Source organism: Streptomyces sp. NPDC005784 (assembly GCF_042871525.1).
GTDB lineage: Bacteria > Actinomycetota > Actinomycetes > Streptomycetales > Streptomycetaceae > Streptomyces.
In genome coordinates this window covers 1-56,354 of record NZ_JBIAIQ010000049.1, presented here as the reverse complement: position 1 = coordinate 56,354, position 56,354 = coordinate 1, and the positions used below count along the sequence as shown (strand labels likewise).

General features: G+C 71.5%; 49 protein-coding genes. 25 read left to right on the top strand and 24 right to left on the bottom strand.

All coding sequences use genetic code 11. The features are described 5' to 3' along the window. Window positions 1–141: 141 nt before the first annotated feature. Both ACFYR3_RS40700 and ACFYR3_RS40695 read left to right on the top strand, forming a co-directional pair. Complete coding sequence (locus tag ACFYR3_RS40700; protein ID WP_389287140.1) at window positions 142–300, top strand: hypothetical protein; 159 nt, start codon at window positions 142–144, stop codon at window positions 298–300. Beyond that, entirely contained in the window at window positions 297–1,334 is a 1,038-nt protein-coding gene (locus ACFYR3_RS40695) for an NUDIX domain-containing protein (RefSeq protein ID WP_389287139.1), read from the top strand. The genes ACFYR3_RS40700 and ACFYR3_RS40695 overlap by 4 nt, the downstream gene beginning before the upstream one ends. A 200-nt stretch (window positions 1,335–1,534) precedes the next feature. On the opposite strand, the gene ACFYR3_RS40690 is transcribed toward ACFYR3_RS40695, so the two are convergent. After that, entirely contained in the window at window positions 1,535–2,890 is a 1,356-nt protein-coding gene (locus tag ACFYR3_RS40690; RefSeq protein WP_389287137.1) for a dipeptidase, read from the bottom strand. A gap of 176 nt (window positions 2,891–3,066) precedes the next feature. Between ACFYR3_RS40690 and ACFYR3_RS40685 the strand changes: the two genes are divergently transcribed. Further along, window positions 3,067–4,338 carry a geranylgeranyl reductase family protein gene (locus tag ACFYR3_RS40685; protein ID WP_355839094.1) on the top strand — a complete coding sequence of 424 codons (1,272 nt, stop codon included), beginning with the start codon at window positions 3,067–3,069 and terminating at the stop codon, window positions 4,336–4,338. 83 nt (window positions 4,339–4,421) lie between these two features. Here ACFYR3_RS40685 and ACFYR3_RS40680 read toward each other — a convergent pair whose 3' ends face one another. Further along, a complete protein-coding gene (locus tag ACFYR3_RS40680; RefSeq protein ID WP_261703013.1) occupies window positions 4,422–4,871 on the bottom strand; it encodes a nitroreductase family deazaflavin-dependent oxidoreductase in 450 nt (149 codons plus the stop codon). Window positions 4,872–5,100: 229 nt separating this feature from the next. Here ACFYR3_RS40680 and ACFYR3_RS40675 point away from each other — a divergent pair, with 229 nt between their 5' ends. The 3 genes from ACFYR3_RS40675 to ACFYR3_RS40665 all read left to right on the top strand — a co-directional run bounded on the left by ACFYR3_RS40675 (window position 5,101) and on the right by ACFYR3_RS40665 (window position 7,916). Beyond that, window positions 5,101–5,829 carry a TetR/AcrR family transcriptional regulator gene (locus ACFYR3_RS40675; RefSeq protein ID WP_389287136.1) on the top strand — a complete coding sequence of 243 codons (729 nt, stop codon included), beginning with the start codon at window positions 5,101–5,103 and terminating at the stop codon, window positions 5,827–5,829. 189 nt (window positions 5,830–6,018) lie between these two features. After that, window positions 6,019–7,254: a sensor histidine kinase gene (locus ACFYR3_RS40670; protein ID WP_355839098.1), complete on the top strand. Its 1,236-nt coding sequence runs from the start codon at window positions 6,019–6,021 to the stop codon at window positions 7,252–7,254. Next, window positions 7,251–7,916 (top strand): response regulator transcription factor, encoded by a 666-nt coding sequence (locus ACFYR3_RS40665; RefSeq protein ID WP_355839100.1) that lies wholly within the window; start codon window positions 7,251–7,253, stop codon window positions 7,914–7,916. Before ACFYR3_RS40670 ends, ACFYR3_RS40665 begins: the two co-directional genes overlap by 4 nt. Here ACFYR3_RS40665 and ACFYR3_RS40660 read toward each other — a convergent pair. Together ACFYR3_RS40660 and ACFYR3_RS40655 are read right to left on the bottom strand one after the other, a co-directional pair. Continuing rightward, on the bottom strand, window positions 7,877–8,212 hold the full coding sequence (locus tag ACFYR3_RS40660) for a DUF6332 family protein (protein WP_389287133.1): 336 nt from the start codon (window positions 8,210–8,212) through the stop codon (window positions 7,877–7,879). The two genes, ACFYR3_RS40665 and ACFYR3_RS40660, sit on opposite strands and share 40 nt — an antisense overlap. 67 nt (window positions 8,213–8,279) lie before the next feature. After that, entirely contained in the window at window positions 8,280–9,794 is a 1,515-nt protein-coding gene (locus ACFYR3_RS40655; protein WP_355839104.1) for an MFS transporter, read from the bottom strand. Between the two features lie 85 nt (window positions 9,795–9,879). Between ACFYR3_RS40655 and ACFYR3_RS40650 the strand changes: the two genes are divergently transcribed. Further along, window positions 9,880–10,293: a MarR family winged helix-turn-helix transcriptional regulator gene (locus ACFYR3_RS40650; protein ID WP_389287131.1), complete on the top strand. Its 414-nt coding sequence runs from the start codon at window positions 9,880–9,882 to the stop codon at window positions 10,291–10,293. A gap of 204 nt (window positions 10,294–10,497) precedes the next feature. On the opposite strand, the gene ACFYR3_RS40645 is transcribed toward ACFYR3_RS40650, so the two are convergent. The 3 genes from ACFYR3_RS40645 to ACFYR3_RS40635 form a co-directional block, all read right to left on the bottom strand. Further along, a complete protein-coding gene (locus ACFYR3_RS40645; RefSeq protein WP_356782253.1) occupies window positions 10,498–11,280 on the bottom strand; it encodes a maleylpyruvate isomerase family mycothiol-dependent enzyme in 783 nt (260 codons plus the stop codon). A 284-nt stretch (window positions 11,281–11,564) separates the two neighbouring features. Continuing rightward, the gene (locus tag ACFYR3_RS40640) at window positions 11,565–12,731 is read right to left on the bottom strand and encodes an MFS transporter (protein WP_389287129.1); all 1,167 of its coding nucleotides are present in this window, start codon (window positions 12,729–12,731) and stop codon (window positions 11,565–11,567) included. 283 nt (window positions 12,732–13,014) lie between these two features. Then, the gene (locus ACFYR3_RS40635) at window positions 13,015–14,460 is read right to left on the bottom strand and encodes a glyceraldehyde-3-phosphate dehydrogenase (RefSeq protein ID WP_355839112.1); all 1,446 of its coding nucleotides are present in this window, start codon (window positions 14,458–14,460) and stop codon (window positions 13,015–13,017) included. 471 nt (window positions 14,461–14,931) lie between these two features. On the opposite strand from ACFYR3_RS40635, the gene ACFYR3_RS40630 reads away from it, so the two are divergent. Next, window positions 14,932–16,047 carry a GNAT family N-acetyltransferase gene (locus ACFYR3_RS40630; RefSeq protein ID WP_355839114.1) on the top strand — a complete coding sequence of 372 codons (1,116 nt, stop codon included), beginning with the start codon at window positions 14,932–14,934 and terminating at the stop codon, window positions 16,045–16,047. Window positions 16,048–16,447: 400 nt separating this feature from the next. On the opposite strand, the gene ACFYR3_RS40625 is transcribed toward ACFYR3_RS40630, so the two are convergent. Continuing rightward, window positions 16,448–17,227 carry a DeoR/GlpR family DNA-binding transcription regulator gene (locus ACFYR3_RS40625; RefSeq protein WP_355839116.1) on the bottom strand — a complete coding sequence of 260 codons (780 nt, stop codon included), beginning with the start codon at window positions 17,225–17,227 and terminating at the stop codon, window positions 16,448–16,450. Window positions 17,228–17,349: 122 nt separating this feature from the next. Between ACFYR3_RS40625 and ACFYR3_RS40620 the strand changes: the two genes are divergently transcribed. From ACFYR3_RS40620 to ACFYR3_RS40610, 3 genes are all read left to right on the top strand, one after another. Further along, on the top strand, window positions 17,350–18,234 hold the full coding sequence (locus ACFYR3_RS40620; protein ID WP_389287126.1) for an SIS domain-containing protein: 885 nt from the start codon (window positions 17,350–17,352) through the stop codon (window positions 18,232–18,234). A 33-nt stretch (window positions 18,235–18,267) separates the two neighbouring features. Then, window positions 18,268–19,119, top strand: a complete 852-nt coding sequence (locus ACFYR3_RS40615) for a class II fructose-bisphosphate aldolase (protein WP_355839120.1) — start codon at window positions 18,268–18,270, stop codon at window positions 19,117–19,119. Window positions 19,120–19,566: 447 nt separating this feature from the next. After that, complete coding sequence (locus tag ACFYR3_RS40610; protein ID WP_355839122.1) at window positions 19,567–20,799, top strand: MAB_1171c family putative transporter; 1,233 nt, start codon at window positions 19,567–19,569, stop codon at window positions 20,797–20,799. 154 nt (window positions 20,800–20,953) lie between these two features. On the opposite strand, the gene ACFYR3_RS40605 is transcribed toward ACFYR3_RS40610, so the two are convergent. After that, on the bottom strand, window positions 20,954–22,369 hold the full coding sequence (locus tag ACFYR3_RS40605) for an FAD-dependent monooxygenase (RefSeq protein ID WP_356782251.1): 1,416 nt from the start codon (window positions 22,367–22,369) through the stop codon (window positions 20,954–20,956). Window positions 22,370–22,722: 353 nt separating this feature from the next. Continuing rightward, entirely contained in the window at window positions 22,723–23,877 is a 1,155-nt protein-coding gene (locus tag ACFYR3_RS40600; RefSeq protein WP_355839126.1) for a methyltransferase, read from the bottom strand. 59 nt (window positions 23,878–23,936) lie between these two features. Here ACFYR3_RS40600 and ACFYR3_RS40595 point away from each other — a divergent pair, with 59 nt between their 5' ends. After that, complete coding sequence (locus ACFYR3_RS40595; protein ID WP_355839320.1) at window positions 23,937–24,614, top strand: alpha-ketoglutarate-dependent dioxygenase AlkB; 678 nt, start codon at window positions 23,937–23,939, stop codon at window positions 24,612–24,614. Window positions 24,615–24,768: 154 nt separating this feature from the next. Next, entirely contained in the window at window positions 24,769–26,007 is a 1,239-nt protein-coding gene (locus ACFYR3_RS40590) for an ROK family protein (RefSeq protein ID WP_355839128.1), read from the top strand. Between the two features lie 3 nt (window positions 26,008–26,010). On the opposite strand, the gene ACFYR3_RS40585 is transcribed toward ACFYR3_RS40590, so the two are convergent. The 3 genes from ACFYR3_RS40585 to ACFYR3_RS40575 all read right to left on the bottom strand — a co-directional run bounded on the left by ACFYR3_RS40585 (window position 26,011) and on the right by ACFYR3_RS40575 (window position 28,185). Next, window positions 26,011–26,922, bottom strand: coding sequence for a phosphotriesterase (locus ACFYR3_RS40585; RefSeq protein WP_355839130.1), 912 nt, complete (start codon window positions 26,920–26,922; stop codon window positions 26,011–26,013). 5 nt (window positions 26,923–26,927) lie between these two features. Beyond that, window positions 26,928–27,512, bottom strand: coding sequence for a DUF4865 family protein (locus ACFYR3_RS40580; protein WP_389287122.1), 585 nt, complete (start codon window positions 27,510–27,512; stop codon window positions 26,928–26,930). A gap of 97 nt (window positions 27,513–27,609) precedes the next feature. Beyond that, complete coding sequence (locus ACFYR3_RS40575; protein ID WP_355839134.1) at window positions 27,610–28,185, bottom strand: TetR/AcrR family transcriptional regulator; 576 nt, start codon at window positions 28,183–28,185, stop codon at window positions 27,610–27,612. A 205-nt stretch (window positions 28,186–28,390) separates the two neighbouring features. On the opposite strand from ACFYR3_RS40575, the gene ACFYR3_RS40570 reads away from it, so the two are divergent. From ACFYR3_RS40570 to ACFYR3_RS40560, 3 genes are read left to right on the top strand one after another with little or no spacing between them, the layout of a single operon-like run. Beyond that, window positions 28,391–28,696, top strand: a complete 306-nt coding sequence (locus ACFYR3_RS40570; protein ID WP_355839136.1) for an SHOCT domain-containing protein — start codon at window positions 28,391–28,393, stop codon at window positions 28,694–28,696. After that, complete coding sequence (locus tag ACFYR3_RS40565; RefSeq protein WP_355839138.1) at window positions 28,693–29,451, top strand: ABC transporter ATP-binding protein; 759 nt, start codon at window positions 28,693–28,695, stop codon at window positions 29,449–29,451. Before ACFYR3_RS40570 ends, ACFYR3_RS40565 begins: the two co-directional genes overlap by 4 nt. Further along, the gene (locus ACFYR3_RS40560) at window positions 29,448–32,012 is read left to right on the top strand and encodes an ABC transporter permease (protein WP_389287120.1); all 2,565 of its coding nucleotides are present in this window, start codon (window positions 29,448–29,450) and stop codon (window positions 32,010–32,012) included. The genes ACFYR3_RS40565 and ACFYR3_RS40560 overlap by 4 nt, the downstream gene beginning before the upstream one ends. 62 nt (window positions 32,013–32,074) lie before the next feature. On the opposite strand, the gene ACFYR3_RS40555 is transcribed toward ACFYR3_RS40560, so the two are convergent. Together ACFYR3_RS40555 and ACFYR3_RS40550 are read right to left on the bottom strand one after the other, a co-directional pair. Beyond that, window positions 32,075–32,590: an ATP-binding protein gene (locus ACFYR3_RS40555; RefSeq protein ID WP_355839142.1), complete on the bottom strand. Its 516-nt coding sequence runs from the start codon at window positions 32,588–32,590 to the stop codon at window positions 32,075–32,077. Between the two features lie 217 nt (window positions 32,591–32,807). After that, entirely contained in the window at window positions 32,808–33,131 is a 324-nt protein-coding gene (locus ACFYR3_RS40550; protein WP_261703200.1) for a hypothetical protein, read from the bottom strand. A gap of 317 nt (window positions 33,132–33,448) precedes the next feature. Here ACFYR3_RS40550 and ACFYR3_RS40545 point away from each other — a divergent pair, with 317 nt between their 5' ends. Beyond that, window positions 33,449–34,573 (top strand): PLP-dependent cysteine synthase family protein, encoded by a 1,125-nt coding sequence (locus ACFYR3_RS40545; protein WP_355839144.1) that lies wholly within the window; start codon window positions 33,449–33,451, stop codon window positions 34,571–34,573. 196 nt (window positions 34,574–34,769) lie between these two features. Here ACFYR3_RS40545 and ACFYR3_RS40540 read toward each other — a convergent pair whose 3' ends face one another. Next, a complete protein-coding gene (locus ACFYR3_RS40540; RefSeq protein ID WP_355839146.1) occupies window positions 34,770–35,249 on the bottom strand; it encodes an SRPBCC family protein in 480 nt (159 codons plus the stop codon). A gap of 240 nt (window positions 35,250–35,489) precedes the next feature. Continuing rightward, on the bottom strand, window positions 35,490–36,320 hold the full coding sequence (locus ACFYR3_RS40535; protein WP_355839148.1) for a DeoR/GlpR family DNA-binding transcription regulator: 831 nt from the start codon (window positions 36,318–36,320) through the stop codon (window positions 35,490–35,492). 280 nt (window positions 36,321–36,600) lie between these two features. Here ACFYR3_RS40535 and ACFYR3_RS40530 point away from each other — a divergent pair, with 280 nt between their 5' ends. Next, entirely contained in the window at window positions 36,601–38,982 is a 2,382-nt protein-coding gene (locus ACFYR3_RS40530) for a hypothetical protein (RefSeq protein WP_389287116.1), read from the top strand. Window positions 38,983–39,004: 22 nt separating this feature from the next. Here ACFYR3_RS40530 and ACFYR3_RS40525 read toward each other — a convergent pair whose 3' ends face one another. The 4 genes from ACFYR3_RS40525 to ACFYR3_RS40510 form a co-directional block, all read right to left on the bottom strand. Beyond that, window positions 39,005–41,434 carry a right-handed parallel beta-helix repeat-containing protein gene (locus ACFYR3_RS40525; RefSeq protein WP_356782244.1) on the bottom strand — a complete coding sequence of 810 codons (2,430 nt, stop codon included), beginning with the start codon at window positions 41,432–41,434 and terminating at the stop codon, window positions 39,005–39,007. Window positions 41,435–41,606: 172 nt separating this feature from the next. Further along, window positions 41,607–42,212: a hypothetical protein gene (locus ACFYR3_RS40520; RefSeq protein WP_356782243.1), complete on the bottom strand. Its 606-nt coding sequence runs from the start codon at window positions 42,210–42,212 to the stop codon at window positions 41,607–41,609. A gap of 185 nt (window positions 42,213–42,397) precedes the next feature. Continuing rightward, a complete protein-coding gene (locus ACFYR3_RS40515) occupies window positions 42,398–43,222 on the bottom strand; it encodes an MOSC domain-containing protein (RefSeq protein ID WP_389287114.1) in 825 nt (274 codons plus the stop codon). A 45-nt stretch (window positions 43,223–43,267) separates the two neighbouring features. Next, window positions 43,268–43,687 carry a DUF6643 family protein gene (locus ACFYR3_RS40510; RefSeq protein ID WP_355839156.1) on the bottom strand — a complete coding sequence of 140 codons (420 nt, stop codon included), beginning with the start codon at window positions 43,685–43,687 and terminating at the stop codon, window positions 43,268–43,270. Window positions 43,688–43,966: 279 nt separating this feature from the next. On the opposite strand from ACFYR3_RS40510, the gene ACFYR3_RS40505 reads away from it, so the two are divergent. After that, complete coding sequence (locus ACFYR3_RS40505) at window positions 43,967–45,343, top strand: TerD family protein (protein ID WP_389287112.1); 1,377 nt, start codon at window positions 43,967–43,969, stop codon at window positions 45,341–45,343. A 16-nt stretch (window positions 45,344–45,359) separates the two neighbouring features. On the opposite strand, the gene ACFYR3_RS40500 is transcribed toward ACFYR3_RS40505, so the two are convergent. Next, on the bottom strand, window positions 45,360–46,535 hold the full coding sequence (locus tag ACFYR3_RS40500) for a glycosyltransferase (protein ID WP_355839158.1): 1,176 nt from the start codon (window positions 46,533–46,535) through the stop codon (window positions 45,360–45,362). A gap of 58 nt (window positions 46,536–46,593) precedes the next feature. On the opposite strand from ACFYR3_RS40500, the gene ACFYR3_RS40495 reads away from it, so the two are divergent. Beyond that, window positions 46,594–47,379 (top strand): aspartate/glutamate racemase family protein, encoded by a 786-nt coding sequence (locus ACFYR3_RS40495; RefSeq protein ID WP_355839160.1) that lies wholly within the window; start codon window positions 46,594–46,596, stop codon window positions 47,377–47,379. Window positions 47,380–47,499: 120 nt separating this feature from the next. Continuing rightward, window positions 47,500–48,045, top strand: a complete 546-nt coding sequence (locus ACFYR3_RS40490; protein ID WP_389287110.1) for a hypothetical protein — start codon at window positions 47,500–47,502, stop codon at window positions 48,043–48,045. Window positions 48,046–48,064: 19 nt separating this feature from the next. On the opposite strand, the gene ACFYR3_RS40485 is transcribed toward ACFYR3_RS40490, so the two are convergent. Further along, window positions 48,065–49,066: an O-antigen ligase family protein gene (locus tag ACFYR3_RS40485; RefSeq protein ID WP_389287108.1), complete on the bottom strand. Its 1,002-nt coding sequence runs from the start codon at window positions 49,064–49,066 to the stop codon at window positions 48,065–48,067. A 303-nt stretch (window positions 49,067–49,369) separates the two neighbouring features. Here ACFYR3_RS40485 and lnt point away from each other — a divergent pair, with 303 nt between their 5' ends. The 4 genes from lnt to ACFYR3_RS40465 all read left to right on the top strand — a co-directional run bounded on the left by lnt (window position 49,370) and on the right by ACFYR3_RS40465 (window position 54,580). Continuing rightward, window positions 49,370–50,983, top strand: a complete 1,614-nt coding sequence (gene lnt, locus ACFYR3_RS40480) for an apolipoprotein N-acyltransferase (RefSeq protein WP_355839166.1) — start codon at window positions 49,370–49,372, stop codon at window positions 50,981–50,983. Window positions 50,984–51,039: 56 nt separating this feature from the next. Then, the gene (locus ACFYR3_RS40475; RefSeq protein WP_389287106.1) at window positions 51,040–51,513 is read left to right on the top strand and encodes an NUDIX domain-containing protein; all 474 of its coding nucleotides are present in this window, start codon (window positions 51,040–51,042) and stop codon (window positions 51,511–51,513) included. Between the two features lie 60 nt (window positions 51,514–51,573). Next, window positions 51,574–52,374: a 3-hydroxybutyrate dehydrogenase gene (locus ACFYR3_RS40470; protein WP_389287104.1), complete on the top strand. Its 801-nt coding sequence runs from the start codon at window positions 51,574–51,576 to the stop codon at window positions 52,372–52,374. A gap of 280 nt (window positions 52,375–52,654) precedes the next feature. After that, window positions 52,655–54,580, top strand: a complete 1,926-nt coding sequence (locus ACFYR3_RS40465; RefSeq protein WP_356782238.1) for a GAF domain-containing protein — start codon at window positions 52,655–52,657, stop codon at window positions 54,578–54,580. A gap of 45 nt (window positions 54,581–54,625) precedes the next feature. On the opposite strand, the gene ACFYR3_RS40460 is transcribed toward ACFYR3_RS40465, so the two are convergent. Then, a complete protein-coding gene (locus tag ACFYR3_RS40460; protein WP_355839174.1) occupies window positions 54,626–56,011 on the bottom strand; it encodes an MFS transporter in 1,386 nt (461 codons plus the stop codon). Window positions 56,012–56,354 lie beyond the last annotated feature (343 nt).

Sequence of the window (56,354 nt, the reverse complement as noted above, 5' to 3'; positions counted from 1 at the left end):
GAATCAGCCCTGAGGCCACCCACGGCCTTCCAGACCTACCTCGACTCCCGCAACCTCAGCTGGGAATGCTGGTGGCGACAAGGCAAGTAAGCCGACGGTCGAAGATTCCCGACAGAGTCGCTCAGTGAGGTAACGGTCGCGATGGAGGAGCGGATTCTGGCTTATCTCCAAGGCGTGTGGGAGAAGGAAGTAGTGGGCGCGGGCCTGTGGACTCCTCCTTTTCCCGCATCGCTCCTGGATGACCTTGTGAAAGCGGCTCCGCCGCTGTTCAGCGGCCTTGAAGTTTTGGAGTACGAATGATCGTCTGGATCAACGGTGCGTTCGGTGCGGGGAAGACCGCCACCGCACGGGAACTGATCGAGCTGATCCCGAACAGCACGCTCTTCGACCCCGAGGTCGTCGGGGGCACACTCGCGCAACTGCTCCCGGCCAAGCACCTCGCCGAGGTCGGCGACTTCCAGGACCTGCCGATGTGGCGCCGGCTCGTGGTCGACACCGCGGCCGCCATGCTCGCCGAGCTCGGCGGCGTCCTCGTCGTCCCCATGACCCTGCTGCGCCAGGAGTACCGCGACGAGATCTTCGGCGGGCTCGCCGCACGCCGGATTCCCGTACGCCATGTGCTCCTCGCCCCGGCGGAAACGATCCTGCGTGAGCGAATAGCCGGGCGCGAGGTGCCCCCGGACCTGCCTGACGGCGAGATGCGCGTACGCCAGTGGTCCTACGACCACATCGAGCCCTACCGGGCCGCGCTCGCCTGGCTCACCGCCGACGCCCACCCCGTGGACACCAGCGCGCTCACCCCGTACGACACCGCCCTGCGCGTCGCCGAAGCCGTACGCACCGGGGAGGCACCCGTGTGCGCCATCGTGCAGACTCCCGAACCCACCGCCGAGACGGTCGCCGCCGGAGTGCTCCTCTTCGACGAGAGCGACCGGGTCCTGCTCGTCGACCCGACGTACAAGGCCGGCTGGGAGTTTCCCGGCGGGGTCGTCGAGGCCGGCGAGGCCCCCGCCCGTGCCGGCATGCGCGAGGTGACCGAGGAGACCGGCATCACCCTCGACGAGGTGCCCACGCTCCTCGTCGTCGACTGGGAATCGCCCGCGCCCCCCGGCTACGGCGGTCTGCGGCTCCTGTTCGACGGCGGACACCTCGACGAACAGGCCGTCCGGGGACTCCTGCTCCCCGGACCGGAACTGCGCGGCTGGCGCTTCGTGACCGAACAGGAGGCGGCCGACCTGCTGCCGCCCGTGCGCTACGAACGGCTCCGCTGGGCCCTGCGGGCCCGCGAGCGCGACGCGGCGCTGTACCTGGAGGCCGGGGTGCCGCTCGGCTGACGCCGAGACCTCCTCGACGCGGCCCCGGCCCGTACGACGGACGCGTACGGACCGTCGGCCGACCCGGCGCCCGCACCGCCACCGCGCGAGGCCCTCACGTCCCGGCCGACGCTTCGGGAGGGCTGTCCGTCGCGATGAAGGACCGGAGACGGTGAGGGCCCACGCCTGGTGGCGTGGGCCCTCACCATGAACGCGGACGATCAGCTCGCCGCGTAGTTCTGGAGGAACAGCGCCTCCGCGACCGACAGACGCTCCAGCTCGTCCGGCGAGACGCTCTCGTTCACGGCGTGGATCTGCGCTTCCGGCTCGCTCAGGCCGATGAGCAGGATCTCCGTCTGCGGGTACAGCGAGGCCAGCGTGTTGCACAGCGGGATCGAGCCGCCCATGCCTGCCGACTGCATCTCCTGGCCCGGGTAGGCGACCGCCATGGCCTCGGCCATCGACGCGTACGCGGGACTGGACGTGTCGGCGCGGAACGCCTGGCCCTGTCCGATCCGCTCGGTGCTCACCCGCGCGCCCCACGGCGTGTGCGCCTCGATGTGCGCCTCGAGCAGCTTCGTCGCCTCGACCGCGTCGACGCCCGGCGGCACCCGCAGACTGACCAGCGCACGGGCCCCGGCCTGCACCGACGGCGTCGCGCCGACGACCGGCGGGCAGTCGATGCCGAGCACCGTGACGGCCGGACGCGCCCAGACCCGGTCGGCGACCGTGCCGGAGCCGATGAGTTCCACCCCGTCGAGCACCTTGGCGTCCTCACGGAACGCCTGGTCCTCGTACTGCAGGCCGTCCCACACGGAGTCGCCCGCAAGGCCGTCCACGGTGGTCGAACCGTCCTTCGCCCGCAGCGAGTCCAGTACGCGGATCAGCGCCGCCAGCGCGTCGGGTGCCGCACCGCCGAACTGCCCCGAGTGCAGGTTCCCTTCGAGGGTGTCCACCTGCACCCGTACGAGGGTCATGCCGCGCAGGGTCGCGGTGACCGTCGGTATTCCCGCCCTGAAGTTGCCGGCGTCGCCGATGACGATGGTGTCGGCGGTCAGCAACTCCGGGTGTTGCTCGGCGTACCGCTCCAGACCGCCGGTGCCCTGCTCCTCCGAACCCTCGACGATGACCTTGACGTGCACCGGAATGCCGCCGTTCGCCTTCAGGGCGCGCAGCGCCAGCAGGTGCATGACGACGCCGCCCTTGCAGTCGGCGCTGCCCCGCCCGTACCAGCGGCCGTCGAGCTCCACCAGCTCGAACGGGGGTGTCGTCCAGGCCGCCTCGTCCAGCGGCGGCTGCACGTCGTAGTGCGCGTAGAGCAGAACCGTCTTGGCGCCCTCGGGCCCCGGCAGGAAGCCGTACACCGACTGGGTGCCGTCCGGGGTGTCGAGCAGCGCCACGTCCTGGAAGCCCTCGGAGCGCAGCGCGTCGGTGATCCAGTTCGCGGCGCCCTCGCTCTCGCTCCTCGGATACTGGTCGAAGTCCGCCACCGACTTGAAGGCCACCAGCTCGGTGAGCTCCGCCTTCGCCCGGGGCATGAGCGAGGCGACGGTCTCGGCGACCGGATTCGACGACATGGGCACGCTCCTCGTAGGTGCGACGTTGTATCTCTGTGTACAGATGATCGGGTGATGCGTACTGGTGTGCAGGACGCATCCGCTGCCGATCCTCCCACAGCGGCCTGCGGCGACGCCCGCCGTAGGATGCGGGGGACAGGTGCGGCAGACGGCTGGACTGGGAGCAGTAGACCAACGTGAGCAGCGAGAACTCTTCGGCGGACGACGAGCGGCGTGCGGCGGACGACGGGCAGCAGGTATGGGACGTCGTAGTCGTCGGTGGAGGGCCGGCGGGTGCCTCGGCCGCCTATGCGGCAGCGGTAGCGGGACGCAGCGTCCTGCTGCTGGAAAAAGCCGAACTGCCCCGGTACAAGACATGCGGCGGCGGCATCATCGGCCCCTCGCGCGACTCACTGCCCCCCGGCTTCGAGCTCCCGTTCAGAGACCGGGTGCACGCGGTCACCTTCTCGATGGACGGCAAGTTCGCCCGCACCCGGCGGTCCCGGCACATGCTGTTCGGGCTGATCAACCGGCCGGAGTTCGACCAGCAACTCGTCGAGTTCGCGCAGAAGGCGGGCGCCGAACTGCGTACGGGTGCCATGGTCTCGCGCGTCGAGCAGCACGGCTCCGCGGTGCCGGACCGGCGCACCGTCGCCGTGGTCCTGCAGGGCGGCGAGACCGTTCTGGCGCGGGCGGTGGTCGGCGCCGACGGCAGCGCCAGCCGGATAGGAGCACACGTCGGGGTGAAGCTCGACCAGGTCGACCTCGGCCTGGAGGCCGAGATCCCGGTGCCGGAGACGGTGGCCGAGGACTGGCGGGGGCGCGTCCTGATCGACTGGGGCCCCATGCCCGGCAGTTACGGGTGGGTCTTCCCGAAGGGGGACACGCTCACCGTCGGCGTGATCTCCGCACGCGGTGAAGGCGCCGCCACCAAGCGGTACTTGGAGGACTTCATCGCCCGGCTCGGCCTCGCCGGCTTCGAACCGGCGATCTCCTCCGGCCACTTGACGCGCTGCCGTGCCGACGACTCGCCGCTCTCGCGCGGCAGGGTGCTCGTCTGCGGCGACGCGGCGGGTCTGCTCGAACCGTGGACCCGGGAGGGCATCTCGTTCGCGCTGCGCTCCGGGCGGCTCGCGGGCGAGTGGGCGGTGCGGATCTCCGAGGCGCACGACGCGGTGGACGCCCGACGGCAGGCTCTGAACTACGCCTTCGCGATCAAGGCGGGGCTCGGCGTCGAGATGAGCGTCGGCAAGCGCCTGCTCGCTGCCTTCGAGCGTCGCCCCGGCGTGTTCCACGCGGGGCTCACCGGCCTGCGCCCGGTATGGAAGGCCTTCACCGGGATCACCCGCGGCTCCACCACGCTCGGCGAGATCATCCGGTCCCACCCGATGGTCGGACGCGCCCTGACCACACTCGATCGCCGTCCGGAGGCGACGGAGGCGACGGAGGCGGCCGAGGGGGAGCGGTAGCGGACGGGCCGCCGTCGGCTGCATCCGCTCGTCGGCCGTGAATGCGGCCCATGGGGGCGGAGGTTGAACGGCCGTGGCCGTGGTCAGCTCTTGACCGTGATCCGGAAGACCGGGTGGTCGGGAGCGATGCGCCGCAACTCCTCGTCGGACGAGTCGGGGCCCACGCCGCCGAAGAACACACCGACCTCGGCCTTCCAGCGCTTGAGGTAGGCGCGCAGCAGCGAGACCTTGTCGTCGTCGGCGACCTCGACGGCGGTGAAGGTGTCGACCTTCTTGCCGAGGCGCAGCTCGCCCCCGCCGGCCGCCCGCATGTTGTGCGTCCACTGGACATGGCCGCGGGGGGCGACGAGGTACTGCTCACCGTCCACGGTGAGCAGATTGACCGGGGTCGTCCGCCACTCGCCGCTCTTGCGGCCCCGGACGGCCAGGACGCGCGAGCCCCAGACGCTGAGGCCGCGCCTGGTGATCCAGGCCACGGCGCGGTTGAAGACGTTGACGGTGAACCAGCCCGGCTTCTGGACGTGTGTGGACACGGTGACCTCTCGTGGCGTGTGATGAGAGCGCCGATCTTTTTTGTGAGCACTGCTCTCGCTTGAGAAGAGTCTGCATCGGATCGGTGATCCAATGCAAGAGCAGCGCTCTCGTTTTTGTGCGCCGCTCTCGTTCGGGTCGGGCCGCTGATCGCCAACCGGAGCGGTGATCTATGTTCGGATCGCTGCTCTCCTTTGTGTGCACTGCTCTGAACGTGGGACACTGCTCTGTATGAGTACCGCGCGAGGGGCACGTGCCCGAGCCAGGACCGAGGTCACCGCGGCCATCAAGGACGAGGCGCGCAGACAGCTCGCCGCGGAGGGCGCGGCCAAGCTCTCGCTGCGGGCCGTGGCCCGTGAGCTGGGGATGGTCTCCTCCGCGCTCTACCGCTACTTCCCGAGCCGGGACGACCTGCTGACCGCTCTCATCATCGACGCCTACGACTCCCTCGGCGAGGCGGCCGAGTCCGCGCACGCCGAGGTCGACGCCGCCGGCCCGCGTGAGCGCTGGATCACCGTGTGCACGGCGGCGCGGCGCTGGGCGCTGGAGCATCCGCACGAGTACGCGCTCATCTACGGTTCCCCCGTCCCCGGGTACACCGCGCCGCAGGAGACCGTTCCGGCCGCCTCCCGGGTCGGCCTGCTTCTGATCGGCGTCGTCCGGGACGCGTATCGGGGCAAGGGCGTGGCCCGCACACCCCTGCCCGCCGAACTGAAGACCGAGGCGCAGCGGATGTCCGCCGATCTCGCGCCCGATCTGCCGCCCGAGGTGATCGTTGCGCTGGTGGCCTCGTGGGCGCAGCTCTACGGGCTGATCGGCTTCGAGCTGTTCGGGCAGTTCAACCGGATCGTGCAGGACCGCGAGCCGTTCTTCCGGCATGCGGTGGGGCGGCTCGCGCACGACGTGGGGCTCGTGTACCCGGAGCCGGCCGCTACCGTCGGCGGGCCGCCTCCCTCGTAGGCCCTGTCGCATCCGACCTGTACGGGCCCGTACCGTCCGCTGTACCCCGCGCTGTACTCCGCGTCGTACCGTCCGTCGTACTCCGCGCCGTGCCGCGCCGTCCGCCGCACCTGTACTCCGCGGGGAGTACGGGTGATCACCTCGCCCGGTGGACGCCGCCGCCGTGGTCGGCCGTCTAGCGTGACGGTCATGGAAGAGCAGCACACACCCACGGCCCCGACGTGGGGCGGTCCACCGTGGTGGCGGCACGGGCCGCCCCGGTGGAACCGCTGGAACGACGAGGAGCGCCGCGCGCGATGGCCGTGGCGTTCCACGTTGCTGGTGACCGCCTTCGTGCTCCTCGGCTCCAACTTCGCCGCCCACGCCCAGCACGTCGACCGGCTCGCCCTGGACTTCTTCTCCCGGGCGCTCCTGCTGGTGGGCTCCGGTCTGCTGCTCTGGCGGCAGCGGTACCCCGTGTTCGTCGCGTTCGGCACGGCCGCGGTCGCCCTGGTCTACGTGGCCGCCGGATATCCCTACGGGCCGGTCTTCCTCCCCGTCGCGGTCGGCTGCTTCAGCGCCGTGGTGGCCGGGCATCGCAGGGCCGCCTGGGCGGCGCTCGGCCTGCTGTGGGCGGGGCATCTCGTGGTCTCCCACTGGCTGTACCGATGGCTGCCCCCGACGGGCGACCATCCTCCCTCCTGGATGCAGGAGATCGGCATCGCCACCTGGGTCGTGGCGGTGGTGGCCCTGTCGGAGCTGGTGCGCGTGCGCCGTGAGCAGTGGAGGCGTGACAGGGCCGAGCGCGCGCAGGCCGCCCGGCGACGTGCGGACGAGGAACGGCTGCGGATCGCGCGCGAACTGCACGACGTTCTGGCGCACAGCATCTCGGTGATCAATGTCCAGGCGGGCGTCGGCCTCGCGCTCCTCGACTCCGACCCCGAACAGGCGCGCACGGCGCTCACCACCATCAAGGCGGCCAGCAAGGAAGCACTCGGCGAGGTACGCCAGGTGCTCGACACCCTGCGCGCGCCGGGCGAGGCGCCGCGCGCGCCCGCCCCCGGGCTCGACCGGCTCCCCGAACTGGTCGAGCAGGCGGCGAGCGCCGGTCTGACGGTCGAGGTCGAGGGCGAGGTCCCGACACCGGCACCGGGTACCGATCTGGCCGCGTTCCGCATCATCCAGGAGGCGCTCACCAACGTCGTACGGCATTCGGGGTCGCGCCGCGCGCGGGTGCGGCTCGATCACGCGGAGGGTGCGCTGCGCCTGCGGATCGACGACGACGGGCCGGCCACCGGCGCGGACGCGGGCGGGAGCGGCAACGGGCTCGCGGGCATGCGGGAGCGGGCGGCCGCGCTGGGTGGCACGATCGAGGCGGGTCCGCGAGACGACGGAGGGTTCCGGGTGCTGGCCGTACTGCCGTGGAAGGTCAAGGAGGACCGGTGATCCGCGTACTGCTCGCCGACGACCAGTCACTGGTCAGGGCAGGCTTCAAGGCGCTGCTCGACGCGCAGCCGGACATCGAGGTGGCCGGAGAGGCCGCCGACGGCGAGGGCGCGGTGCGCACCGTCCGTGAACTGCGCCCCGACGTCGTCCTGATGGACATCCGGATGCCCGTGCTGGACGGCCTCGCCGCCACGCGCCGCATCACCGGCGATCCGGACCTCGGGGACGTCAAAGTGGTCATGCTCACCACCTTCGAGCTCGACGAGTACGTCTTCGAGGCCATCCGCTCCGGAGCCTCCGGCTTTCTGGTCAAGGACACCGAGCCCGCCGAACTGCTGCGTGCGGTACGGGCGGTGGTCGAGGGTGATGCCCTGCTGTCGCCCGGGGTGACGCGCCGGCTGATCTCCGAGTTCGCGGCCCGTTCCAAGGAGCCCGAGTCCGCCGCGTCCCTCGCCGAACTCACCGAGCGGGAAAGGGAGGTGATGGCGCTGGTCGGCATCGGCCTCTCGAACGACGAGATCGCCCGCCGTCTTGTCGTCAGCCCGCTCACGGCCAAGACCCATGTCAGCCGGACGATGGTGAAGCTCGGGGCTCGCGACCGGGCCCAACTGGTCGTGCTCGCCTATGAGTCGGGGCTGGTGCGGCCGGGCTGGCTGGGCTGAGGCGCGGCAGCCTCGTGGCGGAAGCGGAACAGCACGGTGGCCACTCGTAGCGCGAAGAGGACGGCGGCCAAGGCGCCGCCCGAGGTCACCAGCGCCCGTGCCGTGCCGGACGACAGGTCAAGGAAGAGGGCAGGTCCGGTGACGACCCCGAAGGCGACCGCCGCAACGAACGCGGCGCTGGCCAGGGCATATCCGATCTCGACGGTGACCGCGTCCCGCCGCGCCTGGGCGCGCCGTGCGTGCGTCCCGTCCCCGGAGCCGCGGTAACTGTCCCTGCTCTCCCCGTTGTTGCTCATCCGTCGAGTCAACAGGTGCGCGCCCGGCGGGGCAAGAACCCCGCCGGGCGCGCGCGTCGGAGGTCCCCTAGTCGCGGACGGCGACCCGCTCCGACTCCGACTCCGCCCCCGTCCGGGCGGACTTGGCGGACTGGCCGGGCTCGCCGGACCGGGCGACGACGACGGACTCCCGCGGACGCCGTGTCCGCAGTCCGGGCAGCGTGATCAGCAGACCCGCGAGGGCGATGCCGGTCACCACCATCAGGCCGGGCCGGTAACTGTCGAGGACGGCCTGGGGCGATGAGCCCTCCGAGGAGTTCGCGGTGACGACGGCCGTCACGACCGCGAGGAAGATCGCGCCGCCGACCTGCACGGAGGTGTTGAGCAGGCCCGAGACCATGCCCTGCTCGTGGTCGTCGACGCCGTTGGTCGCCTGGATGTTGAGGGACGGGAAGACCAGGGCGCACGCGGCGCCGATCAGCAGCATGGTCGGCAGGATGACCGACGCGTAGACCGGGTCGAGGTCGACGCGCAGGAAGAGCGCGTACCCGACGACCATGAGGCCGAAGCCCGTCGCGATGAGCCGGGGTGTGCCGAACCGGTCTACGACGGCCCCCACCTTCGTGGAGGACAGCGCCACCAGCGCGCCGGCCGGCAGGAAGGCGAGCGCGGTGTGCAGGGCCGACCAGCCCAGCAGCGACTGCATGTACAGCGTCACCAGGAACTGGAAGCCGACGTACGAGCCGAAGAACGCCATCGCGCCGAGCTGGGCCCGGATCTGGCTGCCGGAACGCAGGACGCCGAGCCGGATCAGAGGGCTCGGGCTGCGTCGCTCGATGCCGACGAAGACGGTGAGCAGTACGGCGACGGCGAGGAAGGACAGCAGGGTCCGCGCCGATCCCCAGCCGGCCTGGGGTGCCTGGACGACGGTGAAGACGAGCAGCAGCATCGAGGCGGTACCGATGATCGCGCCCGGGATGTCGTAACCGCGGTGGTCCTTCTCGCGCTCGCTGCGCGGGATGAGCTTCAATCCCACGAGCAGCGCGACGACGGCGATGGGCGCGGGCAGCAGCATGGTCAGCCGCCAGCTCGCCTCGGTGAGCAGTCCGGACAGGACCAGGCCCATGGAGAAGCCGGTGGCCGCGCAGGTGGTGTAGATCGAGAGGGCGCGGTTGCGCAGCGGGCCCTCGGCGAACGTCGTGGTGATGATCGACAGGCCCGCGGGCGCGGTGAACGCGGCGCTCAGCCCCTTGATGAAACGGCTGGCGATCAGCAGGGGGCCCGAGTCGACTACTCCGCCGAGCAGCGAGGCGAGCGCGAACACCCCGAGGGCCACCAGGAAGACCTGGCGGCGGCCCAGCAGGTCGGCGGTGCGTCCGCCGAGGAGCAGCAGCCCGCCGTATCCAAGGATGTAGCCGCTGACGATCCATTGGAGCGTCGAGGTGGACAGGTCGAGTTCGGAGCCGATGGACGGCAGCGCGACGCCGACCATCGACACGTCCAGCGCGTCCAGGAACATCGCGGCGCAGAGCACCAGCAGCGTGCCCCACAGCCTGGGGGTCCAGCGTCCCTGGGGCACGGGGTGGGTGAGCGGAGAGGTCATGCGTCAGACAGTACATGCACATGCATTCAATGCAAGTGCATTTAATTCCGATGCAACAAAGTTGATTTCTTGCTACGGTGCGCGCATGGCGGCGGACAATGCCGAGCGAGGGCTCGTGGATCAGTGGCGCGACATCCTGGCGGTGCATGCCCGCACCGTCTGCGAGCTCGACCGTGAGCTGCATCGACACGGCCTGGGCGCCAGTGACTTCGAGGTGCTCGACGTGCTGGCGGTGGGTGCCGCCGCGGACGGCGGTACCTCCTTCCGCGTCCAGGAGATCTCCGAGCGGGTCCATCTCAGCCAGAGCGCCCTGTCCCGGCTGATCGGACGCCTGGAGAACGACGGCCTCGTGACGCGCGGGATGTGCGCCGAGGACCGGCGGGGTGTGCGCGTGTGCATCACGCCGAAGGGGCGCGAACTGCACGGCGAGGTACTGCCGTTGCAGCGCGCGGTCCTCACCCGGATGCTGTCGGACGGCCCGGCGGACGTCGGCGAATGACCGGGCCGTCCGGCTGGCGCTGTCGACCTAGCTGATCGTTCTGATCCTTCTCGGTGCGTTCGGTGCGTTCGGTGCGTTCGGTGCGTTCGGTGTGCTCGGCCTGGGCGGCGTTCTCGGCCTGGGCGTCGGGCCACGGACGTCCGTTCCGGGCGCAACGGGCGTCCGCCGACCGTCTCCGGGCGGTCCTGATTCCGGATGCGCGCGTCAGCTCCAGGTGATGCCGGACTTCTCCCGCCACAGGGTGGCGAGCGAGGTGTCGCCCGACACGCTCGGGAACGGTGCGCGGTTCCACAGCGCGAGGTAGAGCTGCGCGGCCGTCCCCGCCAGTTGGCAGTCCACGTCTACGTCTACGTCCGCATCCGTGTCCTCATTGGTGTCCGCAGCCGGGTGTCCGCCGCGTTCGCTCTGCGGCGGCTCGGAGGAGAGTCGCACGGTCCATACGGCGTCCGGGCGGTCGGTGGCGCGCACCCGCAGCACGCGGGGTTCCTCGGTGCGCACCCGGCTCTTCCCGCGCGCGTGGAAGCCGCGCAGCAACTCGTCGATCCCGTCGACCGCGAAGTCCGGCTGGACGGCGGTCGGCTCCCCGCCGAGCGCCGACTCTGCGTCGACCCGGTGCACGGTGGTCTCGTGCGCCTGCCGCCGCGCCCAGAAGGCGAGCGGCGAGGGCGCCGGCAGGAAGCTCCAGCACCGCACGTCCGGCGAGGCGCCGGCCAGGGTGTCCACGAGCAGACGGTGCCCCTCGCGGAACCAGGTCAGCAGTTCGTCGTCGTCCAGATCCGGCAGTCCACCGTCGGGGTGGTACGAGGTGTGTCCCTCGGCGACGAACGCGGTGGCCCATCGGTGGACCATGCCCGTGTGCCGCACCAGATCCCTGACCTGCCAGCCGGCGCAGGTCGCGACCTTGGCGTCGACGCCCGCCTCCTCGGCGGCGGCGACCAGCGACCGGCCTTCCCGGTCCAGGGTTTCCACGAACTCCCGAATCTCCATGCCGAGAGTGTGCCCGACGCGGGGTGCCATCGGGCAGGGCGGGGTGGAACTGCGGGAGAGGGGAGCCGACTTCGGCGAACTCGGGGGCGGGCATGGCCACGTGCGGGGTCTATGCGCCTCTGCCCCTATGCGCCTCCGTGCGCGCCGCACACAGGCTCGCCCGCTCCTGATCGTTCCCGTACGCCCGCGTGCAGGCCCTGGGTGCGCGCGAACTTGCCCGGTGTTCCCGGGCTCCTGGCCCAGGGTGCCCCGCGTTGTTCGCGCGGGATGCCCCGCGCGAGCTCTCACCCCACCGCGGCGCGGCGTGTCGCGAAGCCGATCAGTGCGGCCACGGCCGCCAGCGCCGCCACGCTCGTGAGCGCCACCGGCAAGGAGTACCAGTCGGCCATGAACCCGATCGCGGGCGGCCCGAGCAGCATGCCCCCGTACCCGAGGGTGGAGGCGACGGCGACCCCGCTCGCTCCGGCGAGCGCGCCGGCCCGTTCGACCGCGACGGGGAAGATGTTGGCGAGGCCGAGTCCGGTGACGGCGAATCCGAGCAGCACCGCCCATACGGAGGGCGCGAGTGAAGCGACCAGCATGCCGAGCGCGGCCGTCGTGCCGCCCGCGACCAACGTGCGGGTCCGGCCCAGTCGTTCGAGCAGCGCCGTCCCGCTCAGGCGACCGATCGTCATGGCGAGGGCGAAACACGAGTACCCGGCGGCGGCGATCCCCGGGTGCGCGTCCAGGTCCTGCTCCAGATGGAGCGCGCCCCAGTCCGCGAGTGCACCTTCGCCGTACGCCGTGCACAGGGCGATCAGCCCGAAGACGACCACCAGGCCGCGGGTGCGGATGTCGACACGCGGTCGCCCTGAGGGGTCGTCACCCCGTGGGCGATCCGGTGACGGCGGGACGTTCTGGCGGAGCAGGGAGCGTCCCGCGATTCCAGTCACGAGCAGGCCGATGACGGCGATCCCGAGCAGGTGGCGTGTCGGTGACAACTGCCCGGCGACCAGCCCACCGAGCCCCGCTCCGAGCATGCCGCCCAGACTGAACGCCGCGTGGAAACTGGGCATCACCGGGCGCCGTAGAGCGGCCACGAGATCGACGGCCGCGCTGTTCATGGCGACGTTGATACCGCCGTAGGCCGCGCCGAAGATCAGCAGGACGAGACCGAGGACCGGCACGGAGTGGGCGAGCGGGGGCAGGACGATGCTCAGTGACAGCAGCACCCCGCAGACCACGGTCACCGGATGGCTGCCGAACCGTCGGCAGAGCCGTCCCGTCAGCATCATGGTGATCACGGCGCCGGCGGAGACGCCCAGGAGAGCGAGGCCGAGGGTGCCGGGGGAGGCGCCGGTCTGGTGCTTGATCGCGGGGATGCGGACGACCCAGCCGGCGAAGACGAAGCCGTCGAGGGCGAAGAAGGCGGTGAGGGTGATGCGGAGTCGGGTGAGGGATTGGTCCCGCACAACGCTGTGCGGGCCTGTTTTGTTTATTAGCGGCACAAACTCACGTTAGACGGCTGCCACGCTCGGAGCAAGCAAAGTGGCGGGCCGGCATATGAGCGGCGAGGCCCCGTGAATGCCCGCGTGCGGGCCCGGCAAGGCTCCACGAATGTCAGGCGCGCCGGGGTGAGGCCCCGTGAACGAAAGGGCGACCGGGACCCCGATGGGACGGGATTCCCTGTCGCCCCGCGGCTCAGCGGTTCGCCGTCCCGCCTGCCAGGACGGCGAACCGTGCGTCGCTCCTCGTTCAGACCGCCGGAGCCGGGAAGGTCGGGTACTCCACCCCGGAGACGTGCTGGACGACACGGATGACCTGGCAGGAGTAGCCGAACTCGTTGTCGTACCAGAGGTAGAGGATCGCGTTGTCGTCCTCGACCTTGGTGGCGCCTGCGTCGACGATCGAGGCGTGGCGCGAGCCGATGAAGTCGCTGGACACCGCGTCGGGGGCGCTGATGAAGTCGATCTGGCGCTTGAGCGGCGAGGTCAGCGAGACGTTGCGAAGGTAGTCGAGGACCTCCTCGCGGGTGGTCGAGCGGCCCAGGCGCAGGCTGAGGATCGCGATCGAGACGTCCGGCACGGGCACGCGGATCGAACTGCCGGTGATCGGCGCCTTGAGGTCGGGCAGCGCCTTGGCGACCGCGGAGGCGGCACCCGTCTCGGTGATGACCATGTTCAGCGGCGCGGAGCGGCCCCGGCGGTCGGAGCTGTGGTAATTGTCCAGCAGGTTCTGGTCGTTGGTGAACGAGTGGACCGTCTCCACATGGCCGCGCAGGACGCCGTACTCCTCCGCCATCGCCTTCAGCGGCGGAACGATCGCGTTGGTGGTGCAGGACGCGCAGGACAGGATCTGCTCGTCCGGCTTGATCATGTCGTGGTTGACGCCGTGCACGATGTTGGGGACGTCGCCCTTGCCCGGAGCCGTCAGGACGACCTTGTCGACGCCGGGGCGCAGGTGGTTCGAGAGGCCCTCGCGATCGCGCCACTTGCCGGTGTTGTCGACGAGGATGGCGTCCTTGATGCCGTACGTCGTGTAGTCGACCTCGGACGGGTCGTTGGCGTAGATCACCTTGATCTCGTTGCCGTTGGCGATGATCGTGCTGTTCGCCTCGTCGACGGTGATCGTGCCCTGGAACTGGCCGTGGATGGAGTCGCGGCGCAGCAGCGAGGCACGCTTGACGATGTCCTGGTCGCCGCCCTGGCGCACGACGATGGCGCGCAGCCGCAGACCGTTGCCGGAGCCGGTCTTCTCGATGAGCAGGCGGGCGATGAGGCGGCCGATGCGGCCGAAGCCGTAGAGGACGACGTCGCGTCCCTCGCGGCGCTCGATCTTGTTCTCGCCCGTGGCACCGGCGACGGCCAGGGCGGTGAACTCCTCGACGGACAGGCCGCGGTCGTCCGCCCGGTAGGTCGCGGCGAGCATGCCGAGGTCGATCTGGGACGGGCCGAGGTCGAGAGTGGTGAGTGCCCGCAGGAACGGCAGGGTGTCGGTGACCGAGAGCTCCTCGCCGGCGATCTGCCGGGCGAAGCGGTGGGTCTTGAGGATGCTTACCACTGACTTGTTCACCAGGGAGCGGCTGTGCAGGAGGATCGTGACGTCCTGCTCCCGGTGCAGCCTCCCGATGATCGGGATCATCGACTCCGCGATCTCTTCGCGGGTCTTCCAGTTGGTGAACGCGTCGTCGTTGACAGTCACAGAATCATCTTTCGAGCTAGGTGGCGCTCATATGCTAACCGGCCGTCTTCCTGATCGTTCATGCGGTGTCCATTAGCAGGGAAGACGGCGTCCGCCACGGCGCCCGCGGGCATCGGAGTCCGGCCCCCCGCGGGGCTCGCCCCATGGCTGACAGGTGTCGTCCACCAGTACGACAAAGCCTCCGTCTCCCGTTCCGGACTCTTTCGTTGCTGTAGGCACCCTTGACAGCGTGCGTACTGTTTCGCGACGTTTGAGCCCCGCCCATTGGTTCGGATCTCGGCCCTCGACCGGGAGACGAGTCCTTGGGCGGCACGGATCGGCAAAAATCAGAAAAGTGGCAGGACGCGGACAGCGCGTCATGGGGGGAGCTGTCGCCCATGCGATCCATCAGCAAGGATCCACACGCCCTACTGGCCTGTGCTGTGACCAGTACATCCCTCGCAGCGCTCGCGGAAGGGCGGTTGATCTGACGTGGAGATCACGATCCACAGACTCGACGGCCTCGGCGTCCCGTTGCGCGAGGCCTGGCACGAGGCGATGGACGCATCGCCCGAATACGCCAATCCGTTCCTGGCGCCGGAGTTCGCGACGGGGGTCGGCAGGTTTCGCGGCGGAGCGCAGGTCGCGGTGTTGCGCGAGGACGGTGAGCCCGTCGGTTTCCTGCCGTACGAACGAAACCTTCTCGGCGTCGGCAGAGCCATCGGCCTCGGACTCTCCGACTGTCAGGCCCTCGTACACAGACCCGGGGTCACCTGGGACGCGCAGGAGGTGCTGCGCGCCTGCGGGCTGTCCATCTTCGAGTTCGATCATCTCGTCGAGGAGCAGAAGCCGTTCGGCAGATACGTTACTGGGACCTTCGCCTCCCCGGTCGTGGACCTGAAACCGGGGGACAGCGGCTACCCGGAGTGGCTGCGGAGCGCCTACCCGGGCCAGGCGAAGACGACCCTGAAGAAGGAACGGCGCCTCGGGCGTGACGTGGGCGAGGTGCGGTTCGTCTTCGACGAGCGCGACCCTCGGATGCTGCGCACGCTCATGCAGTGGAAGTCCGCCCAGTACCGCAGGACCGGACGCATGGACCGGTTCGCCCGGCCCTGGATCGTCGGTCTCGTGGACCACCTGTTCGACGTCCGCGAGGAGCACTTCACCGGCGTCCTGTCCGTGCTCTACGCCGGGGACCGGCCCGTCGCCGCCCACTTCGGACCGCGGTCGCGCACGGTGCTCGCGGCCTGGTTCACCGCCTACGACCCGGAGTTCCACCGGTACTCGCCCGGTCTGATGATGCACCTGCGGACCGCCGAGGCGGCCGGCCGCAACGGTGTGAGTCTGCTGGATCTGGGGCGCGGCGACAAGGAGTACAAGGACTGGCTCAAGACCCGTGAACTGCGCGTGGCCGAAGGGTTCGCGGCCCGCCCCCATCCGGTGGCGGCGGCGCACCGGCTGTGGCGCAGGCCCGTGCGCGGTCTGCGGAACACGGTCCTCGCCCATCCCACGCTCCGCGATCCGGCCGACCGGCTCCTCAAGACCGTGGGCACACTGCGCGCGTCGGGCCGCGCCGAATCCGGCGGCGCGGAACCGCGCGCACGCTGACCGGGTCGCCCGCCGGCACCCGAGGGAGTCTCCGAGACCGAGCGGTTCGGGCGAGGAGGCCCTCGGGCATGCCCCGCGCCGGCCCGTGCGGCTGCGCGGTACGGAGCGCCGCCTGTTGGGCCTCGTCGCTCGGGCGCGGGCCGCTTCCGGTGAGGTCACCGGAAATGAGGCTCACGGCGACGACTCGCCCGGGAGGCGACGGCTCACCCCGGACGACGTGGGTACGCGGGAGGGACGGTGCGGCTACGGCGTGGGGCGGAGTTCTGCCGGCTCGCGGTCGGGCCGCGGCGCCCGGTCGCTCCGGGGGCCGAGGCGTCACCGTCGTACGGCGACGACCTCGAAGTCAGGCGATGGGATCGATGTCAGGCGATGGGATCGATGTCAGGCGACGGGATCGACGTCATACGGCCATGACCTCGATCCCCGCCTCCTCGAAGCGTCCGATCGTCTCGGGCTCCGCCGCCGCGTCGGTGACGAGTGTGCCCACCGACTCGGCCGCGCAGATACGGGCGAACGCGCGCTGCCCCAGTTTGCTGGAGTCGGCGGCGACGATCACGCGCTCGGCCCGCTCGCACAGGAGGCGGTTGATCGCGGCCTCCGCCTCGTCGTGGGCGGCGGCGCCGTGCGTGGCGTCGAAGGCGACCACGCCGAGCACCGCGACATCGAGGGTGATCTGCCCGAGTACGCCGTCCGCGAGCGGCCCGACGAGCTCGTACGACTGCGGCCGGGCGACCCCGCCGGTCACCACGATCTTGAACTGGGGGCGCACGGCGAGTTCGTTCGCGATGTTCAGCGCGTTCGTGACGACGGTCAGCGCGGGGGAGCCCGACGCCAGGTCCGGTCGTACGGCGAGGGCGCGGGCGACCTCGGTCGTCGTGGTGCCGCCCGTCAGGCCCACCGCCTCGCCAGGGGTGATGAGGCCGGCCACCGCCTTCGCGATGCGCTGCTTCTCCGAGGCGTGGCGGGCCGTCTTGTAGCGCAGGGGCAGTTCGTAGGAGACGCCGTGCACGACCGCGCCGCCCCGGGTGCGCACGAGCATCTGCTGCTCGGCGAGCTGGTCGAAGTCGCGCCGGATCGTCGCCGCCGAGACCTCCAGCCGCGTCGCGGCCTCCTCGACATCCAGGCGGCCCCGCTCCACGAGCAGTTCCAGCAGCGCCTTCCACCGGGCGTCGCGCGACATCCGCACCCTCCGTTCCTCGATCCTCCGCGACCTTAACGCACCTCCCCTCGACCCAAATGCTTGATTGTGCTCGAAAACTCGCTATATCTTGCAGGAACGAGCATCTGTGGGAGGGGAACGGCATGACCCATGTCGAGGACGAACTGAGCAGCCAGCCCGAGTGCTGGATCCGCGCCGCCGAGCAGGCGGCCGAGCACGAAGCCGCGCTGCCCGCGGCGGGGGAACGCGTCGCGATCGTGGGATGCGGCACCTCGTTCTTCATGGCACAGGCCGCGGCCGCGCTGCGCGAACAGTCCGGGCAGGGTGAGACGGACGCCTTCGCCGCCTCGGAGTTCCCCGCGGGCCGCTCGTACGATCGCGTGATCGCCCTGACGCGCTCCGGGACGACCACCGAAGTGCTCGGACTTCTCGGACGGCTGCGCGGACGCACCCGTACGACCGCCGTCACCGCCGATCCGCACACGCCCGTGATGGAGTCCGCGGACGACATCGTGGTGCTCGGCTTCGCCGACGAGCGGTCCGTCGTGCAGACCCGGTTCGCGACCACCGCGCTCACCCTGCTGCGGGCCCACCTCGGTCTGCACAGCGACGCCGTCGTCGCCGACGCGCGCACCGCGCTCGGCACACCGCTGCCCGAAGGACTCGTCGGCTGCTCGCAGTTCACCTTCCTGGGCCGCGGGTGGACCGTCGGCCTCGCCAACGAGGCCGCGCTCAAGATGCGGGAGGCGTCCCTCGCCTGGACCGAGGCCTACCCGGCGATGGAGTACCGGCACGGTCCCATCAGCATCACCACGCACGGCACCGCCACCTGGATGCTCGGCGAGGCACCCGAGGGGCTGGCCGAACAGGTCCGGGGAACCGGCGGGTTGTGGGTGGACGGCGGCCTCGACCCGCTCGCCGAACTCGTCCGCGCCCAGCGCCTCGCCGTCGCCGTCGCCGCGGCGCGCGGCCTGGACCCCGACCAGCCGCGCCACCTCACCCGCTCGGTGATCCTCAGCAGCCACTGAGCCGGCTCGACCACCCACGGAGAAGGAGGAGTTGTGCCTCTCGCAGCAACCGGTGAGCTGGTCACCAGGGCCGCCGGAACGCGGACCGCCGTCGCCGCGTTCAACGTCATCACGCTGGAGCACATCGAGGCCGTGATCGCGGGCGCGGAGTCCGCCGACGCGCCCGTCGTGCTCCAAGTCAGCGAGAACGTCGTCAAGTTCCGCTACGGCCGGCTGCTCCCGCTGGCCCGTGCCGCGACCGCCGCCGCCGAACGGGCCTCGGTGCCCGTCGCGTTGCACCTCGACCATGTACAGAGCGACGACCTGCTGCGGCAGGCGCCCGGTGCCGGGTTCGGCTCCGTCATGTACGACGCGTCGCGTCTGCCGTACGAGGAGAATCTCACCGCGACCCGGGCCGCCGCCGACTGGGCACACGCCCAGGGCTTGTGGATCGAGGCCGAGTTGGGCGAGATCGGCGGCAAGAACGGTGAGCCGCCGCGGGACGCGCACGCGCCCGGCGCCCGTACCGACCCCATGGAGGCACGCGCCTTCGTGGCCGACTCCGGTGTGGACGCGCTGGCCGTGGCGATCGGCAGCTCGCACGCGATGACCACCCGGACCGCCGCCCTCGACCACGAGCTGCTCAAACGCCTGGCCGCCTCCCTCGGTGTTCCCCTCGTCCTGCACGGCTCCTCCGGGGTGCCCGACGGCGAGCTCCGGGCGGCCGTCGAAGGCGGCATCGCCAAGGTCAACGTCGGCACCGCGCTGAACATCGCGATGACGGGCGCCATACGGGAGTTCCTCGCGGCCAGCCCCGACGCCGTGGACTCACGGAAGTACCTCAGCGTGGGACGGGAGGCGATGGTACGGACGGTGGCGGGACTCATCGGCGTTCTGCGGGGGTGACGCCGTCCAGATGCCCCTACGGCCCGATATGCGGCCCAAAGCGATCGCTTCGCCGGTGCCGGGTCCGGTCGAAACCGCTCCTGGCGCATGCGCTTTTGCACCGACGACAGTTCGAGTGGGTGACAAGGTGGCTAGGGTGAACAAGTATGAGAAGGCCGAAAGGGCACGGCAGGCTCGAGGGTGAAGCATCGCCCCGGAGACCACTCGGGCAAGCGTCCGTATGCCCCATGAACACGGGGAGCAGGGGTTTGCGGTGTTTTCGGGGCACAGCCGGCGCTGGACCGGGCGCAGGACGGAGAAGGCCTTGAGCGGTCAACTTCTGGCTGATATTCGCAGGTTGGTGCGCGACGGGGACACGTGCACCCCGGTGAACAGTGCGATGTCCACCACCGATCCGCGCCACGGCGCGCATCGAGAGGTCCGCCTGCGCCTGCCTTTGGGCCCGATGTGAACGGACTGATCTACTACCTGGCCGCGGCGGTCCTCTGGATGGGACTCGCCGCCCAGCTGCCCGACCTGCGCCGCCACTGGAGAGACCCGCTCAAGCGGTCGTTCTGCGCCGTCATCCTGTTGTCGGGACTCTGCTTCGTGCTCGGCGCGCCGCCCACCGTCGCCCTCGTCAACAGCCTCACGGGCATACCGAATGTGGCGGCGCCGCTGACGTACGGCGCGGTGACCGCCTTCGGTGCGGCTTCCCTCATCCTCATCGTGCACTGGCGGGGCAGCGACCCCGTCCGGGTGCGGCGCACGTCACGGGCCTGGCTGTTCAGCTACCTGGGAGTGATCGTCACCGAAGGCGTCCTGTTCACGCTGGGCGACACGCCGGTCGAGCGCCGGGCCGACTTCGACACCTACTACGCCTCGACCCCGTTCATCCGAGAGATGATCGTGCTCTACCTGATGGCACACACGGTCGCGGCGGTGACGACGACTCTGTTGTGCTGGCGCTGGACCCGGAAGGTCAAGCGCTGGACCCGCGGTTCGCTGGCTCTGCTCGTGCTGGGCTGGATGTTCACCAGCGCCTACAGCGTCGTCAAGTCCGTCGCGTTGACCGCTCACTGGCTCGGGCACCACTGGGACAGTCTCAGCACCAGCGTCGCACCGCTCGTGGCCGTCGGTTCCTGCCTGGCCTCGGCGGGCTACATCCTTCCCCTCGTCGGCCCGCGCATCGACTCCGCCGTCACATTCGTACGCCTGCGTCCCCTGTTCAGTCTGCTGGCGGGGCCGACCAGCCGGCGGCGCTGCGTCGCGGCGCTGCCATGGCGGACGATCGGCGACGTCGAACTGCGGCTCACCACGCGGGAGACGGCCATCCGCGACGGCCTTCAGCGACTGGCCGGACAGCTCGACGACCAGGTGCGGCGCCGCGCCTACCGGGACGCGCTGGCCGCCGGGTCCTGCGCGGCCGAGGCCGAGGTGATCGGGATGGCCGCGATGGTCGCCGTAGCCGCTCTCGCCGAGACTCCGAGCCCCGTCGCGGAGACCGGCACCATCGGCATTTCGGTCGGTGACGTCGATGTGGTGGTCTCGGTCAGCACGCGCGTGCGACGGCAGGACACCGGGGCACGGTCGTTGGACACGGGCCAGCCGTCCCTGCTGAGCCTGTCCAAGGCGGTGCGCACGCCCATCGTCGACGCCGCGATCCAGTCGCGGAGAACCGCGGTACGGCAGCTCTCCTGAACGCGCCCGCCGTGGCCCGCGCATCGGCCACTTCGCCCGCCCGCGCGGAGGAACACTCGCAGCGCGGACCGTCGTTCACATGCTCGCGGCGCGGATCGGCGGACGAACGCCAGGAGCGTGGACCGTCAGGCCCACGCCCGTGCCGCGGACGCCGTCACACGAGGACCGGGCCCATGGAGTCGACGAAGGCGCTTTCCCCGGGGGTCAGCGGCGGCCCGGTCAGGGGCTCCATGACGGGCCCCTTCAGCGTGGCGAGAAGCAGCTTCGGGCGCAGGAGACTGCTCGCGTCGGCCTGGAGCGTCACGACCGCGCGCATGGCCGCGTACACGGAGTACGAGGTGGTGGCCACGCGTGCCATCCGGCCCCTGTAGCGGCTGAGAAGTGAGTCGGCGAGCGTCGGAGCCCTGCCGACGACCTCCGGGAACCACTGGTCCTGGGAGGTGCTCACCGTGTAGGCGGCGGAGACGGATCTGGCGGCCGCGCGCTGGACGTCGCGGGCGAAGCCCGCAGCCGTGACGTCGGCCTGCTGCAACTGCCGGCTCAGGGCCTGGGCACCGAGGGCCGCGACGGACATGCCCTGGCCGTGCACGGGGTTGTAGGTGGCGACGGCGTCACCGAGCACCACCAGGCCCTCGGGCATGGCCGCCCTCTCGAACTCGCGGCGCCTGTTGCGGGTGCTGCGGCTGAGGAACACCTCGCTGAGCGGCTCGGCGCCGGAGATGAGCTGCCCGACGAGCGGGTGGCGCAGGCCGAGGGCGAAGTCGGTGAACTCCTCGGGATCGGCGGTGGGTTCGCCGCCGCGGGTGCCCGCGAGGCTGACCAGCCAGCGACCGTCCTCGATCGGCACCAGAACTCCGGAACGCCCCGGCCGGGAGGCGGCGGGGTCCGCCTCGACCTGCGTCAGCGGGAAGTCCTCCGCACCTCTCGGAACGCGGAAGACCCGGCTGGCGTAGACGAGACCCGAGTCGACCTCGTCGGTCGGTATGTCAGCCACGCCGAGCCTGTCGAGCCATGGCTCGACGCGTGTTCCCCGTCCGCTCGCGTCGACCACGAGATCGGCACTCAGGTCCTCCTCGGAGCCGTCGGCGAGGACGCGAACTCCGGTGACGCGCTCGGCGGTTCCCAGCAGCGACAGCGCCTCGGCACGGCGGACCGTGACCCGGGTGGTCCCGAGGACGGCGTCGCGCAGAACCGAGTCGAGCAGGTCGCGGCTGCAGCAGGTGAGCAGCAGTTCGTCGGCCACGGTGGGCCAGCGCCGGTACCAGCCCTGCGCGCCGAAGCCCAGCATGCCGGTCATGGACTGCTCGACAGCTCCCGACGTGAGCAGACGCTGACGTACATCGGCTTCGGGAAGCAGCTCCTGGATGGCGTCGCGTCCGCTGGGCAGCAGGATGTGGGCGTGCCGTGCCTGCGGGATTCGTTTGCGCGGGTGCGGCCCGTCGGGCAGTTCGTCGCGCTCCAGCACGATCACGTCGTCCACGGACCGGGACAGAGCCGCGGCGGCGAGCAGGCCGGCCACGCTCCCGCCGATGACGACAGCACGGCGCGACATGGTTCCCCCAGTTGTCATGAGTGAGCGACCTCACTCTACGGTCGTACACGTAGGTGTACAGGGGAGATCAAAAAGTGTGCCCATTCTGTCTGTTGGCGACGAGCCGGGTGCCCCTCGCCGCAGGTCCTCCGCGTGAGCCGGTCCTGCGAACCGGTCCGACGAGCCGGTCCTGCGAACCGGTCCGACGAGCCGGTCCTGCGAACCGGTCCGACGAGCCGGTCCTGCGAACCGGTCCGACGAGCCGGTCCGACGAAGAGGCCGGCTGACCCGGGCCGGACCGTGCCCACCAGCCGCTCCGCCCCGCGCCTCGGCCCCGCCCCGGCGCCCGCCCCGGGTGCTGCGCGGGGCGGGCTGCGCGGGGCGTGCGGGGGCTACTGCTCGGCGTCCTTCTTCACGGCCCGCAGGATCACGAACTTGGCGTCGCCCGCGACCAGTTCACTGTTGCCGAAGAGCCGTCGCAGCTTCAGGTGGTAGCCCAGGTGGCGATTGCCGATCACCCACAGCTCGCCGCCCGGCCGCAACGCGCGCCGGGCGTCCGAGAACATCCGCCAGGCGGTCGTGTCCGTCATCGCCTGGTGCGAGTGGAACGGGGGATTGTTCAGGACGAGGTCGACGCTCCCGGACGGGACGCCCTCCAGCCCGTCGGCGACACGGAATTCGGCGCTCCCCTCGGCGTTCGCCCGGTAGGTCGCCTCCGCCGAGGCCACCGCCTGGTACGACTCGTCGGCGAACAGCACCTCGGCGTCGGGATTGGCCAGCGCGATCGCCGTACCGACCACACCGTTGCCGCAGCCCAGGTCCACGACCCGCTCGGCGCCCCGGCTGCGCGGCAGATGCGTGAGGAAGAAGCGGGTGCCGACGTCGAGGCGGTCGGCACAGAAGACGCCCGCGTGGTTGACGACCGTGTGCCCGGAGACCGGGCCGATGTCGTCGGGCAGCCGGTAGCTGTACGGCCAGGGGTTGGCCTTCCGCGCGATCCCCTGGAGCGGGGTGCAGAAGATCAGCCGGGCCTTCTTCTCGGCCAGCGAGGTGCGGGTCGGACCGAGGATCCGCTCGAAGAGGTGCAGCGTCGAGGTGTGGATCTCCTTGACCATCCCGGTGCCGATGACGACCGTTCCCTCGTGCACGCCGGGCGCCAGCCGGTGCAGCTGGTCCTCCAGCAGGGCCAGGCTCTTCGGCACCCGCACGAGCAGTACGTCGATCCGCTCGGGAGGCGGCTCCTGGGTCGTGAGGAGCCGGACCGCGGACTCCTCGGCACCGGCCCGCGCCAGATTCGCGCGGGTCGCTTCCCGCGCCAGGAGGGAGTCGGTGATCTGCGTCGGCCGCCGCGCCGACAGCGCCGTCGTGAGCGCACCCCACCGGTCGCCGACGATCACGACCGAACCCGTCAGCGGGGTGCCGCTCTCTGCGAGGTGCCCCAGCAGATAGGTGTCGGCGGCGTCCCAGGCGCGGAGTCGATCGCGAGGGTCCTCGGGGAATCGGGCGAGCTCGTAATCGCCCCAGGGTGTCGTCATCCGGTCGTTCATCGTGGGTCAAGGCTAAGCGACCCGGGGCGCCCCGGGTGCGCGAGGATGAGGGCATGTCGATGGACGCGGAACTGTTCCCGCGCGGCCGGACCGAGATCGCGCCCGGCGCGGTGCACCTCCCGGACTGGCTGGACGGAGAACACCAGCGGCAGCTCCTCGATGCCTGCCGCGGCTGGGCACGCCCGCCGGCGGGACTGCGCACCGTCCGCACCCCCGGCGGCGGCACGATGACCTCCCGGCAGGTCTGTCTGGGCTGGCACTGGTACCCGTACGGCTACGCGCGGACGGTGGTCGACGGTGACGGTTCGCCGGTGAAGCCCTTCCCCGACCGGCTCGGCGACCTGGCCCGCGAGGCGGTCAAGGACACCCTGGGCGACGACGCCCCCGACACGGATCCGTCCGCCGCGTACGACATCGCGCTGATCAACTTCTACGACGCCGAGGCCCGTATGGGCATGCACCGCGACAGCGACGAATCGTCCGACGCCCCGGTCGTGTCGCTGAGCCTGGGCGACACCTGCGTCTTCAGGTTCGGCAACACGGAGTCCCGGGCACGGCCGTACACCGACGTCGAGCTCCGCAGCGGCGACCTCTTCGTCTTCGGCGGCCCGTCACGGCTCGCGTATCACGGAGTACCGAGGGTGTACCCGGGCACGGCGCCCGCAGAGTTGGGACTGACCGGGCGGCTGAACGTCACGCTCCGGGTCAGCGGCTTCCCGCCGGGGCCCGCACGGTAGCGGCGGACGGTCTCACGGCCGATGCCGAGCCGCGGCCTCCCGGACCGGGTGGCCGACGTGCGCTCCGAACGGCGGCCCCCCGCCGCGGTGTCCCCCCGGCGGCGGGCACGACCGGACGGGCCCCGCGGGAGCGGATCATGGGAGACTCGCCCTCATGAACGGCAAGGCGGGCCCCCGGACGGCGGGGGATGGCAGCACGCGGACACGGCTCGACCGGGGGCGCGGGGCACTCGGACCGGCGCTGGAACTCGTGCACACCGGGCGCGCGCCGACGCGTGCCGTGCTCACCGCCGAGCTGGGCGTCACCCGGGCCACCGCGGGCGCCGTGGCCGCGGAGCTGGAGGCGCTGGGGCTGATCCGGGTCGACGCTCGGCCCGGTTCCGCCGCCGGTTCGCAGGGTCGGCCCTCGCACCGGCTGGAGGTCGCAGAGGACGGGCCCGTGGCGCTGGCCGCGCAGGTGCACGCCGACGGGTTCCGCGCCGCGCTGGTCGGCCTCGGCGGCCGGATCGTCGCGACCGCGCCCGGCTGCGAGACCGTCGACGCCGATCCGGCGAAGGTGCTCGGCTCGGTCGTCGACGCCGGCGCCGAACTGCTCCGCGAGACCGGACGCCGCTGTGTGGGCGCCGGGCTCGCCGTACCGTCCGCCGTCGCCGAACCCGAGGGGCTCGCCCTCAACCCACTGCACCTGGCCTGGCCCGCGGGCGCCCCCGTCCGGCAGATCTTCGCCGAGCGGGTGCGCGCGGCCGGTATCGAGGGTCCGGCGTTCGCCGCCAACGACGTCAACCTCGCCGCCCTGGCCGAGCACCGGCACGGGGCGGGCCGCGGCGCCCGCGACCTGCTCTGCGTGGCCACCGGACACCGTGGTGTCGGCGGTGCCCTGGTGCTCGACGGGCGCCTGCACACGGGCAGTTCGGGGCTCGCCCTCGAAGTCGGCCATCTCACCGTCAATCCCGAGGGCCGCCCCTGCCACTGCGGCAGCCGCGGCTGTCTCGACGTCGAGGCCGACCCGCTCGCCTTCCTCACCGCGGCCGGCCGCGCCCCCGGCCCCGAGGTGTCGCTGCTCCAGCAGTCCAACGAGCTGATCCGCGACGAGTACGCCGATCCGTCCGTCCGCAGGGCCATCGAGGCGCTGATCGACCGCCTCGGCCTCGGCCTCGCGGGCCTCGTCAACATCCTCAATCCGGACCGCATCATCCTCGGCGGACTGCACCGCGCCCTGCTGGACGCCGACCCGGACCGGCTGCGCGCCGTCGTCGCCGACCGCAGCCTGTGGGGACAGAGCGGCGGGGTACCGATCCTCGCCTGCACCCTGGACCACAACAGCCTCGTCGGGGCAGCCGAGTTGGCGTGGCAGCCGGTGCTGGACGACCCACTGAAGGCGCTGCCCGTCTGACACTCAGGGGCGCCAGGCGACGGCGAGGGCCCGCCCGGCGTTCTCGGTGAGGATCCGGTCCACCAGGTCGTTGCCCAGGGCGCGTTCGAGCCTCGGACGGACCCGGCGCAGCAGATACGGCATCCCCGGGCCGCCGTTGACCGAGCGCGCCGCAGCGGTCGTCGTGTCGCCGCCGAGCAGCAGCCGGCCGCCGAAACCGGCGTCGGCGAGGGCGCGTACGGCGTCGGGCATGCGCCAGTCCGTCGCGTGGTTGGCGTGGGAGGGGCCGTCGAAGGCGAGGTAGGCGCCCGACTCGGCGGCCTCGCGCTGCGCCACGAGGTCCGGGGAACGGTTGAGGTGCCCCAGGATCACCCGGTGCGGCGGCACGCCCAACTCGCCGCACAGCAGGTCGAGTACGTCCAGTGCCCCGGTGCCCAGCTCCAGGTGCACGGCGATCGGCGCACCGGTGGCGTGGTGGGCCTCGGCAGCGGCGGTCATCGTCCAGCGGGCGTGCGCGTCCAGGGCGTGGAAGCCGCCCGCGACCTTGATCAGCCCGGCCCGGACCCCGGTCGTCCCGATGCCCGTCGTGAGCTCGGCGACGAGGACGCCGGCCAGCGTGCCGCGCAGCTCGCTCAGCAACTCCGGTGTGTAGTGCGCCGCTTGGTGCAGCCCGGTCGCCGCGACGACGTGGACCTCGGAGTCTCGGGAGATCAGCGGCAGATCCGCGGCCCGCCTGCCCAGACCGTACGGCGTCCACTGGACCACGCTGCCACCGCCCTGCGCGCGGAACGCGGCCAGCTCGGCCCGCGCGGCGGACGCGTCGCACAGTTCCTGGCCCGGGAGTTGCGGGCTGCCGAAGAAGAGATGGTCGTGCGCGTCGCACACCCCGAGGTGTTCGGGGAGCACGTCGCCCAGGACCGTACGGACCGCGGCCACCGGGCTCACCACTGCCGGCCCCGCGGCAGCCGGTCGCGCTCGGGCTCGGACATGTGCAGCACCTGGAAGACCTCGCCCGTCGCCTTGGGGGAGTCGTGGTCCCAGAGTGAGAAATGCACGACCTCCCAGTGCCGAGGATCGACGGCGGCACCCGTGCAGACCGCCCCGTCCAGCGCGGCCAGCCGCCCGGCCTCGCGCACCGCCTCCTCCATCGCCTCGGACAGCTCCACGCCCTCGGCGACGGCCCGGCGCCGCCGGACCGCGACCTTGGCCGGCGATCCGGCGGCGCCGCCCTCCTCGTACGCGAGACCGGTCCAGTGCTGCACCACGGGGCGCCCGAAGTCGTTCACCAGGCCTTGGAACGCCCCGCCCCAGAGAAAGGAGTTCATGCCCTCGGCGGTGTGCCAGAGGTAGAACGGCGCGTACTGGTTGACGGGGGAACCGTCCACCCCGCGCTCGCGCATCAGATACGCCTTGATCCCGAGGCCGTGCCACGCGTCGAGCCGGTGGCCGACGTGGGCGACCCGGTCCCAGATGACGGCCATGTCGTAGGCGGCGGGAAACGTGAGCTCGTACTGCATGGCGTGCATGGGAAGGTCCTTCCTGGAGTTCGGGGTTCGGGGTTCGGGGTTCGCGGTTTTCGCGGGGAGGGCGGACGCCGGCCCCGTGGACTTCTGTGCGACGGTGTCAGCGGGCGGGTGCCAGCAGGGCGAGCAGCCCGCGGACTCCCGTGTCGAACGCGGCCGGTGAACCGGAGGCGCGCGCCAGGACGTAGCCGCCCTGGACGGTCGCGAGGATCGTCGCGGCGATGTCCTCGCCGTCCAGCGCGGCCGCGAACTGCCCCTGTTCCTTGCCCTCTTCGACGATGCCTGCCAGCCGCCCGCGCAGCCATTCCAGCGTTTCGTCGACGGGCGCGCGCAGTTCGTCGCTCGCGATCACGTCCGGGTCCATCGTGAGCCGCCCGATCGGGCACCCGCGCAGCACGTCGCGCTCGCGGCGCAGATAGGCCTCGATCCGCTCGTACGGCGATCCGGGCGAGCCGAGGACGCCCTCGGCGGTGGCCCGCATCTCCTCGGCGGTACGGCGAATCGCGGCGAGCGCCAGACCGGGCTTGCCCCGGAAGTGGTGGTACATGCTGCCCTGCCCCGCGTCCGCGTGCTCCAGGATCGCTTTGGGGCTGGTGCCCACATAGCCGCGCTCCCACAGCAGCTCGCGCGTGGACTCGATCAGTCGCTCCGGAGTGCTCATGAACCGACTGTACATACTAGTAGGTACAGAGGTCGAGGGGGCCCAGCTGTCCGCGGGGAGCCGCCGCGCGGAGCAGCGCGGGGCGCCCTGCGTACTCCCCCCGAGGTACGCGCACGGCCGCTGGCCGTACGACGACTCCGACCCCCTGCCGGGGCGAGTCTCGAAGCATCACCAAGAGATCCCGCGGAGACGCGCGATTCCACCGAGGAGATGACTCGAGATGCAGACCCTGGCGCACTGGGACGGCGGCCCCGGCCCCTGGATCCTGTTCCTTCCGCTGATCTGGGCGGCCGTCGTGATCGGCGTCGTGACCGTCCTGCGCCGCACCGCCTGGCGCGGACGCCGCGGCCCGTGGCGCGGGGTGGGCGGGTTCGGCCCGGGCGGCTCCCTGCCGGCCGGCGACTCGCCGATCGCCGTGCTCGGCCGCCGTTTCGCCTCCGGAGAGATCGACGAGGACGAGTACTGGCGCCGCCTGTCCGTCCTCGACGAGCAGTTCGGTCGTACGGGCAAGGGCGGTGCGGTATGACGCCCACGACCGGCCGCCGCGACGCGGCACGCGTCACCGGGGCCGTGAAGGTCTACGGCAGCGGCGACACCGCCGTGCGGGCCCTGGACGGGGTGAGCGTCGGCTTTCCGGCCGGCCGCTTCACCGCGATCATGGGGCCCTCCGGCTCCGGCAAGTCCACGCTCATGCACTGCGCGGCCGGCCTGGACACCCTCACCTCGGGCGCCGCGTACATCGGCGACACCGAACTCGGCACCCTCGACGACCGCCGCCTGACCCTGCTGCGCCGCGACCGGATCGGCTTCGTCTTCCAGGCGTTCAACCTGATTCCGACGCTCACCGTCGCGGAGAACATCGCCCTGCCCATGGACCTCGCGGGAACCAAGGGCTCCCGCGAATGGACCGACGCCCTCGTCGACGTCGTCGGTCTGCGCGACCGGCTCCACCACCGGCCCAGCGAGCTGTCCGGCGGACAGCAGCAACGCGTCGCCGTGGCAAGGGCGTTCGCCGGTCAGCCCGACGTCGTCTTCGCCGACGAACCCACCGGCAACCTCGACTCCCGCTCCGGCGAGGACGTCCTGAACCTCCTCGGCCGGGCCGTGCGCCAGATGGACCGCACGGTCGTCATGGTCACCCACGACCCGGTCGCCGCCGCGCACGCCGACGAGGTGGTCTTCCTCGCCGACGGACGCCTCGTGGACCGGATGGAGAACCCGACGGCAGACAAGGTCCTCGACCGCATGAAGGCCTTCGACGGCAAGGGGGCACCGGTATGAACGCCGCCGCACTGCGCCTCAGCGTCTCGTCGCTGCGCAGCCACAAACGCCGCTTCGCGGGGACGTTCTTCGCGGTGCTGCTCGGCGTCGCCTTCCTGGCCGGCACCCTCGTCATGGGCGACACGCTGCGCGCCGGGTTCGACACGATGTTCGGCAACGCGACCAAGGGCACCGACGCCGTGGTCCGCAGCGCCGACACCATCACCACCCCGGGGGAGAGCCAGGGCGTACGCGCGCCCGTCGCCACCGATCTGGTGAGGACGATCGAGCGGACCCCCGGTGTCGCGGCCGCCGCGCCCGACATCCAGGGCGCCGGCCAGCTCATCGGCTCGGACGGAAAGCCCATCGGCGGACAGGGCCCGCCCACCCTCGCGGGCAACTGGATCGACGACCCCGAGCTCAACGCGTACCGACTCGCCGAGGGCCGTGCCCCGTCGAAGTCCGGCGAGGTCGTCGTCAACCGAGGCACCGCCAAGAAGGGCCACCTGAAGATCGGCGACACGACGGTCCTGCGCACGCCCGACCCGGTCCGGGTGACGATCGTGGGCCTCGCGACCTTCGGCGGCGAGGACGGCATGGCCCAGGTGACGTTCACCGGGATGGCGCAGGCGGACGCGGAGAAGTACCTGACCGCGAAGCCCGGCGAGGCCGCGAGCATCCGCGTGCGCGCGGGCCCGGGAGTCGGTCAGGGCAAGCTCGTCTCCGACCTGGCTCCCGTACTCCCCAAGGGAGTCGAGGCCATCACCGGACAGGAGTCCGCGCAGGAGAACACCGACGTGATCTCCAGCCAGTTCCTCACCGTCTTCACCACGCTGCTGCTCGTCTTCTCCGGCATCGCGCTCCTCGTGGCGACCTTCTCCATCCACAACACCTTCGCGATCGTCGTCGCCCAACGCACCCGTGAGAACGCCCTGTTGCGCGCCCTGGGCGCATCGCGCCGCCAGGTCACCGTGTCGACCCTGGCCGAGGCGAGCGTCGTCGCCGTGACCGCCTCGGCCGTGGGGCTCGTCGGCGGCATCGGCATCGCGGCCGGACTCCAGGCACTGTTCCCGGCCATCGGATTCCCTTTCCCCGAGGGCGACCTGGTGATCAGCGCGCTGTCCATGCTGCTGCCGCTCGGCGTCGGCATCGTGGTCTGCCTCGGCTCCGCGCTGCTGCCCGCCGCACGGGCGGGACGCACCGCGCCGCTCGCCGCGCTGCGGGAGACCGCCGTCGACGAGTCCGGTGCCTCGCGCGGCCGCGCGAGCGTCGGCGGGGGACTGGCCGCCCTGGCGTTGGGCGTCACCCTGACCGGAGTCCTGCTGACTCCGTCGCTGTGGCTCGCCGGACTCGGCGCCGTGCTGGCCCTCGCCGCCTTCGTGGTCCTCGGTCCGGTCGCTTCCACGACCGCCGTACGAGTCCTCGGCGCGCCGCTCGGCAAGCTGCGCGGGGTCACCGGCGGACTCGCCCGGCGCAACGCGCTGCGCAGCCCCAAGCGGACCGCCGCCACCGCGGGCGCCCTCATGATCGGCGTCGCCGTCGTCACACTGTTCACGGTCTTCGGCGCCTCGCTCAAGGCCACCATGGACCAGACGGTCTCCCGCTCCTTCGCGGGTGACGTCGCCGTCAGCACCCCGTCGTTCGGCGCGGGCGGCAGCGGACTCAGCCCGAAACTGGCCCCGGCCATCTCAGCTCAGCCGACGGTCGAGTACGCCGTCGGGCTCGGCAAGGGTGTCGCCGAAGTCAACGGCGAGGGACGCGCGTTGACGGTCACCGACCCGGTCACGCTCGGCAAGGTCTTCGACCTCGGTGACGTACAGGGCTCGCTGAGCAGCCTCGGCACCGACGGCATCGCCATCACCCGCAAGGAGGCCGACAAACAGCATCTGGCGACCGGCGACACGGCCCGGCTCGCCTTCACCGACGGGCAGAGGGTGAACTTCACGGTCCGCGCCGTCTACGGCCAGTCGGAACTCGCCGGCGACTACGTCGTCACCCGCGCCGCCTGGGCCCCGCACCGCACCCAGGACACCGACACGCTCGTCGCCGTCTCCTTCAAGGACGGCGTGAGCACGGCGGAGGGCAAAGCCGCGGTGAAGAAGGTCGCCGAGCGGTACGGCGATCCCGAGGTGCAGACCCGGGACGAGTACGCGCAGTCCTCGGCGGGCGGCATCGACATGATGCTGACCCTGGTCTACGCCCTGCTCGCCCTCGCGGTGCTCATCGCCCTGCTCGGTATCGCCAACACCCTCACGCTCGCGATCCACGAGCGCACGCGGGAACTCGGCCTGCTGCGGGCCGTCGGACAGACCCGGGCGCAGCTGCGCGCCATGGTCCGCTGGGAGTCGGTCCTCGTCGCCGCCTTCGGCACGGCGGGCGGACTCGCCCTCGGGGCCTTCCTCGGCTGGGTGCTCGTCGAGGCCTCCGACGGGGCGTCGGACAGCTCCTTCGCCTTCGCGGTCCCACCGCTGCGGCTCGTGGTGGTGGCGCTGGTGGGTCTCGCGGCCGGAGCCCTCGCGGGACTGCGTCCGGCGCGGCGGGCGGCACGCCTGGATGTACTGCGGGCCATCGCCACCGAGTGAGCCACCCGGTGCCGTACGACGCCCGCGAACGAGCGGCGTACGAGAGGGATGTCACCGCCCGGTCAGCCGGCAACGGCGGACCGGGCGGGAGCATGTTCTGGCCTGAGTACGTCGACGGTGTGCCTCAGAGTGGCCTCGCTCGCCGTCTCGTACGGCGAACGAAGGGAAGCCGCCACCACGGGCGTCGACGCCGGAAGGGTGAACCACACGACCTTGCCCGACTCGCCGTCGGGGCGCACACCCCAGCTCTCGCTCACCGCCGCGACCATGGCGAGGCCGCGTCCGCAGGTGGAGCCGGGGCCGGCTTCCCGCACCACGGGAAGACGGGGGTCGTGGTCGTGCACCGAGACCGTGAGCCGGTCGAGCAGCAGCTCGATCTCCACGGTGCAGATCTTGTCCGGCTGGGCATGCCGGTGAACGTTCGACAGCAGCTCGGTCACTCCGAGTGCGGCCCGGTCTATCAAGGGGTCCAGATGCCAGTAGCGCAACTGCGCAGAGACGATTCTGCGGACCTGGCCGATCCGCGACGGCAGGGCTTGGAGCTCCACCGTGCAATGCCTGCTTGGCTGGCTGATCACGGCTGCGACTCCCCGAATTGAGGTCCGGAAGAAGACGGAGATCGGATCCAGCAGAGGCGGCTGAGTGGAACGGCCGCCTGCTGTGGTGGCCGGCGGGCTGGTTCGCAGCGTTATCGCCGGTAAACCCAGAGTAGTGATGTGACATCAGAGTGACTCAGGGGGCACGGTCCCGCAACTCGCGGTGCCTCAGGACTTCTGGCGGGCGCGTCGGCGCACCTCAGCCGCTGCGTCCCGCCGCCCTGCGGACCGCCTCGATGAAGCGGCGCGCAGACGGCGGCCCCGGCCTGCCGGGTGCCGGATCGTGCTCCCCGAGCGTGAGCGAGTAGCGGGTGCCGTTGACGTCCGCCAACGCCCGGTCCTCGTGCGCGAACCAGGGTTTCGAGGCGCGCACCGCCTGCACCGGCGCGCTGTCGATCTCGCTGCCGTAGCTGGTGAGCAGTTCCAGCCTGCCGTCGCTGATCCGGACCTGTCCGGCCCGGGTGAGCGAACGCAGCCTCTTCCCGATCCGCACGCCCGTGGCCGTGAACTCCGGCTCCGCCATGATGCCCCGCCCCCTTGTGCGCTCCGGCTGTGCCCTGTCGTGACCCAGTGTGCATCCAGGTCGGGGGCGATCGCCTCGTTCGGTGCAGTCTGCCCGCAGGCGGCGTCGAGCACCAGTGCGTATGACGAGGTGGCGGCGGCGACAGGAGCAAAGGCCGGGATGCGCCCCCTCGATATGGATTCCCGCCGTCCCCCCAGGGGCTCCTTTGGGCTGCCCAAAGCTGTGTTTATGCAGGTGAGAAGCGTGCGGAAGGTGCTTATGATCGAGGCGTCCGACCGGTTCAAGCGGTGTCGGCACCATGCGTTAGGAGCCATCCCGTGAGTACTCCCCAGCAGACCCGGACGGGCGAGACCCTCGATGTCAACCGCAGTGACGCGGAGTACCGGAGCTGGCTCAAAGAAGCCGTCCGAAAGGTCCAGGCCGATGCCAACCGCTCGGCCGACACCCATCTGCTCCGCTTCCCGCTCCCCGAGGAGTGGGGCGTCGATCTGTACCTGAAGGACGAGTCGACCCATCCCACCGGCAGTCTCAAGCACCGCCTCGCCCGCTCCCTCTTCCTGTACGGCCTGTGCAATGGCTGGATTCGGCCCGGCCGCCCGGTGATCGAGGCGTCCAGCGGCTCGACGGCCGTGTCCGAGGCCTATTTCGCGGGGCTTGTCGGTGTGCCTTTCATCGCGGTCATGCCCCGCACCACGAGTGCCGAGAAATGCCGTCTGATCGAATTCCACGGCGGGCAGTGCCACTTCGTGGACGACTCCCGCAAGATCTATGAGGAGTCCGCCGCTCTCGCGGTCGATACCGGCGGCCACTACATGGACCAATTCACCTATGCGGAAAGGGCCACGGACTGGCGCGGGAACAACAACATCGCCGAATCCATCTTCCGCCAGCTGGCGTTGGAGCGATTCCCGGAGCCCGCGTGGATCGTCGCCACAGCCGGCACCGGCGGTACCTCGGCGACCCTCGCCCGCTACGTCCACTACATGCAGGCGGACACCCGCATCTGTGTCGCCGACCCCGAGAACTCCTGTTTCTTCGAGGGCTGGACCGCCGGCGATCCGGACGTCACCTGCGACCGCGGCTCGCGCATCGAGGGGATCGGCCGACCGCGCATGGAGCCGAGCTTCGTGCCCGGGGCCATCGACCGCATGATGAAGGTGCCGGACGCGGCGAGCGTCGCCGCCGTACGCGCCCTGGAACAGGCCATCGGCCGCAAGGCGGGCGGCTCGACCGGCACGGGCCTGTGGAGTTCGTTGAAGATCGTCGCCGAAATGGTGGCCGAGGGCCGCAGGGGAAGCGTGGTGACGCTGTTGTGCGACCACGGGGACCGCTATCTCGACAAGTACTACTCGGACGCGTGGCTGGCCGAACAGGGCCTGGACATCGCGCCCTACACGGCGGCTATCAACTCCCTGCTGGAGACGGGCGTCTGGCCGGCCTGACCGCCGGCCGGCCTGGCGGCAGGGACGGACCGGTCTGGCGGCAGGGCATGCCCTCGGGTCCGGCCCTTCAATCTCGGGCCGGGGGAACCTAGTTGATGTTGACGTCTGACGTCTCACATCTGGCGTTCCTCGCCCGAGGTCTGACGCCTGAGGTCCGGCTCCTGACGCCTGATGCCGACTCTGTGCGCCCGTGGGTTCAGGCGGGTGCCGACGCCAGGCGCCGGTCCAGGGCCGTCACCGCGCCGCGGAAGGCGCCGCCCAGACCGCCCCGCCCCACGGCAAGTGCCGCCCGGAACAAGGCCGTTCCGTCGGCGGCGAAGGTCCACTGCACGCGCGTCCCCGTGCCCGCGGGCGCGAGCCGCCACTCCTCGACCAGGGCGCGGAGCCCCGGCGCGTTCGTGGCATCCACCCGGTACGCGTACACCTCGGGAGCCTCCGAGACGAGGACGGTCTCCTCGAAGCGTGTTCCGCCGCGGAGCCGCACCTCGCGCCCGGCGCCGTTCGCGGTGGGCCGGGCGAGCGTCACCGCCGAGAACCACTCGCTCCAGCCGGACACGTCCTCGGCGAGCGCGGAGAAGACAGCCTCGGGAGACGCGGCAACCTCCCGCGCGAACACCAGCCGCAGGGGAGCGGTTTCGACGAAGTCGGGTCCCACCGGACGCAGTTGACGTGCCATGAGTGAGCCCCCTCGCCGGAACCGGGTTCCGGTCTCCGTATGTGCGGAACGCCCGTGACGGCCCACTGAACCGCCTCGCGAACCGAACTCGCCCGACAGTCTCTCGGAGCCGCCGCCCGCTCGGCCGTGCCTCGAAGCCGCCCCCGTTGGCGCGAGCGTCGGCCCGGGCGCACCCGCGCCACGGACGACGCCGACGGCGTGACCGGCGGCGCGGGCAGCGTCACCTTAGCTGGCGGGCCGTCAGATGTCTGTATCGTCCTCGGGTTCGCCGGCCACCACCAGGCGCCGCAGGTGCTCCGCGATCTCCGAGCGAGCCTCGGCGGGCATCCCGCCGTCGGTCACCAGCGTGTCGACCTGTTCCAGCGCGGCGAACGAACTGAGGCCCACCGTGCCCCACTTGGTGTGGTCCGCGACCACGATGACGCGTCGCGCGGACTGCACGAGCCGCCGGTTGGTCTCCGCCTCCGCCAGGTTCGGCGTCGACAGCCCCGCCTCGGCCGATATGCCGTGCACACCGAGGAAGAGGACATCGAAGTGCAGTGCCGCGATGGCCTGATCGGCCACCGGCCCGACGAGCGAGTCGGACGGTGTGCGCACCCCACCGGTGAGGACGACGGTCGCGGCGCCCTGACGCTGACCGGAGGTGCGCTGCGCCGAGTGGAACACGTCAGCCACACGCACCGAGTTGGTGACCACGGTCAGGTCCGGGACGTCCACGAGGTGATGGGCCAGCGCGTACGTCGTCGTACCACCGGAGAGGGCGATCGCCGAGCCCGGCGCGACCAACTCGGCGGCGGCCCGCGCGATGTCCTCCTTGGCGGTCAGCTCCAGGCCCGACTTGGCCTCGAAACCCGGTTCGTGGGTGCTCGCCTCGACCACCGGCACCGCGCCGCCGTGCACCTTCTCGACGACACCCTGACGGGCCAGCGCGTCTAGGTCACGGCGGACCGTCATGTCGGAGACGCCGAGTCTTCGCGTCAGCTCGTTCACGCGGACGCCCCCGCGGCGACGCACCTCGTCGAGGATCAGAGCGCGACGCTGCTCCGCGAGGAGGTTCTGATTCTCACTCACGACCGCTCCGGTCCTTTCGCCGCTGCCTGCCCGACTCCGCCCGAACCCGCTCCCACGTGGACATTCTCCTTGCCCGAGGTCTGGAGGACGACCCATCCTCGCATGGGACACCGCCGGTCGCGCCACTGCCCGCACGCCCGCCGTGCCCCTCCCGTTCCCCCACGTTCACACGTATCGGGGAGATTCGGTGAGTTCGGGTGCGCATACCCTCCGAAGCGCGAGACCCTCGTGCCTGCACATGACACATGAGAATCGCGGGGCACGGGGGAAGTGCGGAACAGTGGAACGTGCACGGGAACATGCCATCAACGGGGAGCCCGGCAGCCCCGTACAGCGGCCCGAATCGGCCGGTACCACCCTGGAACTCCTGGTCCACGGGGTCGGCGGCACCACGCCGGAGGAGATGCTGAACGATCCGCGGACGGTCCGGATCACCGGCGACGCGACGGCGGCCGTCTTCCGGCGCGCGGACGACACCGACGCCGAGGAGCGCCCCGGCGACCACCGCGGCGGGCCGGTGCGCGAGGCGTACGTATGGTGCAACCTCACCTCCGGCAACGGCGCCCGCGCCCTGTGGCTCCTGTTACTGCCCTTCATGGTGGTCAACCTCGCGCACTGGATGCGCCCCGCCGCGCACGGCCGCGGGCGGGCGGTGCGCCTGTACGGACTGCTCGTCCGCCTCGCCGGGCTCACCCTCACGGTGCTGCTGGTCGCCGCCGCCTGCGAGGTCGCCCTCGACCTGGCCGCCTGGCAGTGCGCGGGCAGCCGTGCGTGCGTGCGCAATCACTCCTGGCTCGGATTCCTCTCCCCGGACCGCCCCGACGCCGGCTGGTGGAGCCAGCCGGGCCGCCGCCTCGCCCTGGCCTGCCTGGTGCCCGCGGCGCTCACCACCCTCCTGTGGTACCTGTCGCACCGCACCTGGAGCGCCTACGAGTCGCAGCAGCCGATGGCCCGGGCGGCCGAGCACGACGACGAGACCGACGGCACGGGACTCGGCCGCCCCGGCTTCTGGTACGGACGCCGCCTGGTGGCCCGGCTGCGCGCCGCGCACACCGCAGCGGGGTTCCTGACCGTGGCCGCGGCCGTGGGCTCCTCGCCAGTCCGCTACGACCGTGCGCGGGGCGGGCCCGCCGTACTGGAGGCGCTGGGCGGGCTCCTGAACGCAACACTCGTGGTGGGCGGGGCCGTTGTGCTGTGGGTGGTCTGCCGTCGGGGCCGCAGCGAGAACCGGATCGACCACGGACGCGACCGGAGGCTCGTGCGCCGACTGCCGCTGGGCTCGGTCGCCCTGCTCGCCCTCACCCTGGTGTACGCCGGCTGGTCACGGCCCCGCTGGCACTCGACGGGGCGCCTGCCGGGCGATGCCACGTTCGGCGGCCTCACCCTCGTGCAGGGACTGCTCGTGATCGCGCTCGGTGTGGTCGCCCACGCCCTGTACCGCACGAAACCCCGGGGCCTGGGCTCGCGCCGAACCGCGGGCAGCACCCCCGACACCCGCACCGCGATGCGCGGTTTCGCCGGGCCCGCCGTCGCCATGCTCGCCTGCGCACTCGGCGGCGTGATGTCCGGAGGGGTGTCCCAGCGCGTCGCCGACTGGCTCGACGGCACCCGCCACTCGATCCCCGGCCCGCCCGTCCTGCTGACCTGGCAGGCCTCCGCGATCCCGCCACTGCTCGTCGTCCTGCTCGCCCTCACCGGCTGGCTGGCCCGGCGCACCTGGCAGCTGCGCCGCCGCGAGACGATCGCCGTCGAACACGAGTACCCGGGCGAGGCCAGGGACTCCGCCCGCACCCGCCGCATCGCGAGCACGCGCGCGATGGCCACTCTCACCGACCAGGCGCCGCTCATGGTCGGCGTCCTCTCGTCCGTGACCCTGCTGCTCGGGGCCTGCGCCCTGGCCGGGGCCCTCGCCACCGGGGACGCCCCGAGCGAGGCCGCGCGCGGGGCGAACGGCTTCGTCCACGGCGCGGCCGAGACCGCGCAGGCACTCGGCTCCTGGCTGATCGGCCTCGGCTTCATCCTGTTCGTCACCTGGGGTCGGCGCGCCTACAAGGACCCCGCCGCCCGTCGCACCATCGGCATCCTCTGGGACGTCGGCACCTTCTGGCCGCGCGCGGCCCACCCCTTCGCGCCACCCTGCTACGCCGAGCGCGCCGTGCCCGACCTCACCTGGCGCATGGCCGCCTGGACCCGTGCGACCGGCGGACGGCTCGTGCTCTCCGGACACTCCCAGGGCAGCGTGCTGGCGGCCGCCGCGGCCTGGCAGCTCAAGCCCTCGGTACGCAAGAGGGTCGCGCTGCTCACCTACGGCTCACCGCTGGAGCGCCTGTACGGACGCTGGTTCCCGGCCCACTTCGGCCCCGCCGCCCTGGCCTCGCTGCACCGCGAGGTCGCCTGCTGGCGGAATCTGTACCGTCGCACCGACCCGATCGGCGGACCCGTCCGGCTGCTCGGCGACTGCGGTCCCGAAGTCGACCACGAGCCTTTGAAGGACCCGCTCGCCTATGGCCGCACGGAGCGGCAGCCGCTGCCCGCGCCGGTTCTCGGTCATTCCGACTACCAGGCGGACCCGGCTTTCGCCGACGAGCGGGAACTGCTGCTGGCACGGCTGCTGCCCGAGGTGCCGAGTCCGCGTCCCCGCGAGGACGCTCAGGGCGGCTGAGCAGGCACAAGGCGGCGGAGGATCAGGGCAGCTCCGGCAGGTCCTCCGAGTAGAGCAGCGTCAGGTCGTCCGTGTTCGGCTCGTCCAGCTGGGCGACCCGGCCCGCGTGCCGCTCCACCATGGCCTCGAACGTCTGACGCGCCGTACGGCCGTTGCCGAACGCGGGCCCCTTCGGAATCGCCGTGAAGTACTTCAGGAGGGCCTCGGCCGCACCCGGACCCAGCCGGTACTCGTGCTCCTCGGCCTGCTGCTCCACGATCCGCAGCAGCTCGTCGGGGAGGTAGTCGTTGAAGGTGATGGTCCGTGAGAAGCGGGACGCCACCCCGGGGTTGACCGACAGGAACCGCTCCATCTCGGCGGTGTACCCGGCGACGATCACGACCACCGCCTCCCGGTGGTCCTCCATGAGCTTCACCAGCGTGTCGATGGCCTCGCGCCCGAAGTCACGGCCCGAGTCCTCGGGCGACAGCGCGTACGCCTCGTCGATGAACAGCACGCCGCCGCGCGCCCGGTCGAACGCCTCCTGGGTGCGGATCGCGGTCGACCCGATGTGCTCACCGACCAGGTCCACCCGGGACACCTCGACCAGATGCCCGTTCTCCAGCACACCCAGGGAGGCCAGGATCTCGCCGTACAGCCGGGCGACGGTCGTCTTGCCGGTGCCGGGGGAGCCGGTGAAGACGAGGTGACGGCGGGCGGACGCCGCCTTGAGGCCCGCCTGCTGCCGGCGGCGGCCCACTTCGATCATGTCGGTGAGGGCACGCACCTCGCGTTTGACGTTCTCCAGGCCCACCAGTGTGTCGAGTTCACCGAGCACGATCTTCGAACCGCGGGCCGGCTGCGCGGGCTCCACGCCGGTGACGAGCGGTTCCCGCTCGGTGCTGCGCTGACCGGGGATCGCCCCCAGCAGACTCACGGACGCCCCCGACGTCTCGACCGCTGTCTCGTGTGCCGGGGTGCGCAGTCCGGTGCTCTCGTCACTCGCGCAGTCCTCGACGACGGGACCCGCGCCGGCCGCCGAGCCCGCGTCGGCGAACTCGTAACCCCCGCGCGCGCACCGCTCCGTGCGGCACTTGCGCAGGGTCGCCCGGCAGCCGTCGATCACATGGAAGCCGTAGCCCCCGCTGTCCACCACCCGGCAGTTCAGGAAGCTGCCCCGGCCGTCCGCCGAGACATAGAAACCCGCCTCGGCGGGTGAGGTGACCGTGCAGCGCTCGATGGTCGGATCGGCGCCCTTGGTGACGATCACGCCGGTCTGTGTGCTGTCCACGATGCAGCCGGACAGGTTGCCGCCGCTGCCGTGGTCGCGGAACCAGGCACCCGTCGCGGCGTCGCGGATGCGGCAGTCGTCGAGCTGCACGGTGGCACCGTCGCTCACCGACACCGCGGTGTTGCGCACCTGCGAGATGTCGCAGTCGACGACATCCGCGCGCGAACCCCGGTCGAGGACGAACAGCGCGTCCGGCACGTCGTGCACCCGGCACGAGTCCAGTACGGCGGTCGCGCCGTCGCTCACCCACACCGCGGGGTAGTCGCCCGTGCTGTCGAAGATCTCGCACTGGTTGGCGTCCACGCGGGTGCCCGGGTCCCAGACCGAAAGGCCGTTGCGCCCGAACTGCCGCACGGTCGTACGGGTCAGTGTGAGCACCGAGCGCGAGCGCAGATCGACCGCGTTCTCCGGGATGTCGTGGATGCGGCAGTCGGCGAGTGTGAGCACCGCGTCCGTGTCGAGGGTGACGCCGTCCGCGGTCGTCCGGTGCACATCGCAGTCGGTGAGATGTGCGGTGGCCCGGCCGGTGATCTGCACCCCGGAACCCTTGACCTCGTACACCTCGCAACCCACCGCTTCCAGCGACGAGTTCTCGCCGGTCGCCGACAGGCCCGCACCGGAAGTGTGGTGCACCCGGCAGCGCTCGAGGCGCGGATGCGCGCCCCCGCGGACCGCGACCCCCGACTGGCCGGCCGCGACGACCTCGCACTCCTCGAACACCCCACCGCCGCCGTCCAGTACGGCGATGCCGACGCCCGCGGGGTTGTCGACCGTGCAACGGCGCACGGTCGGGCGGGCGCCACCACGCACCTCGATCCCGGCGGCGGAGCGCGTGACGATCCGTATGTCCAGCAGTTCCGGTGTGCCCTCTTCGACGAGCAGCGCGGGCGAGGCCGAGTCCTGGCCCTCCACATGGAGGTCCTGGACCACGGCGGAGGCGCGCACCGTCAGCGCCACGCCGTCGATCGGTGCGATGCGCACGGAGCCGGGGGAACCCTCGGGGCCGCGCAGTGTCACCGCGCGCTCCACCACCAGGTTCTCCCGGTAGGTGCCGGGAGCGACGGTCAGCACATCGCCGTCGGCCGCGGCCTCCAGGGCGGCGGCCAGCGATGCGTACTCACCCGTGCGGCGCCGCCACCGCGAGGTTCCGGTGTGCGTCACCTGGACCGTGCCCTGTGCCATGGCGCTGTTGTGCCCCCACCTCGTCGTACGCGGGTCCTGCGAGGTCGTGCTGATGCCCCGTCGGTCGGGATCCCGGTCCCTGCCGGACAGCCTCTCACGACGGTGCCGAACAGTTCGGCCGGTCCACCGTAGCGTGCGCGGGGACGCCCGGTTGACCGGAGCGCGAAGGCCGTCAGCTGCCGGTGTCTGCCTTGCCCCAGTCGGGACCCGCCTTGTCCCATGCCCGGTCCCATCTGGCGTGACGCCGACGGATCATGTGCCACAGGATCAACCGCCTGCCGCCCTCCAGGAGTCCCGCCGACAGCACGGCCGCGCCGAAACCGGCCAGAACGGCGTGCGTGGTCGCGGTGGCACCGTCCAGCGGGCGGCCCACTATTCGGCCGTGCCGATCGGTCCAGATCGAGAAATGGTCCCCTGGGCGGGGGGACTTGAGGGTGGCCACCACCGTGCCGCGCTGCTGGGTGCCGTCCGGCGCCGTCCAGTCGGCCAGGACGCGGCTGTGCGCGTCCCGTCCCGACGGCGTCTCGGGGTCGGGCGACAGTGGTCCCCGGGACAGCTTCCTGACGACCACGGCCGCCACCTGGTGACGGTCCTTGCGCTGGTCCCGCACGGCTCTTTGCAGTGTGCCCTGGACCGAGCCACCCACGGTCGCTCCGACGAGGGGCGCCGCGACGAGGACGAGCAGGAGGGCGGCCAGAGCCAGCCAGGCCTCCACGAGATCTGTCGTACGGCGCAGCGGATTGTGCCGCCAGCGCCAGAGACCGATGATCGCGCCCACCGTCCCGCACCCCCTCCCGCGTACGTGATATCCCGCAGAGGAGCCGTTCACGCGCGAGGCCGGGGAAGAGAGAGCGACGTCACCCTCCCCCAGGGCCCTTCATGAACGTCTCACACCGGCTCAACGCTTCCGCCCCGCGGCGGGGTTCCCCGTGCCGGGCCTCTGGCGGAATGTGATCGCGCGGGCTACGCGAGGACCGTGACCGGGTCGCCGACCCGCAGCGAACCGCGGGACTCGGGCACCAGGTTCTGCCCGAAGATCAGCTTGCCGGCGAAGCGACGGTGCCGGGCGAGCGTGCGCAGGGGCTCCTTGCCGCGCCGGGCGGTGTCCTGGTCGGTCGTGGTGACGACGCAGCGGCCGCACATCTTGGTGACCCGGAAGGTGACCTCGCCGATGGCGATCCGCGACCAGTCGTCCTCGGCCCAGGCATCGGTGCCGGAGACGACGATGTTCGGCCGGAAGCGGTTCATCGGCAGCGGGCCCTCCTCGGCGTGGTCGCCCCGCGCGATCAAGGAGTTGAGTGCGTCCAGCGATCCGAGTGTGGTGACGAGCAGCGGATAGCCGTCGGCGAAGCTGACGGTCTCGTCCGGCAGCGCGAAGTCCGGGTCGACGGGCCGGCGGACGGCCGGATCGTCCATGTGGGCGAGGCGCACATCGGTGCCCAGGTACCCGCTGCACCAGTCGTGTGCGGCCGGGTCGGCGAGGACCGCTTCCACCTTGTCGCCGAAGATCTCCACCGTCGTCGTGCCGATCGGCTCGGGCACGGGAACAATCACCGGCTCGCGGTTCTCGGCGGACAGACGAAGGCCGCCGCCGGAGAGTGTCTCGGCGGCGGCCAGCGCCAGACGCGGCTGCTCGCGTTGCGTGACGACCTTTCCCCCGTCGTCGATCAGGACCCAGCGTCGGTCTCCGGCCAGCCCCCAGGGCTCCACCTCGGCCTCCCGGAGTGACTGACCCCGGAATGCCTTGACCGGATGGACGTGAATCGAGTGCAGTACCGCGTTCCCCATGACCGCCATGGTGCCAGGAAGCACCGACAATCCGGTTCGGAGGTGTCAGTACCCGCGGTACTGCTGATTGTTGTACGGGTCCTGGTAGGGAGCCGGGGCGGGCCGGGGAGCCGCGGGGCGCATCGCCTCGTAGCCCGTGCCCGCCATCGGGCGCGGCTGCTGCGGCTGGGGGCTGGGATAGCCACGAGGCGCGCCGGCCTGTTGCGGGATGTACGGCGCGGGGGCCTGCTGCAGCGGCGAGGGCTGCTGGGCCTGCTGGTAGCCGTAGGACGAGGGGCCGGCCGGCAGCGCGGGAAGCGCGGACGGCAGCGCCGGGAGGTTGTTGCTGCCCTGGTCGTAGGCGGAAGGGACCCGGATCGGGGCGATCTGAGGGGTACCCCGCTCAGCGACGAGGGAGTCGTAGATCGGGGTGTCCTGGAAGGCGGAGTAGTAACCGCCGCCATAGGTGGAGCGGGGGGAGGTCATGGCACATAAGTTAAGCCCACGATGTGCTGGTTGGGGAGACCGATAAGAGGGTTGTTTTCCGTGTCGGCGGTGACGCGGGATCCCCAATGCGAGCGAACTCGGCAAAAAAGGACGTCAAAGATGGTTGAGATCGTGTAAAGGCCGAGCTTCGGACGGGTTACCGGCGGTTGACCAGGATCTTCTGGCGTGAGCCATGGGAGTCGGCGGACCTGGGGATTAGGTTTGGCGAGAGCGGAGCCGGCGGTCCGTTCGGGACTCGTACCGGCGCGGAGACACGTGATGGGGGCGTACATGTCAATGCCTAAGGGATCGAATGTTCCTGTCCCGACGACGGCACTCCGGGTGGAATTGGGGTGGCGTTCAGGACCGGGGGTGCCCGACGTCGATGCCTCGGCCCTTCTGCTGGTGGCCGGAAAGGTTCGTTCGGACGGCGACTTCGTCTTCTACAACCAGCCGGCGCACTCCTCGGGCGCCGTGCGCCACGACGGCAAGCGGAACGACGGCGGCCAGGTGACCGACGCGCTGCTCGTCGATCTCACGCGCGCGGAACCCGTCGTCGAGACCGTGGTCCTGGCCGCCTCCGCGGACGGCGGCTCCTTCGGACGCGTTCCCGGCCTGTACATCCGGGTGCTCGACACACAGCACGGCACGGAGGTCGCCCGTTTCGACAGCACCGACGCGACCGTGGAGACGGCCTTCGTGCTGGGCGAGTTCTACCGACGCCAGGGCGCCTGGAAGTTCCGCGCCGTCGGACAGGGTTACGGAAGCGGTCTCGCAGGGCTGGCCACCGACTACGGGATCACGGTGGACGAGCCGCAGCGCGCGGTGCCCTCGGCCCCGCCCTCGTCGCCCGCCACCCTCGTGCAGGGACCGCCCCCCGTGGCTCCGCCGGTCACCGTGCCGCCGCCGGTCGCCCCGCCCGTGACCATGCCGCCGCCGATGGCCCCGCCCGTGACCATGCCGCCGCCGATGGCCCCACCGATGACTCCGCGGCCGCCCGCGGCCCCTCCGGCGCCGGTCCGCCTGTCGAAGGTGACGCTCACCAAGGAGGCCCCCTCCGTCTCGCTCAGCAAACAGGGCGGCACGGCCGGCGCCCTGCGCGTGAACCTCAACTGGGAGGTGCGCAAGCAGTTCTCGGGGTGGGGCAGCAAACGCGGCCGGGCCGTCGCCATGCACGCCGACCTCGACCTCGACCTGTGCGCGCTGTACGAGCTGTCCGACGGCCGCAAGGGAGTCGTCCAGGCGCTCGGCAACGCCTTCGGGGCGCTGCACCAGCCGCCGTACATACATCTCGACGGTGACGACCGCACCGGGGCCGTGGCCGGCGGCGAGAACCTCTCCATCAACCTCGATCACAAGCAGAGCTTCCGGCGCATCCTCATCTTCGTGACCATCTACGAAGGCGCGCGATCCTTCGCCGACCTGCACGCCACGGTCACCCTCCAGCCGCTGAACGGCGCGCCGATCGACTTCTCGCTCGACGAGTGCACGGTCCCCTCCACGGTCTGCGCGCTCGCTCTCATCACCGGCAGCGGCGCCGACCTGGTCGTCCAGCGCGAGGCCCGGTACCTGATCCCCGCGCGCGGGGTGAGTCCGCAGCGCACCGTCGACCACGCATACGGCTGGGGCATGAACTGGACGCCCGGCAGGAAATGACCGTCCGCCGCCTTCCTCAGTTCTCGTCGAGGGCGGTGTCGGGGCGCGCGTAGGTGCGGCCCTTCCAGGCCGCGCCGCGCCCCCTGTAGTGCTGCACCGCGGAGTCGACCGTCATGAGGAGATAGAGGAACGCGGTGACCGGCAGCAGGGGAGCGAGCGACAGGGGCTGCCGGTAGTGGTGGAGCATCGGCGTGTACGTCGCCGTCATCACCAGCCAGGCGAGCCCCCCGGCCACCGCCGCCCACGGGTTCCCCGCGGCGAGGCCCACCAGGAGGGCGACCGGTGGCACCAGATACACCACGGCGAGCCCGGCGACCGTTCCGGCGAGCAGCAGCGGACTGTGCCGCAGCTGGGCGTACGCGCTGCGCGAGACCATGCGCCACAGATCGTGCAGCCGCGGATACGGACGCACGCTGTCGACCCGCTCGGCCAGGCCCAGCCAGATGCGGCCACCGCCCCGCTTGACGGCACGGGCGAGCGCCACGTCGTCGATGACGGCATGCCGGATCGCGTCCGGGATCCGCGCCCGCTCGGCGGTGTCCGCGCGCAGCAGCACGCATCCCCCCGCCGCGGCCGCCGTCCGCGAGCCCTTCACGGCGATCCGGCGGAAGGGGTAGAGCTGCGCGAAGAAGTAGACGAACGCCGGCACGACGAGCCGCTCCCACGGGCTCTCCACCCGCAGCCGCGCCATCAGCGAGACAAGGTCGAAACCACCCGTGCGTGCCGCCGCCACCAGCAGCCGGAGACTGTCCGGCGCATGCGCGATGTCCGCGTCGGTGAGCAGCAGATATTCGGGTTCCCGCGCGCGGGCGAGGCCGATGCCGTGCCGTACGGCCCACAGCTTGCCCGTCCAGCCCGCAGGCGGTTCTCCCGGTGAGCCGACGGTGAGGGGCAGTCCGCCGTGCCGCCGTGCCAGCTCGCGGGCCAGCTCTCCGGTGCCGTCCGAACTGCCGTCGTCGATGAGGAAGATCTCGGCCCGCCCCGGATAGTCCTGGGCGAGGAGCGAGGGCAGGCTCTCGGGCAGGACGGCGGCCTCGTCCCGGGCCGGCACCACGACGCAGACGAAGGGCCAGTCCGACGGCTCGCGGCGGGCGGGCAATCGTACGTCCGTCCGCCAGAAGAAGCCCTGGCCGAGCAGCAGCCACAGCCACGCGGCCAGTGATCCGACAGCGATCCACACGAGGGCGCTCACCTGCCGCAGTCTGCCCCACCGCGGTCGCCCGTAAAGACGGATCGTCTATGGTGACCGGGTGAAGATCGCGCTCATGGACTCCGGAATCGGACTGCTCGCTGCTGCCGCCGCGGTACGTCGACTGCGGCCCGACGCCGATCTCGTCCTCTCCTCCGACCCGGGCAGCATGCCCTGGGGACCCCGCACACCGGAAGACGTCACCGCGCGCGCCCTCGCCGTCGCCGAGGCCGCCGCACTGCACCGGCCCGACGCCCTGATCGTCGCCTGCAACACCGCCTCCGTACGTGCCCTGCCCGCCCTGCGTGCCCGCCTGGAGCCGGCAGTGCCCGTCATCGGCACCGTCCCGGCGATCAAGCCGGCCGCCGCGGGCGCCGGACCCGTGGCGATCTGGGCCACGCCCGCCACCACCGGCAGCCCCTACCAGCGGGGGCTGATCGAGGAGTTCGCCGGCGGAGTGGAGGTCACCGAGGTGGCCTGTCCCGGACTCGCGGACGCCGTGGAGCACGCCGACCAGGCGGCCATCGACGCCGCGATCGCCGCGGCAGCCGCCCGCACCCCCGAAGACGTAAGGGCCGTCGTCCTGGGCTGCACCCATTACGAGCTCGTCGCCGAGCGCATCCGCGCGGCTGTGCAGCGCCCCGGCCGTCCGCCGCTCGTCCTGCACGGTTCCGCCGGCGCGGTCGCCGCCCAGGCGCTGCGCCGGATCGGCGAACTCCCGGACCCCGGGGCCCCCGCCGATTCCACGGTCACGGTGCTGTTGAGCGGGCGCGAGGGCATGCTGCCCGCGACCGCGCTCACCTATGAGGAAGGCCGCATTCTCTCGGCGGTCAGCCCCGCACGCTGAGCGACGAAAGCCCTCCCCCTCGTCACGCCCTGCCGCCGCCGGTGGGACGCTCGTCCACCCGGCGGAGTGACGCTCCGCGACCCGGTGCCCGTGCAGCGGAACCTGAGTAGTCTCATGGGTATGAGGGACCACCCCCACGGCGAAACCTCCCCGCATCCGGACATCTGGACCGGACGCGCGAGGAACCGTGTTCAGTGGCTGCCCGCCCTGGGCGGCGTGGCCTGTCTGGCTCTCGGGATCCAGCTGGCCGTGAGTTCCGGCTGGACGTCGGGTACGGCGCCGTTGGTCATGTCCGTCGTCGGATGCATCGCTGCCGGACTGCTCATCCTCTTCGGCACGCTCGCGTTCGTGCATGTCGCCGTGAGGGTGGACGAGGACTGCCTGGAGGTGCGCTGCGGCCACATAGGGCTGCCGCGCCGCCGCATCCCTCTCTCGACGGTCGTCGGTGCCGACTTCGCGCCCCAGGTCAACCCTCGCCAGTGGGGCGGCTGGGGGTATCGCTGGCGGCCCGAGCAGGGAACCGCCGTCATCGTCCGGCGGGGCGAGGGCGTGGTGCTGCGCCTGGGCGACGGCCACACGTTCACGATCACCGTGGACAACGCCGAGGCGGCGGTACGGATCATCCGCGGCCGTCTGCGTCCGGACAAGACCGGCGCGGTGCGCTGACCACCGACGTGGGCGTCGCTCACGACTCCAGGTGGCCGTGACCGGCGGAACGCCGGGCCGGTGCCCAGACGTCGTCCGGCTCCCCGGTGGTCAGTGGTCGTGCGGTCGCGAGCCCGGCGAGCAGTCCCGCACCCGCGGTCACCGTCATGAAGCTCAGCGCGTTGCCGATCGACGCGATGGCGGCCACCGCCGTCAGGGCCGCGCCCGTCGTCAGCGCGATCGGCGTGGTGCGCGGCGAACGCAACAGCGCGTACAGGATCCAGCAGAACGCCGCCGCGAGCAGGACCACACCTGTCAGGCCCTGTTCGGCGGCCTGCTGCAGCGGCGCGGAGTGCGGTTTGCCGTCGGGCAGCAGTGACTGGGCGACCGTGGGACTGAGCTCTCCGAAACGTCCGGGCCCGACCCCCAGCTCGGGATTCGTACGGGCCATTCGCAGGGCGTCGTGCCAGAGCAGGATGCGGTGCTCGGTCAGCTGGCCCTCCAAGGATGCGGTCAGTCCGCCCGGCAGCGCGTCCTCGCCGATCGCCCAGGTCGCCCCGGTCACCAGCGCCGCGGCGGCCGCGAGCCCCGTCAGGCCGAGGCCCCGGCGTCGTACACGGGCGGCGGCGAGCGAACACAGCAGAACCCCGGTGCAGGTGACGAATCCGGTGGTGGACCCCAGAAGCGCCGCCGTCACCGCGGTCCCGGCGGCCAGCAGCCGCAGCGCGAGCCGCAGGGCGGGCGGGCGCGCGGCCCAGGCCGCGCAGCACGCGGCGCCGCAGGAGAGGGTCAGCAGCGCGGCCGTGGCACCGGTGTGGCCGAGCTGCAGGCTGATCTGGGGGCCGGGCGTGGCGATCGCGAGACCGAGTCCGGCCAACGCTCCGGCGCCGAGGGCGGCCACCGGCAGGAGCGCTCCGAGGATCCGCCCAGAGGCGTAGCCCGCCGCCACGGCGAGCACCGCCAGCAGCATGCCCTCGGGCCGGCCGTCGTGAGCGGCCGCCGTGAGCAGCGACCAGGAGGCACAGGCCGCGAGCACGACCATGCCGGCGACATCGGAGGCGCTGCGTCTTTCGCCCGTGGCCGCAGCATCAGCCGTGGACGCCGTCCCCGTGGAACCCACCCCCGTCGCCCCCCGACTCTGCCGGACCCCGGGCGCCGTCACCGCATCAGGCCGCACGTCAGAGGTTCGGGCACACCGTAACGGGTGATGCGCCGGTTTGGGGACCTGTTGTGCAGGAACGTTGCGGCAGATCCGCGCGAAGGGGTCTGCCGAGAGGTGTTCCGCCCATCGGGACCGAGGAGGCCGAGCTGTCGGCGCCCAGCTCAAGCGCCGTACACTCCCCAAGTGACCGCCACCGCAACCACCGTAGACGAGCCGGAACAGCTCGAACCCCAGGCCGTGCCCGCCCCGCGCGGAGCCGCCCTGGTGCGTCGCCTCGTTCCGGCCGCCGCCGCGGCGCTCTCCGGAGTGCTGCTGTACGTCAGTTTCCCGCCGCGGACCCTCTGGTGGCTCGCCCTGCCGGCCTTCGCCGTCTTCGCCTGGACCCTGCGCGGTCGCTCCTGGAAGGCCGGTCTCGGCCTCGGTTATCTGTTCGGCCTCGGGTTCCTGCTGCCGCTGCTGGTGTGGACCGGCGTCGAGGTCGGCTCCGGTCCCTGGCTCGCTCTCGTCGCGGTGGAGGCGATCTACGTCGCGCTCGTCGGCGCCGGGATCACGTTCGTCTCCCGCCTGCCCGGGTGGCCGCTGTGGGCGGCGGCACTCTGGATCGCCGGAGAGGCGGCACGCGCGCGTGCGCCCTTCGGTGGCTTTCCCTGGGGGAAGATCGCCTTCGGCCAGGCCGACGGCGTCTTCCTGCCGCTCGCCGCGGTCGGTGGTACGCCGGTGCTCGGCTTCGCGGTCGTGCTGTGCGGCTTCGCGCTGTACGAGATCGTCCGCCTGGCCGTCGAGCGGCGCGGTACCGGAGTCCTGCGCCGCGGCGCGGCCGTGGTGGCGCTGCTCAGTGTCGTCGTCCCCGTCGTCGGAGCGCTCGCCGCGCGGATGCTCGTCAGCGACAAGGCCGAGAACGGCACGGCGACCGTCGCGCTCATCCAGGGCAACGTCCCGCGCGCGGGACTCGACTTCAACTCCCAGCGCCGCGCCGTCCTCGACCACCACGTGCGGGAGACCGAGCGACTGGCCGCCGAGGTCAAGGCGGGCAAGGCCGCGAAGCCCGACCTGGTGCTGTGGCCGGAGAACTCCTCCGACATCGACCCGTTCGCCAACGCCGACGCGCGCTTCGTGATCGACGAGGCGGTCAAGGCGATCGGTGCCCCCATCTCCGTCGGCGCCGTCGTCAAGCGGCACGGCAAGCTGTACAACGAGCAGATCCTGTGGGACCCGGACAAGGGTCCGGTGGACACGTACGACAAGCGTCAGGTCCAGCCGTTCGGCGAGTACCTTCCGCTGCGCCCGCTGCTCGGGGCCATCAACAAGAACTGGACGAGCATGGTGCGCCAGGACTTCAGCCGCGGCACCGAGCCGGGCGTGTTCACCATGAACGGCACCGGGGTCGGCCTCGTCACCTGCTACGAGGCGGCGTTCGACTGGGCGGTGCGCAGCACCGTCACCGACGGCGCCCAGATCATCTCGGTGCCCAGCAACAACGCGACCTTCGACCGCAGCGAGATGACCTACCAGCAGCTCGCCATGTCCCGCATCCGCGCTGTCGAGCACAGCCGCACCGTCACGGTTCCGGTGACGAGCGGTGTCAGCGCCGTGATCATGCCGGACGGGAAGATCACCCAGAAGACCGGGATGTTCGTCGCCGACTCGCTGGTCCAGAAGGTGCCGCTGCGGTCCTCCGAGACCCCGGCCACGAAGCTCGGCATCATCCCGGAGATGATCCTGGTGCTGGTCGCGGCGGGTGGCCTCGGCTGGGCGGCGGCGACGGCGGTCCGCTCGCGACGGAACACCGGCGCCTAGAACGGGGACCCAGGGTCCGCGCGGGGTGGCGGAATCGCGCCGATAGGGTCGGGGGCATGGCTACCCCCGACTTCATCCGCACGATCCGGGCCTCCGCGGGCCACCAGCTCCTCTGGCTTCCCGGGGTGAGCGCCGTGGTCTTCGACGACGAGGGCAGAATCCTGCTCGGGCAGCGTTCGGACAACCACAAGTGGGCGCTCATCTCCGGCATCCCGGAGCCGGGGGAGCAGCCCGCAGCCTGCGCGGTGCGCGAGGTGTACGAGGAGACAGCCGTGCACGTCGAGGTCGAGCGCGTCGTCATGGTCCGGGCCGGGGAGCAGGTGACCTTCGCCAACGGCGACGTCTGCCAGTTCATGGACACCACGCTGCGATGCCGTGCCGTCGGTGGGGAGGCCCGTGTCAATGACGACGAGTCGCTCCAGGTCGGCTGGTTCGAGGTGGACGCCCTGCCGAAGCTGAACGAGTACGCCCTCGTCCGGATCAAGCAGGCGCTGGTTGACGCACCGACATGGTTCGAACCTACGACCTGAGTACGAAGTGTGTGTGCTGACCACATCGGTTGAGGCGTGAGTGCTGCCTAGGGTCAACGCATGACCGCCCCCAGCGCCCTCCCGGGCCCCAACGCCTCCGCACTCGACCTCGGCGGCCGCACCGCCCTCGTCACCGGCGCCGCGAGCGGCATCGGCCGCGCCTGCGCGCTGCGGCTCGCCGCCGCCGGAGCCAAGGTGAGAGCGGTCGACCGGGATGCCGCGGGCCTGGAGACCCTGGCCGAGCAGCCGCTCGGCCTGGCCGGGACCATCGAGCCGCACGTCCTCGACCTCACCGACCTCGACGCGGCGGAGCAGGCCGCGGCCGGCACCGATGTCCTCGTGAACAACGCGGGGCTGCAGATGGTCCGCCCCATCGAGGAATTCCCGCCCGACGTGTTCCACACGGTGCTGACCGTAATGCTCGAAGCCCCGTTCCGGCTCATTCGCGGCGCTTTGCCTCATATGTACGGGCAGGGCTGGGGCCGCATCGTCAATGTCTCCTCCGTGCACGGGCTGCGAGCCTCGGTTTTCAAGTCGGCGTACGTCGCGGCGAAGCACGGACTCGAGGGCCTCTCGAAGACCGCGGCACTCGAAGGCGCGCCCCACGGAGTCACCTCGAACTGTGTGAACCCCGCCTATGTGCGCACCGCACTGGTCGAGAAACAACTGGCCGATCAGGCTCGGACACACGGGATTCCGCGAGAGCGCGTTCTGACCGAGATCCTGCTGCGGGACAGCGCGGTCAAGCGGCTCATCGAGCCGGAGGAGGTCGCCGAGGCGGTGGCCTATCTCTGCGGTCCGCAGGCGGCCTTCATGACCGGGACGTCGCTGGTGCTGGACGGGGGTTGGACCGCGCACTGAGCCGGGGCCTGCGCCTCCGGCCCATGCCCTCGGAGCCGGTCCTCGCCTCGAGCCATGTCGGAGCCGGCCCCCATCACGAGCCACAGCGGAACCGGTCCCGGCCCCGATCCCCGTCGCAGCCGACCCGTCATGAGCCGGCTCGGAGCCAGTACCTGCCCGAGCCGTACCGGACCGACCACGAGCGGTACCGGACCCGGCCCCACCCCGAGTCGTACCGGAGCCGGTCGTGAGTTATCCACAGGGCCGGGGCGCCGCCCCGCGAATGCGCGATCCTGTTGCCATGTCCCGCGATCACCTGCCATCAGCCGAGCGCTCCGCCGACAGCGCGGAAGCGCCGTTCCTGGAACTCCTGGCCAGAGGAGCGACCGCCGACGCCTACGAGCAGCCGGTGCTGCTCGCCCGCGCCGAGGGCCTGCCCGCCGAGCGCGTCGCCGCGCTCGAACAGGCCAAGCTGCTCGCCCTGCGCGTACGCACGGAGATAGAAGGACGGCGCCGCCGCGAGGCCGAACTCTCCGCGCTCTTCGAGACCGCGCACGACCTCGCGGGCCTGCGCGACCTCGACGCCGTGCTCCAGGCGATCGTGCAGCGGGCCCGGTCGCTGCTGGGCACGGACATCGCGTATCTCAGCCTGAACGACGCGTCCAGGGGTGACACCTATATGCGGGTCACCGAGGGCTCGGTCGCCGCGCGCTTCCAGCAGTTGCGGCTCGGCATGGGGGAGGGCCTGGGCGGACTCGTCGCGCAGACCGCCCGCCCGTATGTCACCGACGACTACTTCAAGGACGAACGCTTCCAGCACACCCGGACCATTGACGCCGGCGTACAGGACGAGGGCCTCGTAGCGATTCTCGGCGTGCCGTTGATGATCGGGCCACAGGTCATCGGCGTGCTGTTCGCGGCAGACCGCAGGGCGCGGGTCTTCGAGCGGGAACAGATCGCGCTGCTCGGCTCCTTCGCGGCCCTGGCCGCGGCAGCCATCGACACGGCGAACTCGCTGGCGGAGACCCGCTCGGCCCTCGACCGCCTCGGCCGGGCCAACGAGATCATCCGGGACCGCAGCGGAGTGATCGAGCGCGCCTCGGACGTCCACGACCGGCTGACCGAACTCGTGCTGCGCGGCGGGGGAGTCCATGACGTGGCCGCCGCGGTGTCCGAAGTCCTGGACGGCACGGTCGAGTTCGCGGAGCCGGGCGGCACACCGGCCATGGCCGTGGAGGCGGCCCGCGCCGAAGGCCACGCCGTGCGGCACGGAGACGACTGGGTCGCCGCGGTGGCGGCGGGAGGCGAGTTGCTCGGCGCGCTGGTGCTGCGCGGGCATCCGGGCCTCGACCCCGTCGACCAGCGCACCCTGGAGCGCGCCGCGATGGTCACATCGCTGCTCCTGCTCGCCAGACGCTCGGCCTCCGAGGCCGAACAGCGGGTACGCGGCGAGCTGCTGGACGACCTGCTGGATTCCCGGGACCGCGATCCGAGGCTGCTGCGGGAGCGGGCGGCGCGGCTGCACGCCGATCTCGACGGCCCTCATGTGGTGCTGGCAGCCCGACTCGATGTCACCGCCGCCGACGCCGACCAGGAGGCGGGCGCGCGCAGACGGCTGTGGTCGGCCGCGTCCCATCTCGCCACGACCCGCCATGGACTGGCGGCCGCGCGCGACGGCGGCACCGTCCTGCTGCTCCCGCTCGGACCCGGCGACACAGCGACGACACTGGCCCGCCGCACGGCCAAGGAGCTGGGCACCGCCGTTCACGAGGCGGTCACCGTCGGCGCCTCCGCGCCCGTCGACCGGCTCGCGGCGCACCCCGAAGCGGTGGCCTCGGCGTACGCGGAGGGGCAGCGCTGCCTGGAAGCGCTGCGTCTGCTCGGCCGGGCCGGCGACGGCGCGGCCGCCGAGGACTTCGGGTTCCTGGGACTGCTGCTCGCCGGGGACCGGGACATCGCCGGGTTCGTCGGCCGCACGATCGGCGGAGTCGTCGCGTACGACGAACGGCGCGGCACCGACCTGCTGCGCACTCTCGACGCGTACTTCGCGAGCGGCATGAGCCCGGCGCGCACGAAGGACGCCCTGCATGTGCATGTGAACACCGTGGCGCAGCGGTTGGAGAGGGTGGGGCGCCTGCTGGGGGACGACTGGCAGAGCCCGGCCCGCACGCTGGAGATTCAACTCGCCCTGAGACTGCACCGGTTGTCGTCGGACGGGCCGCACTGATCCCCGCACGCGGCCCGCGCGCGGGGATCGGGTGGCGACCCGCGGTCAGACGGTACGGGCGTCCGCCGGCGCGGCGGGAGCGGGTCGCTCGTCGGTCGTGGCCTCGACGTCGGACAGGTCGCGGTCGCGGGTCTCCTTCGCGAAGCCCACGGCGATCAGGGTCAGGACGACGGCCCCGATCACATAGAGGGAGATGGGAGTTGAGCTGTCGTAGGAGGAGAGCAGTGCCGTCGCGATGAGCGGTGCGGGCGCGCCCGCCGCGACGGAGGCGAACTGAGCGCCGATGGAGGCACCCGAGTAGCGCATCCGGGTCGCGAACATCTCGGAGAAGAAGGCGGCTTGGGGCGCGTACATGGCGCCGTGCAGGACCAGGCCGACGGTGACGGCTACGACCAGGTTCCCGAAGCCGCCGGTGTCGATCAGGGAGAAGAACGGGAACATCCAGAGGCCGATGCCTGCGGCACCGAACAGATAGACGGGGCGGCGGCCGATGCGGTCGGAGAGCGCGCCCCAGGCCGGGATGACGGCGAAGTGCACGGCTGAGGCGATGAGGACGGCGTTGAGCGCGGTCTGCTTGGAGACGCCGGCGGAGGTGGTGGCGTACACGAGGATGAAGGCGGTGATCACGTAGTAGCTGATGTTCTCGGCCATCCGGGCGCCCATCGCGACGAGCACGTCACGCCAGTGGTGGCGCAGTACGGAGACCAGCGGAAGCTTCTCCGGCTCGTCCGTCCCAGCCGTCCTTCGGGCCTCCGCCCGGGCCAACGCCTGCTTGAACACGGGCGATTCATCGACAGACAGACGTATCCACAAACCGACGACGACCAGTACGCCGGAGAGCAGGAAGGGGATGCGCCAGCCCCAGGAGAGGAAGGCGTCGTCCGACTGTGTGGCGGTGAGCAGCGAGAGGACGCCGGTCGCGAGGAGTTGGCCCGCGGGTGCTCCGGTCTGCGGCCAAGAGGCCCAGAATCCTCGCCGCTTCGCATCACCGTGCTCGGACACCAGCAGGACGGCGCCGCCCCACTCGCCGCCCAGCGCGAAACCCTGCACCAGACGCAGCGTGGTCAGCAGGACGGGGGCCGCCGCGCCGACGGTCGCGTGTGTGGGCAGCAGACCGATCGCGAACGTCGCCCCGCCCATCAGCAGCAGGCTCAGCACCAGCAGCTTCTTGCGGCCGAGCCGGTCACCGTAGTGTCCGAAGACGAGCGCGCCCAGCGGCCGGGCCGCGAACCCGACGGCGTACGTCAGGAAGGACAGCAGCGTGCCGACGAGCGGGTCGGAGCCGGGAAAGAACAGCTTGTTGAAGACCAGCGCGGCGGCCGAGCCGTAGAGGAAGAAGTCGTACCACTCGATGGTGGTGCCGATGAGACTGGCGGCGACGATGCGCTTGAGGCTGGCGGGGGGTGGGGGAGCGGTGGTTCCGGAGGCCATGTGCGCCACTTCCTCGTGTGCGGTGGGGACGGGTAGGTGTTGGCACACGGTAGGAAGCTGCAGGTCAGGGGCACATGTGGTGGGGCAACATAGTTCGAGGGTTGGCTATGCGTGCGGCCACCATGTCGGCTCACGGAAGGGCGGTTCAGGGGCTCGAAGGTGGTCGGAACGAGCGCCGTCCGGGAAGCGCAGTTCGGGGTGATTTGACGGTGCGGTGCTGACTCCTGTGCTGGTTCGGTGCTGACTACTGCTGGATTCCTCATTGGATGTACATATATCGGCGTCGTAGTTGGCGGGTGGGCGGGGCGGGTCGGCCCCAGATCCAGGGTCGGGCGCGGGAGTT

What these genes read in the sequence shown, in the direction of transcription:
- ACFYR3_RS40660 (WP_389287133.1), bottom strand. Translation starts at nt 8,212, where the DNA reads ATGAGCAACAACGGGGAGAGCAGGGACAGTTACCGCGGCTCCGGGGAC.
- ACFYR3_RS40670 (WP_355839098.1), top strand. Translation starts at nt 6,019, where the DNA reads ATGGAAGAGCAGCACACACCCACGGCCCCGACGTGGGGCGGTCCACCG.
- ACFYR3_RS40570 (WP_355839136.1), top strand. Translation starts at nt 28,391, where the DNA reads ATGCAGACCCTGGCGCACTGGGACGGCGGCCCCGGCCCCTGGATCCTG.
- ACFYR3_RS40645 (WP_356782253.1), bottom strand. Translation starts at nt 11,280, where the DNA reads ATGGAGATTCGGGAGTTCGTGGAAACCCTGGACCGGGAAGGCCGGTCG.
- ACFYR3_RS40605 (WP_356782251.1), bottom strand. Translation starts at nt 22,369, where the DNA reads ATGACAACTGGGGGAACCATGTCGCGCCGTGCTGTCGTCATCGGCGGG.
- ACFYR3_RS40650 (WP_389287131.1), top strand. Translation starts at nt 9,880, where the DNA reads ATGGCGGCGGACAATGCCGAGCGAGGGCTCGTGGATCAGTGGCGCGAC.
- ACFYR3_RS40505 (WP_389287112.1), top strand. Translation starts at nt 43,967, where the DNA reads ATGGGGGCGTACATGTCAATGCCTAAGGGATCGAATGTTCCTGTCCCG.
- ACFYR3_RS40695 (WP_389287139.1), top strand. Translation starts at nt 297, where the DNA reads ATGATCGTCTGGATCAACGGTGCGTTCGGTGCGGGGAAGACCGCCACC.
- ACFYR3_RS40540 (WP_355839146.1), bottom strand. Translation starts at nt 35,249, where the DNA reads ATGGCACGTCAACTGCGTCCGGTGGGACCCGACTTCGTCGAAACCGCT.
- ACFYR3_RS40625 (WP_355839116.1), bottom strand. Translation starts at nt 17,227, where the DNA reads ATGTCGCGCGACGCCCGGTGGAAGGCGCTGCTGGAACTGCTCGTGGAG.
- ACFYR3_RS40485 (WP_389287108.1), bottom strand. Translation starts at nt 49,066, where the DNA reads ATGGTCGTGCTCGCGGCCTGTGCCTCCTGGTCGCTGCTCACGGCGGCC.
- ACFYR3_RS40460 (WP_355839174.1), bottom strand. Translation starts at nt 56,011, where the DNA reads ATGGCCTCCGGAACCACCGCTCCCCCACCCCCCGCCAGCCTCAAGCGC.
- ACFYR3_RS40655 (WP_355839104.1), bottom strand. Translation starts at nt 9,794, where the DNA reads ATGACCTCTCCGCTCACCCACCCCGTGCCCCAGGGACGCTGGACCCCC.
- ACFYR3_RS40475 (WP_389287106.1), top strand. Translation starts at nt 51,040, where the DNA reads ATGGCTACCCCCGACTTCATCCGCACGATCCGGGCCTCCGCGGGCCAC.
- ACFYR3_RS40525 (WP_356782244.1), bottom strand. Translation starts at nt 41,434, where the DNA reads ATGGCACAGGGCACGGTCCAGGTGACGCACACCGGAACCTCGCGGTGG.
- ACFYR3_RS40490 (WP_389287110.1), top strand. Translation starts at nt 47,500, where the DNA reads ATGAGGGACCACCCCCACGGCGAAACCTCCCCGCATCCGGACATCTGG.
- ACFYR3_RS40560 (WP_389287120.1), top strand. Translation starts at nt 29,448, where the DNA reads ATGAACGCCGCCGCACTGCGCCTCAGCGTCTCGTCGCTGCGCAGCCAC.
- ACFYR3_RS40465 (WP_356782238.1), top strand. Translation starts at nt 52,655, where the DNA reads ATGTCCCGCGATCACCTGCCATCAGCCGAGCGCTCCGCCGACAGCGCG.
- ACFYR3_RS40600 (WP_355839126.1), bottom strand. Translation starts at nt 23,877, where the DNA reads ATGAACGACCGGATGACGACACCCTGGGGCGATTACGAGCTCGCCCGA.
- ACFYR3_RS40675 (WP_389287136.1), top strand. Translation starts at nt 5,101, where the DNA reads ATGAGTACCGCGCGAGGGGCACGTGCCCGAGCCAGGACCGAGGTCACC.
- ACFYR3_RS40575 (WP_355839134.1), bottom strand. Translation starts at nt 28,185, where the DNA reads ATGTACAGTCGGTTCATGAGCACTCCGGAGCGACTGATCGAGTCCACG.
- ACFYR3_RS40700 (WP_389287140.1), top strand. Translation starts at nt 142, where the DNA reads ATGGAGGAGCGGATTCTGGCTTATCTCCAAGGCGTGTGGGAGAAGGAA.
- ACFYR3_RS40595 (WP_355839320.1), top strand. Translation starts at nt 23,937, where the DNA reads ATGGACGCGGAACTGTTCCCGCGCGGCCGGACCGAGATCGCGCCCGGC.
- ACFYR3_RS40510 (WP_355839156.1), bottom strand. Translation starts at nt 43,687, where the DNA reads ATGACCTCCCCCCGCTCCACCTATGGCGGCGGTTACTACTCCGCCTTC.
- ACFYR3_RS40690 (WP_389287137.1), bottom strand. Translation starts at nt 2,890, where the DNA reads ATGTCGTCGAATCCGGTCGCCGAGACCGTCGCCTCGCTCATGCCCCGG.
- ACFYR3_RS40580 (WP_389287122.1), bottom strand. Translation starts at nt 27,512, where the DNA reads ATGCACGCCATGCAGTACGAGCTCACGTTTCCCGCCGCCTACGACATG.
- ACFYR3_RS40620 (WP_389287126.1), top strand. Translation starts at nt 17,350, where the DNA reads ATGACCCATGTCGAGGACGAACTGAGCAGCCAGCCCGAGTGCTGGATC.
- ACFYR3_RS40550 (WP_261703200.1), bottom strand. Translation starts at nt 33,131, where the DNA reads ATGGCGGAGCCGGAGTTCACGGCCACGGGCGTGCGGATCGGGAAGAGG.
- ACFYR3_RS40565 (WP_355839138.1), top strand. Translation starts at nt 28,693, where the DNA reads ATGACGCCCACGACCGGCCGCCGCGACGCGGCACGCGTCACCGGGGCC.
- ACFYR3_RS40590 (WP_355839128.1), top strand. Translation starts at nt 24,769, where the DNA reads ATGAACGGCAAGGCGGGCCCCCGGACGGCGGGGGATGGCAGCACGCGG.
- ACFYR3_RS40515 (WP_389287114.1), bottom strand. Translation starts at nt 43,222, where the DNA reads ATGGGGAACGCGGTACTGCACTCGATTCACGTCCATCCGGTCAAGGCA.
- ACFYR3_RS40470 (WP_389287104.1), top strand. Translation starts at nt 51,574, where the DNA reads ATGACCGCCCCCAGCGCCCTCCCGGGCCCCAACGCCTCCGCACTCGAC.